Raw genomic sequence first — 56,352 nt, 5'->3', positions numbered from 1 at the left:
GTTCAGCGCGCCCGCAACGGGCACGACCGGGGTGGCGGGAAGCGGCGTCGCTCCCACGATCCGGGCCGGACCATTGGGCACGCGCGACACGCTAGGACCGCCCGGCTGAACCGCCGCGCCACCGGCACGGGGCCGGACGGGCTCGGGCCGAACCCCATGTCCGCGCGATGGCGCCTCGCCCGCCGCGCCCGGCGGCACGATCCGTCCGGCACAGGCCGCCAAGCTCAACGATAGCGCGACCGTCGCCGCGAGCCTCAGCCCCCTCACCGCTTTCCTGTCCCCCATATGGCCGCGTCAGGCTTCGTCGGTGTCGATGAGCTTCCAGTTCGGATCGCCGCTCTTGAGCGTCCGGGCAAAGGTCCACACGTCGTGCGTCTCGACCGCATCGCTCAGCGAACCGGCAATGACGTTGCCGTCGGCATCGCGCGTGATCGCGGTGATATCGGCATCGAAGCGGACGGTGATGCGCGCATCGCGGCCCTGCACCTGCGCGTCGACGATCTTGGCGCTCTCGATACGGATCAGGCGGTTGTCGAGCGTCTGGCCCGCCGCGCGCCGCTGTTCGATCGCCTCGGCAAAGGCGCCCAGCACATCGGCCTCGACCAGATCGGCCAGCGCGTCCTCGTCGCCCTTCCAAAAGGCTTCCAGCGTCATGCGATAGGCCGCCTGCGCGCCGTTCAGGAACTGCGACACGTCGAAACCGGACTCGCCCGCGATCACCGCGCGCAGGCCCTGTTCGGCGCGCGGATCGATGTTGCGGTTCATCACCGGCATCGCCGCCTGCGCCGGTTCGGGCGCGCGGGGCAGCGTGACCGGCAAGGCCCGATCGTCGGCGCTGCGCGCCAGCGGCTGCTGTTCATGACCGGTGCGCTTGCCCAGCACGCTGTACAGCCTCAGCGCGAGGAAGAGCGCGACCATCGCGAGAAGAACGACGTAGAATAACAACGCAGGCGCCTTTCACTAATAGGGCCGATATAGGCGCGCGGCCCGACAATGGAAACCCGCACGGCCCATGCAAGAGGCCAAGGTTGAATCCCCGTCGACCCGCTGCTACGCGAAGCGGCCATTGGGCCGAACGCGCGAACCCGCCCTTTCGGTTCCCTTTTCCCCTTTATGCTACGCTAGAAGGTATTGACGATGGACGAACAGGGTTTGCCGCAGGGCTTCGAAGCGCCGACCGCCGAGGGTGAGGATGGCGGCCCCGCCGCCGGTCTGATCTCGCAATATGTGAAGGACCTGTCGTTCGAGAACCCGAACGCGCCGGGCATCTACCAGGCGCAGGCCGCCCCCGGCATCGACGTGCAGTTCAACATCTCGGCCTCGCAGGTCGGCGAGGAAGTGCACGAACTGGTCCTGAAGATCGAGGTGCGCGCCGAGTCCGAGGGCAAGACCGCCTTCATCGTCGACCTCAGCTATGCGGGCCTGTTCGGTTTCCGCAACGTGCCGGTCGACCAGATCCAGCCCTTCATGCTGGGCGAAGCGCCCCGCCTGCTCTTCCCCTTCGCGCGCCGCGTGCTGGCCGATGCCGTCCGCGACGGCGGCTTCCCGCCGCTGATGCTGGAGCCGATCGACTTCGCGCAGCTCTATGTCCAGCAGTCCGAGGCGCAGGGCACCGCCCAGCCGAACACCCCGGAAACCGGCCACGCCTGATCCGGACTGATCGATGAACCTGACCAAGGCGCTGGGCTCGGTCGGCGGGCTGACTCTGGCCAGCCGCGTGCTTGGTCTGGTTCGCGACTCGCTGTTCTTCCGCTTCGTGGGCGCGAACTTCGCCTCCGACGCATTCCAGATCGCGTTTCGCCTGCCCAATCTTTTCCGCGCCCTCTTCGCCGAGGGCGCCTTTTCCGCCGCCTTCATCCCGATGTTCAACCGCAAGGTGGCGGAGGGGGACAAGGCGGCGGAAGGCTCCGGCCTGGCGCTGGGGCTGGCCTTTGCCGAAAACGCGCTGTCGGTGCTGTTGCCCGTCCTGATCGTGATGACCGCGATCGTCGAGGTCGCGGCCTGGCCCGTCACCTGGCTCCAGACCTTCGGCTATGGCGACGGGACGGCCGCGCAGTTCGATTATATCGTGCTGCTCAACCGGCTGACCTTTCCCTATCTGCTGTTCATCAGCCTGGTGTCGCTGCTGGGCGGCATCCTCAATTCGCTGCACCGTTTCTGGGTCAATGCGGCCGCCCCCATCCTGCTCAACCTGACGCTGATCGCGGCCCTCCTGCTGTTCCACGCGCATGATCCCCTGCCCACCGCGCGCAACCAGGCGATCGCGGTGTCGGTCGCGGGCGTCCTGCAATTCGTCTGGCTATGGTGGGCCTGCCGCCGCGCCGGGGTCCGGTTGCGGCTGAAGCGGCCGACGATCAACGACGACGTCAAGCGGCTGCTCAAGCTGATCCTGCCCGCCGCCGCCGGGGCGGGCGCGGTGCAGATCAACCTCTTGATCTCGACCGGGCTGGCCGCGCGCTTCCTGCCTGCGGGGTCGGTGTCCTATATCTACGCCGCCGACCGGCTGAACCAGCTGCCGCTGGGGCTGATCGGCATCGGTCTGGGCACCGTGCTCCTGCCCACCATCTCGCGCCTGCTGGGCGCGGGCAAGGAGGCCGAGGCGATGGAGACGCAGAACCGGGGCATGGAGCTGGCGCTGCTGCTTACCCTGCCCGCCACGGTCGCGCTGATCGTCTGTGGCCAGCCGATCACCGCCGCGCTGTTCCAGCATGGCAAGTTCACCGCGACCAACAGCCTCTACACCTCGCAGGCGCTGGCCGCCTTCTCGATCGGCCTGCCCAGCTATATTCTGGTCAAGGTGCTGACGCCCGGCTTCTACGCCCGTGCCGATACCCGCACCCCGGTGCGCTTCGCCACCCAGTCGATGCTGGTCAATCTGGTGCTCAACCTGATCCTGATCTGGCCGCTCAAGCATATGGGCCCGCCGCTCGCCACCGCGATCGCCTCGACCGTGAACGTCGCGCTCCTCTATCGCACCCTGTCGAAGCGCGGGCATTTCGTCGCCGATGCGCAGCTGCGCCGCCGGGCGTGGCGGATGGGGGTCGCGGCGCTGCTGATGGGCGGGGCGATGGCGCTGCTCAACACGCAGTTCCAGCCCTATGTGACCGGCTCCAACCTCGAACGCTGGGGTGCGCTCCTCCTACTGGTCGCCACCGGCATGCTGGTCTATGCGATGGCCACCTTCGCGACCGGCGCTTTCCGGATCGCGGACATCAAGCGGCTCGTTCGCCGCAACAGTTGAGGACCATCATGCGCGTCGTTTCCGGCATCAAGCCCACGGGCAACCTTCATCTCGGCAATTATCTGGGCGCCGTGAAGCAGTGGGTGGCGATGCAGGACCAGATCCAGGCGCAAGGCGGCGAGACGATGTACTTCATCGCCGACCTGCACGGCCTGACCGAGTGGATCGCGCCCGAGGCGATGGCGGCCAACACCATCGAGATGACCGCGACCCTGATCGCGGCCGGGATCGATCCCGAACGCTCGATCCTGTTCAACCAGACGCGGGTGCCGGCGCATAGCGAGCTGGGCTGGCTGCTCAACAATGTCGCGCGGGTCGGCTGGCTGAACCGCATGACCCAGTTCAAGGACAAGGCGGGCAAGAACCGCGAGGGCGCCAGCGTCGGCCTGTACGACTATCCGGTGCTGATGGCCGCCGACGTGCTGCTCTACAACGCCACCCATGTGCCGGTGGGCGAGGACCAGAAGCAGCATCTGGAGCTGGCCCGCGACATCGCGACCAAGTTCAACAACGACTATGGCCGCGAGGTCTTCACCCTGCCCGAACCGCTGATCAGCGCCGCCGCGCCGCGCATCATGTCCCTGCGCGACGGATCGGCCAAGATGTCCAAGTCCAACCCGTCGGAGATGTCACTGGTCAAGCTGATCGACAGCGACGACCAGATCGCCGAGAAATTCCGCAAGGCCAAGACCGACCCCGACGTCCTGCCCGAGACGCTGGAGGGGCTGGAGGGCCGCCCCGAGGCGCGCAACCTGATCACCATCTATGCCGCGATGGCGGACCGCGCGCCCGCCGATGTGCTGGCGCAGTTTGCGGGCCAGGGCTTCGGCGCGTTCAAGCCCGAGCTGGCCGACCTGGCGGTCGCGACGCTGGGTCCGATCCGCGAGCGGCTGACCCGGTTGCTCGACGATCGCGGCGAGGTAGGGCGCATCCTGGAGCGTGGCGCCGAGAAGGCCCGCGATCTGGCCGCACCGATGCTGCTCGACGTGCAGCGGACCATGGGCCTGCAAATCTGATGACCCCCGGCCCCGTCACCCGCATCATGGTGATGGGGCCGCCGGGCAGCGGCAAGTCGACGCTGGCCCGCCAATTGGGCGAACGCCTGGCCCTGCCCGTCTGGCATGCCGATGCACTGTTTCATGGTCCCGGCTGGGTCGCCCGGCCGAGAGAGGCGTTCATCGCCGATCTGGCGGCGATCGCCGCGCAACCCCGATGGGTCATCGACGGCAATTATTCCCATGCCCGCTATGGGCCTGCGATTGGCGAACGACTGGCGCACGCGGATCGGATCATCCTGCTCGATCTGCCGCGCCGCGTGACCATGCCGCGTATCCTGCGGCGCGTGGCACGCTATCGTGGGCAGGTCCGGCCCGATAGCGCGCCCGGATGCCCCGAACGGCTGGATCTGGCGTTCCTGATATATGGCTGGCGATGGCGACGCGCCGTGCGGCCGGGGATCGTGCAGGTGCTGAGGCCCGCCGGGGAGCGGGTGATCCGCTATGAGCGGGCGCCGACGCTCGAGCGTGTGCTGGCCGATCTGGGGTGAATGGACGGGCGTGGCCTTCGACTTCGCTCAGGCTGAACGGAGCGAGGGAAACAAACCCCGTTCCAACAGCCGTTCAGCCTGAGCGAAGTCGAAGGCCACGCCCCACCCCGCCCGACGGAACCTCAGCCCTCCAGTTCCTTCATCAGCACCCGCACCGCATTGTCGATATCGCGGTCGGTATCGCGCAGTTCCTCGATCTTGCGCACCGCATAGATCACGGTCGAATGGTCGCGCCCCCCGAACTTGCGGCCGATCTCGGGCAGCGAGCGGGTGGTCAGGCGCTTGGCGAGATACATGGCGATCTGGCGCGGACGCGCGATCGCGCGGGCGCGGCGGGCCGAGACCAGGTCGAGCGGCTTGAGCTCAAAATGGCGGCTCACCAGCTTCTGAATCTCGTCGATGGTGATTCGCCGCTGGGCACCGCGCAGCACCTCGCCCAGCGTCGCCACGGCGAATTCCAGGTCGATCTTGTCGCCGGTCAGCTGCGCATAGGCGACGACGCGGTTCAGCGCGCCCTCCAGCTCGCGGATATTGCCGCGAATCCGCGACGCGAGCAGGTCGAGCACGTCGTTGGGGACATTCTCGGGCAAGTCGGCGACCTTGCGGTTCAGGATCGTGCGGCGCAGCGTCAGGTCGGGCGCCTTGATGTCCGCGACCAGCCCGGCGCCCAGGCGACCGATGATACGCGGCTCCACCCCGTCGAGCGACTGGGGCGAACGATCGGCCGAGATGACCAGCCGCTTGCCCGCGCCGACCAGCTCGTTGACCGTGTGGAAGAATTCTTCCTGCGTCGAATCCTTGCCCGCGATGAACTGGAGATCGTCGATCAGCAGCAGGTCGGCCGAGCGCAGCCGCGACTTGAAGCTGTGCGTGTCGCGCGCGCGCATCGCGGCGACGAAATCGAACATGAACCGCTCGGCCGACATGCACAGCACGACCGCCTCGGGATGCGATTCGAGAAAGGCATGCGCTATGGCATGCATCAGATGGGTCTTGCCCTGCCCGGTGCCGCCATGGAGGAAGAGCGGGCTGAAGCGCGGCGGGCCCGGTTCGGCGAGCGACAGCGCGGCGTTGAACGCGACCCGGTTCGACGAATCGACCACGAATCGGTCGAAGGTCAGGCGCGGGTCGAGCGGCGGGCGGTCGCTCGTCACCCGAATCGCCGGCGCGGCGGTGGTCGCGGGAGCGGCCTCCTGAGCGACCGGATGCGGTGCGGCGGCGGGGGCCGCACGCGGCGCGCGCGCCCGTGACGGTGCGGGGGGCGCGGCCACCGGCTCGGCCGGAACCGCGAACAGCGACGGCTGCTCGGCGGGCGGCGCGGCCTCCTCGACACGCGGGGCGGCGACCGCACGCAGCGGGGTCACGACGTCGAGCGTGTCCGCGCTGGTCAGCCGTGCGGTGCGGCTGGGCGCGCGGGTTTCGATGACGACCGAGCGGACCTCGGGCAGCACCGCCTTGAATTCCAGGTGGAGCCGATCCGCATAATGGCTGCGCACCCAGTTGGTCGCAAAGGCCGAGGGAAGCGCCAGGCGGACCGTGTCGGGCTCATCGCCCTCGATCAGCTCCATGGGCTTGAGCCACTGGTCGAACAGCCGCGCACCTGCCGATTCGCGCAGGTTCGCGCGGACGCGCGCCCAGGCACGAGCCTGGTCCGACGTCGGTCGCGTTGCCTGCCAATTCGTCACCCGCGCACTCCATACTCACCGGCCGCCGCTGACGGCCGACCCTGTTTCACTTGGCGACAGGACGTCCCTGGAGCGAATCGAGGGGATTCGGCCCGGTCCTGTCACCTTGCTATTTCCATGACGCGGCGACGTAACGCCGCTGCTGGGATACCGATTATGAGCCATGGTGGGGTCTGATCAAGACCGTGTCCGGCCATAAATCTGAAATAAACCGGATTGACAGGCAAAAGCCCGCAGAAACCCGTTCAATTATCTCGTAACCCACGGAAATCGCTACAAATTAACCAAGGCGCACGAAAGCCTTCCCCGGACCCGATCTAGTCGAATCGCGGAGAATCCTAGGGTTCGGCAAAGCGCGGATTTGTTCCCGCCGCCCGATACGGAATCGATGCGTTAACCCGGGACAGGCGCACGAAAAAACCCGCCGGGGGACCGCCCCCGGCGGGTTTCGTTCGTCGCTTTGAGAGGCTTAGGCCAGCGCGGCGATGCGCTTGGTCAGGCGCGAGAACTTGCGCGCCACGGTGTTCTTGTGCAGCACACCCTTGGCAACGCCACGCGCCATTTCGGGCTGCGCCGCGGCCAGAGCGACCGTCGCGGTTTCCTTGTCACCGGCGGCCAGGGCGGCTTCGACCTTCTTCACGAAGGTACGGATGCGGCTGACGCGGTTGCCGTTGATGACGGCGCGACGTTCGTTGCGACGGATACGCTTTTTGGCCTGCGGCGTGTTCGCCATGAAAACCTCTAAATTTCGATCAAAAGGAATAGCGGCGCGACGCACCAGCTTTGAAGCCGCGCCCCTTAAACCTTGGCGCGACGGTCGTCAACTCCGCTGGCAGGTCGCACACCAGAAAGTCGACCGCCCCGAATCGGTCCGGCGCCGGACGATCGCCCCGCATTCGCAGGCCTCGCCCTCGCGACCATAGACCCGCCACTCCTTCGAGAAATAGCCCAGTTCGCCATCGGGGCGGACATAATCGCGCAGCGACGATCCGCCCGCCAGGATCGCGGCCTCCAGCACCGCCCGGATCGCCTCGACCAGCCGCACGAGTCGCGTCCGCGAAATCTGCCCGGCCGCGCGCCCCGGCGTGATCCGCGCCATGTGCAACGCCTCGCACACATAGATATTGCCCAGGCCCGCGACGATTCGCTGGTCGAGCAGCATCGCCTTGATCGGGGCCGCGCGCCCCTCCAGCGCCGTCGCCAGATAATCGGCGGTGAAGTCGGGCCCCAGCGGCTCGGGCCCCATGGCGAGGAACGGCGGATAGCCCGCGAGTTCGGCGGTCGGCCACAGATCGACGAAACCGAATCGCCGGGGATCGTTCAGCGCCAGCCGCCGCCCCGCCCCCGTCTCCAGCAGCAGATGGTCATGGACCAGCGGCTCGCCCGGATCGATCCGCCAGCGGCCCGACATGCCCAGGTGGAAGACCATGGTATCGCCCCGATCGGTGTCGATCAGGCCGTATTTGGCGCGCCGCCCCAGCGCCGTGACCGTCGCGCCCGTCATCCGCTGGCGCAGTTCGGCGGGGAACGGGCGACGCAGGTCGGCGCGGCGCGGCTCGACCAGCGTCAACCGCTCGCCCGCCAGCACCGGCGTCAGGCCGCGCACGGTGGTTTCGACCTCGGGAAGTTCGGGCATCGTCCCTCTGAATGGCTTTCGTCGCCCAAACAGCTAGGTAGCGTTTGCCCCGCCAGCAAGGCCGGGCTAGGGCAAGTCCATGAGCGATACCGTCTCCTTCGGCTATGAAGATGTGCCCCGCGACGAGAAGGCTGCCCGTGTCGGCGGGGTCTTCACCAACGTCGCCTCCAAATACGACCTGATGAACGACGCCATGTCGGGCGGCATGCACCGGCTGTGGAAGGATCGCTTCGTCCGCCGGGTGAAGCCGCGCGCCAGCGACCAGATTCTCGACATGGCGGGCGGCACGGGCGACATCGCCTTCCGCTTGGCCGAATCGGGCGCCAGCATCACGGTCGCCGACATCAATCCGGCGATGCTGGAAGTCGGCATGAAGCGTGCGCAGGATCGCGGCATCGACGGCCTGGTCTGGACCGAGGCCAATGCCGAAGTCCTGACCTTCCCCGACAAATTCTTCGATGCCTATACGATCGCGTTCGGCATCCGGAACGTCACCGACATCCCGGCCGCGCTCAAGGAAGCGCACCGCGTGCTGCGCCGTGGCGGACGCTTCTTCTGCCTGGAATTCTCGACCACCGTCTGGCCGGGCTTTTCGGAAGTCTATGACGCCTATTCGCACAAGCTGGTCCCCAAGCTGGGCCAGATGCTGGCGGGCGATGCCGACAGCTATCGCTATCTGATCGAATCGATCCGCCGCTTCCCCGACATGCCGACCTTCGAGCGGATGATCCGCGAGGCGGGCTTCGTCGAGACCAAGGTCGAACCGATCATGGGCGGCCTGGTCGCGATCCATTCGGGCTGGAAGATTTGATGCAGCCAGGCATGGGCGGGTACGCCCTGTGACCCAGCCGGTGGTGCATCTCTGGCGTCTGCTCAAATGGGGGCGGACGCTGGCGCGGCATGGCGCGCTGCGGGGTATCGAGCGCGATCCCAACACGCCCGTCCCCGTGCGGCGGCTGGCGCGTGTCGCGCGATTCGGCGCGCGCGTGCCCGCCCAGCCCGCCTATGCCGATGCCTTCCAGGCGATCGGCCCGGCAGCGATCAAGCTGGGCCAGACGCTGGCCACCCGCCCCGATCTGGTCGGCGAAGAGGCCGCGCAGGATCTGCTGCGGCTCCAGGACCAGCTGCCCCCCGTCCCCTTCGCGACGATCTGCGCCGCGATGGAGGCCAGCATGGGCCGCCCGCCTTCGCATTTCTTCACCTCGATCGAGGAGACGCCGGTCGGGGCCGCCTCGATCGCGCAGGTGCACCGGGCGGTCACGACCGATGGCCGGACGGTCGCGGTCAAGGTGCTGCGCCCCGGCGTGGAGGAGGACTTCACCCGCGCCATCGACACCTATCAATGGGCCGCCGCGCAGGTCGAGGGGATGAGCGGCGAGGCCGCCCGGCTTCGCCCGCGCCTGACGGTCGAGAATTTCCGCCGCTGGACGCTGCGCGAACTCAACTTCCGGCGCGAGGCCGCCTCGGCCTCCGAACTCGCCGAGGCGATGACCGCCGAACCCGATTTCGTCGTGCCCCAGATCGACTGGGCGCGCTCGACCGCCAAGGTGCTGACGGTCGAATGGATCGACGGGATCAAGCTGTCCAACCGGCAGGCGCTGGTCGAGGCGGGGTATGACCTGCCGCACCTCGCCCAGACGCTGGTACGCGCGTTCCTGCGCCAGGCGATCGCGGAGGGCTTCTTCCATGCCGACATGCACCAGGGCAATCTCTTCGCCCTGCCCGGCAACAAGATCGCCGCGATCGACTTCGGCATCATGGGCCGGATCGACCGGCGTGCTCGGGTCTGGCTGGCCGAGATTCTCTATGGCCTGATCACCGGCAACTATAAGCGCGTCGCGGAGATTCATTTCGAGGCGGGCTATGTGCCCGCGCACCACAATGTCGCCGAGTTCGCCACCGCCCTACGTGCCGTGGGCGAGCCGATGCGGGGGCTGCCGGTCAAGGACATGTCGATCGGCATGATGCTGGACGGCCTGTTCTCGATCACCCGCGATTTCGACATGGTGACGCAGCCGCATCTGCTGCTGCTGCAAAAGACCATGGTGATGGTCGAGGGCGTGGCGACCAGCCTCGACCCCGACATCAACCTGTGGGACTCGGCCGCGCCCTTCGTGCGCGAATGGATCCGCACCGAACTGGGCCCCGAGGCCAAGATCGCCGATCGCCTGATCGAGGATGTGCAGACGCTCGCCCGCCTGCCCGAACTGGTCCGCCGGATCGAGGCGCGCTACCCCGCCCCCGGCGGCGAGCCGCCCGCCCCGCCGCTCAAGGAGATCGAGGTCGTGCGGATCGGCGGCGGCTGGCGCTATGCGCTGCTGTCCATGGCCTCGGCGGCGGTCGGGGTCGCGGCAACCCTGGCCGTGCTTCGGTAGGAATGCCGGGCAGCGCGCCGCCTGTTCCCGTGCGCCGCCTGTCGCGGCCGCTCTGGCTGGGCCAGCCGGGGCGGATGACGGGCGTGTCGCCCATGGTGGCGCGCGCGGTGCTGGCGCTGCTGATCCTGCTGGTCGCGATCGGCTATGCCACGCAGGGCGCCTTCGAGCCGGTGGCCGAGCGGCTGTCGCCGGTGACCATGGCGATCCTCGACCATGTGCGGCACGGCCAGTCCTTCTATCCGGCCGCGCTCGACGCTTTGCGCGAGAATGGCCGGGCGCTTCGCCCCGCGTTGCTGGCGGTTCCGCTGCCCGCGCTGTTCGTCACGCTGGCCGCCCTGCCGCCGCTGGTGTGGCATGCGGGCATGATGATGCTGGGCGTCGGGCTGGTCATGGGGTGGCTGCGGCGGATCGTGCCGGTGCTGGAGGGGCGGATCGCGATCGGGCTGGCGGCGATCCTGCTGATCGCGGGCTTCTTCCCGCTTCCCAACCTGCCGATGGTGACCACGCCCGAAGGCTGGGCGGGGGTGCTGATCGCGCTGTCGCTGGTCCAGCGACGGCCCGAGGCGGGCCTGAGCGCGGTGGCGCTGGGGCTGGTCGCGATGATCCTGACCCCGATGGCGCTGCCCTATGCCGTCGTCATGCTGGTGCTGGCGGCGCGGGCAGGCGCGCGGCGCGAGGCGATCGGATGGATGACCGCGCTGGCGGTCGCGCTGCTGGTGCTGGCGGCGCATGCGCATGCGCTGCACGGCATGGTGACCGCGATCGACCCGGCGATGGACGGCCCGGTCCATCCGATCGCGCCCGGCACGCTGATCGCGTCGATCGCGGCGGCGCAGCCGGTCGGCGGCCTGCCGATCAGCATGGTCGTGCCGCTGGCGGTGCTGGCCGCGCTCGGCTGGGCGCATTGGCGGCAACCCGTGGCGCGACGGGCGGTCGCGACCATGGCGGTCTATGCGGCGCTGGCGCTGGTGACGGGGTCGCCCGCCATGGTGCTGGGCCTGTCGCCGATCTTCTTCCTCGGCGTCGTCTTCGCCCCCGATGCGGTTCGCGAGTTGATCGCCGCCGCACGCGACCGGCGACGCATCACCGTGACGCGAGTCGTGCGATGAGCCAAATCCTGTTGATCGTCGGCGGCGGCATCGCCGCGTACAAGGCATGCGAGCTAATCCGCCTGCTCCGCCGAAACGGGCACGGCGTGCGCTGTGTCCTGACCGAAGGGGGCAGCCATTTCGTCACCCCGATGACGCTGGCCGCGCTGTCGGAGAATCAGGTCTTCACCACCCTGTGGGACCTGAAGGACGAAGCGGAGATGGGGCATATCCAGCTCAGCCGCCAGGCCGACCTGATCGTCGTCGCGCCCGCCACCGCCGACCTGATGGCACGGATGGCGGGCGGCCATGCCGATGATCTGGCCACGACTCTGCTGCTCGCCACCGATACGCCGGTGCTGGTCGCGCCCGCGATGAACGTCCGCATGTGGCAGCACCCCGCGACGCAGCGCAACGTCGCGCGGCTGCGCGCGGACGGGCTGACCGTCATGGCCCCCGACGAGGGCGCCATGGCCTGCGGCGAGTTCGGCCCCGGCCGCCTGCCCGAGCCGCCCGCGATCCTGGCCGCGATCGAGGCCGCGCTGGCCCCCAAGGCCGGTCCGCTGACCGGCCGCCATATCCTTGTCACCGCCGGGCCGACGCATGAGCCGATCGACCCCGTGCGCTATATCGCCAACCGCTCCTCGGGGCGGCAGGGTTTCGCCATGGCCGAGGCACTCGCCCGGCTGGGTGCGCGCGTGACCCTGGTCGCGGGGCCGGTAACGCTGCCGACGCCCGTGGGGGTGGACCGGATCGATGTCGAGACCGCGCGCCAGATGGCCGATGCCGTCGCCGCCGCACTGCCCGCCGATGCCGCGGTGATGGTCGCCGCGGTCGCCGACTGGCGGGTCGAGGCGGCCGGGCAGAAGGTCAAGAAGGACGGCGGCGCGGCCCCTGCCCTGACGCTGGTCGAAAATCCCGACATATTGGCAAGCGTCGCCGCCGCGCCGAACCGCCCCGCGCTGGTTGTCGGCTTCGCCGCCGAGACCGAGCATGTGATCGACCATGCCGTCGCCAAGCGCGCCCGCAAGCGCGCCGACTGGATCGTCGCCAATGACGTATCCTCGGACGTGTTCGGGGGCGAGGCGAACAGCATCCACCTGGTCACCGCCGACGGCGTCGAGAGCTGGGACCGGATGGGCAAGGACGCGGTCGCCAGGGGGCTCGCGCAACGCATTGCCGATGCGCTACAAGCGCGGTCATGACGCTTGCACCCATTTCGATTGCTCTCAAACGCTTGCCCCATGGCGAGGGGCTTCCCCTGCCCGGCTATGCCACGCCCGGCGCGGCCGGGATGGACGTGGTCGCAGCCGAGACGCTGACGCTGGAGCCCGGACGGCGCGCCGCCGTCGCGACCGGCTTCGCCATCGCCATTCCGCCGGGTTACGAGGTGCAGGTGCGCCCGCGCTCGGGCCTGGCGCTCAAGCATGGCATCACCTGCCTCAACACCCCCGGCACCATCGACGAGGATTATCGCGGCGAAGTGAAGGTCATCCTCGCCAATCTGGGCGACGAGCCCTTTGCGGTGGTGCGCGGCGAGCGGATCGCACAGCTCGTCCCCGCCCCCGTCCAGCGCGCCGTGCTGACCGAAGTCGATGAACTGGACGCGACCGAGCGCGGGAGCGGCGGTTTCGGATCGACCGGCCGATGATCGCGCTCGCCACCCTGTTCGCGCTCCAGACCGTGTCGGTCGCGCCGCAGGCGACGCCCCCCCAGTCCCCGCCCCCGGCGGCGGCGCCCTCCGCCAGCGAGCCGCCGCACGACTGGACCACGCTTCCCACCCTCACCCTGCCGCCCGCCGGGCCGGATATGGTCCGCTTCGTCCGCGCCGAGGTCCAGGCCGGGCGTTGCCCGCGCGACCGGGTGACCGAGGAGGGGCAGGTGGTGCTGGTCGTGCCGATGGCGGTCTGGCTCAACGCCGATGGCAGCGCGCAGAGCGTGGTGCCGCTGGCCATCGGCTGCCCCACGGTCGAGCAATATAGCGCGGGCGTGGCACAGCGGATGATCCGGCAAATGCCGTACCGCCCGATGCGCCAGGGCGACCGCTGGTATCGGACCGTCATCACCTATACATGGCCGGGATGATCCTGACCGACGACGAACTGGCTCGCTATGCCCGTCACATCGTGCTGCGCGAGTTCGGTGGCGGGGGCCAGCTCCGGCTGAAACAGGCGCGGGTCGCGGTGATCGGCGCGGGCGGGATCGGCTCCCCCGCCATCCAGTATCTCGCCGCCGCCGGGGTGGGATCGCTGGTCCTGATCGATGACGATGTCGTCGAGCCGTCCAATCTGCAACGCCAGACGATCTTCACGACAGAGGATCGCGGCACGCCCAAGGTGGAGGCCGCCGCCCGCTTCGCGCGCCGCCTGAACCCGCATGTCGCGGTGGATACGCACCGCGCGCGGGTGACGCCCGACACCGTGCTGTCGCTGATCGACGGCGCCGATGTCGTGCTCGACGGATGCGACAATTTCGCCACCCGGCTGACGGTGGCCGACGCCGCGCTGTCGCGGCGCATCCCCCTGGTCTCGGCGGCGGTCGGGCAGTTCGAGGGGCAGCTGGCGACCTATCGCGGCTGGGAAGCCGACAAGCCCTGTTATCGCTGCTTCGTCGGCGACGCGGTCGATCAGGCCGGGCTGACCTGCGCTGATGACGGTGTGCTGGGGCCGGTGACGGGCATCATGGGCAGCCTGGCCGCGCTGGAGGTGCTGCGCGCCATCGCCCCCTTCGGCCGGGACAGCGCGGGGAGCGTGCTGATCGCCGATCTCCTGTCGCTGCGCTTCCGCACGCTCGCTTTGCCCAAGGACCCCGGCTGCCGCTGCGCCGGCGCGGCGGTGGCGGCATGAGCGGGGCTCCCCGGCCGCCCTCGGGCTGGCTTGACTGGACGGGGGACAAGGGGTGGATCGGCCAGGTCACCGGCCTGCCGGACAGCACGCTGCATGTGCATGCGGGCATGGCGATCCTGGTGCTGGCCGCGCTGGCGATGCGGCGCAAGCCCTGGGACTGGCGGTGCTGGCTGACCGTGCTCGCGATCGAGACGGTCAACGAGGCCTATGACCTGCTCCAGCCCTTCTACCCCACCGACGAGGGCAATCTGGCCGCCAGCTGGTCGGACATGTGGGCGACGATGCTGTGGCCGACGGTGATCCTGCTGACCTTCGCCTGGCTGTCGCGGCGAGGGCGATGAAAGACCGATCCGGGGCGGCAAAGCCCCGCCACCATCGCTGACGCGGTGGTCCCCCTCCCCAGTCGGCGCTCGGGGGAGGGAATGAAAAAGGGGCGGCGGCCTCTCGGCCCCGCCCCTTCTCCAAACACCGGGAAGCCGATCAGCCGAGCAGCGTCTTGGCGAATTCGCGCACCGCAGGACCGATGTCCTCGCGTGCGAGGCCCAGCGCCAGGTTGGCGGTCAGCCAGCCCGCCTTGTCGCCGCAGTCGTAACGCTGGCCGTCGAAGGTGAAGCCATGGAAGGGCTGGTTGCCGATCAGCTTGGCCATCGCGTCGGTCAGCTGGATCTCCCCGCCCGCGCCCGGCTCCTGCGCATCGAGGATCTGCATGACCTCGGGCTGGAGGATATAGCGGCCGGGGATCATCAGGTTCGACGGCGCCTTGCCCTTGGGCTTCTCGACCAGCGCGGTCACCTCGGTCAGGCGACCGTCCTGCTTGCCGGGCGAGATGATGCCGTATTTGTCGGTCTCGCTGTCGGGCACTTCCAGCGCGCCGATGACGTTGCCGCCGACCTTGTCATAGGCCTCGACCATCTGCTTCATGAAGCCGCCGACCATCAGTTCGTCGGGCAGCAGCACCGCGAACGGCTCGTCGCCGACGATCTCGCGCGCGCACCACACGGCATGACCCAGGCCCAGCGGCTCCTGCTGGCGGACATAGACGGGGCTGCCCGGCTTCTGGCGGATGCCCTCGATCACGGCGAGCGACTTGCCGCGCGCCTTCATCGTGGCTTCCAGTTCGTAGGAGATGTCGAAATGATCCTCCAGCGCGCCCTTGCCGCGGCCGGTGACGAAGATGATCTGCTCGATCCCCGCTTCCAGCGCTTCCTCGACCGCATATTGGATCAGCGGCTTGTCGACGACGGTCAGCATTTCCTTGGGCATCGACTTGGTCGCCGGCAGGAACCGCGTACCGAGCCCGGCCACCGGGAAAACCGCTTTGCGAACTTTCTTGATCGTCATGAAACCTCCCTGGGACGAAGCGGCCCTATCTGCATCATGCACTGCAACAAAGTGCCGTGATGACAAAACGCGGTTAGGGTGTCTTTAAATGCGACAAGCTACAGGTAAACCGCATGAATCGGGCCCCCATCCTCGTCGTCTTCGGCACAAGACCCGAAGCGATCAAATTGTTTCCCGTGATCCGGGCCCTGTCGCTGGCGACGGGGCGGCCGGTGCGGACCTGCGTCACCGCGCAGCATCGCGGGATGCTGGACCAGGTGCTGGCGATCGCCGGGCTGACGCCGGACCATGACCTGGACCTGATGGAGCCGGGCCAGTCGCTCGATCGGCTGACCGCGCGGCTGCTGACCGGGCTGGGCGAGGTGATGGACCGCGAGGCCCCCGCGATGGTCGTCGTGCAGGGCGATACCGCCACCGCCATGGCGGGCGCGCTGGCCGCCTATTACCGCAAGGTGCCGGTCGCGCATGTCGAGGCCGGACTGCGTTCGGGCGACATCTATCAACCCTGGCCGGAGGAAGTGAACCGGCGGATGATCGCCCCGATCGCCGCGCTTCACTTCGCCCCGACCGAAACCGCCGCCGCCGCGCTGCGGGCCGAGGGGATCGCCGCCGAGCGCGTGCATGTCACCGGCAACAGCGTGATCGATGCGCTGCACTGGACTCGCTCGCGCATCGCCGCCGAGCCTGCGCTGGCCGCCGATCTCGATCCGGTGCTGGCGCGGATGGCGGGGCGGCGGATCGTCCTGGTCACGACCCATAGGCGGGAGAATTTCGGCGACGGCATGGCCGCCATCGCCCGTGCGCTGCGCCGGATCGCCGGGCGGACGGATGTCGGCATCCTCTTTCCCGTCCATCCCAATCCGCAGGTCGCCAGCGTGATGGACCGCGAGCTGGGCGATCACCCCGGCATCGCGCGCATCGCGCCGCTCAACTATCCGCATTTCGTCCGGGCGCTGGACGCCGCGCATATCGTCCTGACCGATTCGGGCGGTGTGCAGGAGGAAGCCCCCGCGCTCGGCAAGCCGGTGCTCGTCATGCGCGAGACGACCGAGCGGCCCGAGGGCGTCACGGCGGGCACCGCGCGGCTGGTCGGCACCGACGAGGACCGGATCGTCGCCGAACTGTTCGCGCTGCTCGACGAGCCCGACCGCTATGCCGCGATGGCGCGCGCCCACAACCCCTTCGGCGACGGCGACAGCGCCGACCGGATCAGCAGGATCATCACACATGCCCTTGGACACTGAATTCGCGGTCACGGTCATGGGGCTGGGCTATATCGGCCTGCCCACCGCCGCGATCATCGCGCGCACCGGCGCGATGGTGACCGGCGTCGACGTCACGCCGTCGGTCGTGGAGACGATCAATTCGGGCCGCGTGCATATCGAGGAAGTCGATCTCGACGGTCTCGTCTCGGGCGTGGTGTCGCGCGGATTGCTCAGGGCGGCGCTGACGGTCGCGCCCGCCGACGTGTTCGTCATTGCGGTGCCGACACCCTTTACCGAGGAGCGGCAGCCCGACATCACCTATGTCCTCGATGCCGCGCGCGCGGTCGCGCCGGTGCTGAAGACCGGGGACACGGTGATCCTCGAATCGACCTCGCCCGTCGGCACGACCGAGCAGGTGCGCGACCTGATCGCCACCCTACGCCCCGACCTGAAGATGCCGGGGCTGGCACGCGCGGGCGAGCAGGCCGATCTGGCCATCGCCTATTGCCCCGAACGCGTCCTACCGGGGCGCATCCTGGTCGAGCTGATCGACAATGACCGGGTGATCGGCGGCATCACCCCACGCTGCGCGCGCAAGGCGCTGGCCTTCTACCGGCGCTTCGTGCGCGGCGCCTGCGTCACCACGACCGCGCGCGCGGCGGAGATGACCAAGCTCACCGAAAACGCGTTCCGCGACGTCAACATCGCCTTCGCCAACGAACTCAGCTTGGTCGCCGACACGCTGGGCGTGGATGTGTGGGAGGTGATCCGCCTCGCCAACCGCCATCCGCGCGTCAACATCCTGTCGCCCGGCCCCGGTGTTGGCGGGCATTGCATCGCGGTCGACCCCTGGTTCCTGGTCGCCGCCGATCCGCAGAACACGCCACTGATCCGCACCGCGCGCGAAGTGAATGACGGCAAGACCGCGCATATCATCTCCCGCGCCAGTGCGATGATCGAGGCGCAGGGACCGGACCGCCCGGTCGCCTGTCTCGGCCTCGCCTTCAAGGCGAATATCGACGATTTCCGCGAAAGCCCCGCGCTGAAGGTCGCCGCCGCCCTGGCCCGACGCTTCGGCGCGCGCATCCGGATCGTCGAGCCCTATGCCCGGACGCTGCCCTCCGGCTTCGACGGGACCGGCGCCACCCTGATCGACATCGACACCGCGCTGGAAACTTGCGACGCCATGGTCGTTCTGGTCGATCACGACATCTTCCGATCGGTTCCCCTGGAAGAGCGACGCGGCAAGACGGTGCTGGATACGCGCGGGCTGTGGCCCGACCAGGCCTGAGACCGCGCTTCGCGTTTGCGTGGGGGGCCGGGGGAGATTAAGGACAACCGCCTGTTGCGGATTTAAAGCCACCCATGCTTGCCAAATTATTGAATCTGCGCAAACGCGCGCCCGAGTTCGTGCCCTTCATGCAGCCTGGCCTTCGGGTCTATGCGATCGGTGACATTCACGGTCGGCTCGACCTGCTCGACACGCTGCTGGCGCGGATCGAGGCCGATGACGCGGCGCGCGGTCTGGCCGAGCGGCATATCATCTTTCTCGGCGACCTGATCGACCGTGGCCCCCATTCGGCCGGGGTGCTGGAGCGGGTGCGCGGACTGTGCGCGGCGGACGACCAGGTGCATTGCCTGATGGGCAATCACGAAGAGATCCTGATTCGCGCGCTCCAGGGTGAGGACAAGGCGCTCCGGCTGTTCTGCCGCGTCGGCGGGCGGGAGACGATGATGAGCTATGGCGTGACGGCCGAGGACTATGAACGGCTCGACTATGCCGAAGTCGCCGAGCGGTTGAAGGCCGTCATCCCCGCGACGCATCGCGAGTTCCTGAGCGATCTGAAAGAGATCATGGTGCTGGGCGATTATGCCTTCGTCCATGCGGGCGTCCGGCCGGGTATCGCCATCGCCGACCAGAAGCTGGCCGAGACCCGCTGGATCCGCGATCCCTTTCTCGACCATCGCGGCGTGCTGGAGAAGGTCGTGGTGCATGGCCATACCGTCGCGGACGAGGTGGAAATCCTGCCGCATCGCATCGGCATAGACACCGGCGCCTACCAGACCGATCGCCTGTCCGCGCTGATGCTGGAAGACGGCATCCAGGAGATTTTCACCACTTAACGCCACTTTACCGAGGCGAAACGTTTGCCGGGGCATTCCGTTTACCGGCGAAGCACAGTATAGCCACGAGGCGGAGAAGCAATGTTGCAATGCCGCACCAGTGCGGGAGCATAACTGTCCCGCACTCGTTGGTGGGGTTGCCATGATACGGCTGCCGTGTCATGAGCCCACCGACATTTATCAAGGGAGTTTAACATGCGTCTTGGGAAGTTTCTCGTCGCCGCCGCCGCCGTTTCGATGACCGTTGCTCCGGCGATGGCCGCGAACCCGGCTGCCAGCCTCTCGGTTTCGAAGTCGGTTCGCGCTTCGGCTCCGGCTGCCAAGAAGAACGGCCTGGCCGGTGGTGGCGTTCTCGTTGCGGTTCTGGCAGCGGCTGCCGTCGTTGCCGGCATCGTGGTTGTCGCGGATTCGGACGATTCGGCCGACAGCAAGTAAGCTGCTTCAGCTTCATGACTGAAAGAAATAGCGGCCTTCGGGCCGCTATTTTTTTGCCTGATTTCCGGGGCTCGCTGAATTATGGCGCTTGAGTTGCCCGCGGGCGTCAAGCAGCGATCCATCTGGAATCATTTAACGCTGGGCACTTCCTCTTGGGCGAAACCGCTAAACCGGGCTTAGCGGCCTGCACCGCCATAAATGGGGATCGGCGCAAGACAGCCCCCCCTGCCTGATGCGACGGTGGTATGAAGGTGTTGCGGAAGGGAGCCCTCCCCCCCTGTCTGATGTGATGCTGGTATGAAGGTGTTGCGGAAGGGAGCCCGTCCCCCCCGAGGGTCTGGAGCCCGATAGGGAGCAAGGGTCCCTTCCGCGTTGGTCACAACCCTGAACAGTTGCTTGGGACTGCTGATCCCGCACGACATGGACAGGAGCCTATACCATGCCACAAGCCGTCATCGGCTGCGACCTTTCGCGTGCTCTCATCGACATTTGCGAACTGCCATCCGGTCGGATCGGGCAGATCGCCAATACACCGGATGCCATCGCCGCCTGGCTCGACACGCTCGACCATGATGTCCGTGTCGTCTTCGAAGCCACCAGCGGCTGCGACGGCGAGTTGATCGCAGCGCTTGCGATGCGCAGCCATCCCTTCTCACGCGTCAATCCGCGCCAAGCGCGCGAGTTCGCCCGGGCCACCGGCACGCTGGCCAAGACCGACCGCGTCGACGCCCGTATTCTGGCGCAGATGGGCGCGGCGCTGAACCTGCCGGCTACCATCCCGCTCAGCCCGGCGCGTTCCCGCCTGGCCGATTTCCTGCGCCGCCGCAGGCAGTTGGTCGACATGCGAAAAGCCGAAAAGCTGCATCGCCATAGCGCTGGCCAGCCCGACATCGCCCGGGCCATCGAGGCCATGATCGACATGCTCGGCCAGCAGATTGCCGAGCTCGACCGACAGATCGCAGGCTTCATCGCCCAGGATCACGCCCTGTCCAAACAGGCCCGGCTGCTGACGGCCGTTCCCGGCATCGGACCCACCGTCCTCGCCACCCTGCTCGGCGAACTTCCCGAACTCGGCACGCTGTGCCGCCGCAAGATCGCCTCGCTCGCAGGCCTTGCCCCCCACGCCCGCGAAAGCGGGACATGGCGCGGTGCCAGGCGCATTTGGGGCGGTCGACGAAAAGTCCGAGAAGCCCTCTACATCGCCGCCCTCAATGCCTCACGGCGTATCCCCGTCCTCACAGCCATGCGCGACAGGATGCACGCCAAGGGCAAGGCGCCGAAAACCATCCTCATCGCCGTCGCCAGACAACTCCTCGTCATCCTCAACGCCATGATCCGCAAGCGACAGCCTATCGCTCTCGCATGATCATCACAGTTGCCCCCTGGCCCTCGACTTCGCTTGGGCCGAACGGCGAAAGCAGCTTTGTGGTGATCCGCTTCCCCTCACCCTCCTGATGGAAAACTCGCAAAAGGGCGGCGTCGAACGGCTACAATCCCACCCTGCAGACAAACGAAATCGCCGGAGTCCATGGGACCCCGGCGACTATTTTCGATCGGCAGGAGGGTCGCTCGTGCGACCGACCGGTCAGCGCGGCGCGGGGGCGCCGGGGACGCCGCCGGGCATCGCCCCGGGCGCGCCGCCCATCATCGACTGCTGGGCCTGCATCTGGCGCAGGACCGATTCGGGGATGAAGTCGATCAGATCGACATCGAACACCAGCGTCGAATTCGCCGGGATCGCACCGTTCGCGCGGTCGCCATAGCCCAGCTTGGCGGGCAGCCAGAAGCGATACTTCGCGCCCTTGGGCATCAGCTTGAGCGCCTCAGCAAAGCCCGGCAGGACGCCCGAAAGCGGCATCGGGGCCGGCTGTTGCGACTTGTCGAAGACGGTGCCGTCGATCAGACGACCGGTATAGTTGATCAGCGCCACGTCGCTGGCGGTCGGATGCGCACCGCCATTGCCAGGCACCAGCACCTTGTACTGCAGGCCCGAAGCGGTCGTCTCGACACCCGGTCCACGCGCCTCGCGCAGGAGCGCGGCATCGCCCTGGCGCGCCAGCAAGGCCGCCACCACGATCGCGGCAGCCACCGCGACCCATATCCAGACCAGATAGGCACGCCGGACGGGACGAAGGGGAACAGCGGTTACGGACATGCCTGTTTCTCGCTCTGTGCGTTGGCGTTCGTGGTACGCATCAAGGATGCGGCGCGCGAAGCGCAAATCGATTCGTCCAGGCGAATCGATGGCCGGTGGGACCATTCCCCACCCCAGGCCGCTCGGAGCGACGGGGCGGGGACGATCCGCCGGATATTACCGGGCGCCGTCGCGCTCGGCGCGCTTGCGCTCCAGCTTGCGCGCACGACGAACCGCCGCCGCACGCTCACGAGCGCGCTTTTCCGACGGCTTCTCGTAGTGGCGACGGAGCTTCATCTCGCGATACACGCCTTCCCGCTGCAGCTTCTTCTTGAGCGCGCGGAGGGCCTGATCCACATTGTTGTCGCGAACGATGATCTGCATAAAAACGAATTGCTCCGGCAAAACAGGATAAAGCGGCCACAGAACAACTGTAGCCGCATCGTTGGGCGCTCCTAGCAGGGGAGTCTGTCCAATACAACCCGTCGGTGTGGATTTCGCCCCGTCCGCCAAGGCGACATGAACCATAATGTCATGTGCCAGCCATGCCGACGTGATGTCGGCGCCGCTATCACGCCGTTCGTCCAGTTTCATCCCCGTGTACCGGACACCCCTGTATGACATGTCGGCTCATTCCCCCGAGTGACCGGCATCATGGCGCGGCGCCTCCCCTGTCGCTGCGTTTGCCCCGGTCCGAACTCCCGTCGGACCGGGGCCCCCTTTCGGGGGACAGGCGACATGGCTAAGGCAGGCCGCATGACCGCGCCCGACCTTTCCAATCCGCTGATCCTCTACAACAGCCTGACCCGCGCGCCCGAGACGTTCCGGCCGATCGATCCGGCCAATGTCCGCGTCTATTCCTGCGGGCCGACCGTCTATAACTATGCGCATATCGGCAATCTGCGCGCCTATGTCTTCACCGACACCCTGGCACGCGTGCTGCGCTGGAAGGGTTGGCCGCTGACCCATATCATCAACATCACCGATGTCGGCCACCTGACCTCCGACGCCGATGCGGGCGACGACAAGATGGAGGCCGCCGCGAAGAAGAGCGGCCAGGACATCTGGGCGATCGCCGCGCATTACACCCGGACCTTCAAGCAGAATCTGAAGGATCTGGGCATCGCCGAGCCGACCCGCTTTCCGCTGGCGACCGATCACGTACCCCAGATGATCGCGTTCGCCGAGGCGATCGAGGCCAAGCATTGCTATCGCCTGCCCGACGGGCTGTATTTCGACGTGACGACGGTGCCCGATTATGGCCACCTCGCCCGCCATCAGGACGATGAGGGCGAAAGCCGGATCGATCCCGTCGCGGGCAAGCGCCATCCGGCGGACTTCGCGATCTGGCGCGCCTCGGCGCCCGGCGAGAATCGCCAGATGGAATGGGACAGCCCCTGGGGCCGCGGCGCGCCCGGCTGGCATCTGGAATGCTCGGTGATGAGCAAGCAGTATCTGGGCGCGCAGTTCGACATCCATACCGGTGGCATCGACCACCGCGAGATCCACCATCCCAACGAGATCGCGCAGAATCAGGCGCATGGCTGCACCGCCGAGACCGGCGCCAATATCTGGATGCACAACAACTTCCTGGTCGACCGCACCGGCAAGATGTCCAAGTCCTCGGGCGAATTCCTGACGCTCCAGGCGCTGGTCGATCGCGGCTTCCACCCCCTCGCCTATCGGCTGATGTGCCTGCAGGCGCAGTATCGTTCGGAAATGGAGTTTGGCTGGGACGGCCTCGCCGCCGCGCAGGTGCGATTGAAGCGGCTGGTCCAGACGGTCGAGGGGCTGCGCACGCGGGCCGATGCGCCCGCCAAGGGCGATGCGGCGGCCTATCGCGAGCGGCTGGACGCCGCGCTGTCGGACGATCTCGCGACGCCGCGCGCGCTGCCGGTGCTCGACGTGATGCTGGCCGACAAGAAGCTGTCGCCCGGCGTGCGGCTGGCTGCGCTCGCCGATTTCGACGCGACGCTGGGGCTGCAACTTGCGACGCTGACCCGCGCCGACCTGCGCACCCGGCCCAAGGCGGCCACGCTGGACGAAGCGGGGATCGAGGCACAGCTGGCCGAGCGGCGCGCGGCGCGGGCGGAGAAGGACTTCGCCCGGTCGGATGCGATCCGCGACACGCTGCTCGCCGCCGGGGTCGAGGTGATGGACGGCGACCCGCTGGGCTGGGACTGGAAGCCGGTGTTACCGGCCGCCTGATCCCCGGCGCCAGCCGCCATAGCCGCCGCGCGGCGACCGCAGGCGCAGGCCGATGAACAGCACGGTGGGCCAGAACATCGTATTGGCGATGTCGCCCAGCGTGTCGGCCCAGCGCCACGACCCGTAATGCAGCCGGTCGAGGACCTCGTTGCCCGCCTCGGCCAGCGCGACGCAGAGCAGCGGGATCGGGGTCGCCAGCGACTTGCGGGTCAGGATGCGGGCGAGGAACAGCACCGCCATGCCCGCATGGACGTGCAGCAGGCTGTCAGCCATGCCGGTTCCGTCGCCGACCCATTGGATGAAGGCGGCATAGCGTGCGGGAATATCCATGGCGGCCGCTTGCCCGGCCCGGACAGGGGTGACAAGCCCCCTTCCTCCGAATGCGAAAGGCCCGCCACCCCGACGACCGGGATGGCGGGCCTTTTATCGACCGTTCAACAGGATAGGACGTCGATCAGAAGCTGCTCCAATCGTCATCGTCCTGCCTGACCGCCAGATTGCCCTGAGAGGGCACCGGCGCGGCCATGCGGCGCGGCGCGGGCGATACCGCCGCCGGCCGCCGGATCGCGACGACGGGCGCGGCGGGCTGGGGCAAGCCGCCCTCGATCCGGAAGCGGCCGATCTGCTCCTCCAGCGCCTGGGTCTCGGCGGACAGCGCCCGGACGGCGGCCGTCACCTCCTCGACCATCGCGGCATTGGCCTGGGTCACGCCGTCCATGTCGTTGATCGCCAGATTGACCTGCTGGATGCTGGTCGCCTGCTCGGACGCTCCGCCCGCGATCGATTCGACCAGCCCGGCGATGTCCTGCATCCCCGTCGCGATCAGACGCAGCGAATCGTCGGTCTTGTTGGCCAGTTCCACGCCGCTGCGCACCCGGTCGACCGTGGTGGTGATCCGCGCGCTGATGTCGCGCGCCGCCTCCGCCGAGCGTTCGGCCAGCGCACGCACTTCGGAGGCGACCACCGCAAAGCCCTTGCCCGCGTCGCCCGCCCGCGCCGCCTCGACGCCCGCATTCAGCGCGAGCAAATTGGTCTGGAAGGCCAGCCCGTCGATCACCGCGATGATCTCGGCGATTTCGCTCGACGAACGCTCGATGTCGCCGATCGCCGACACGGTGCGGCGGACGATCTCCTCGCTGTTGCCGACGTCGCTGCTCGCCTTGCGGACGATCGTCTGCGCCGATTGCGCCTTGGCGGCGGCGGCGGTGACCGACTGGGCGATCTCGTTCATCGCGGCCGAGGTCTCCTCGATGCTGGCCGCCTGCTGCTCGGCGCGGCGGGCCAGATCGTCGGCGGCCTGGTTCATCTCCACCGTGCCGCTGCTGATCCCGGCCGCATTGACCCGCACCGCGCCCAGCGAGCCCGACAGCCGCGACACCGCCATGTTGAAGTCGCGCTCGATAGCGGCATAGGAAGGCGGGAAGTCGCTCAGCTTGACCGTCAGGTCCGAACCGGCGAGCTGCTCCAGCGCCTCGCCGATCTGGCTTACCATCTGGTTCTGCTCGGCATCGGCCTGCGCCTTGGCGACGGCGGTGTCGCGGAAGACGACGACGGCGCGCGACATGCTGCCCAGTTCGTCGCCGCGTTCCGCATCGGGAATCCCGATGTCGTTCCGCCCCCGCGCCAGCGCATCCATCACCCCGGTCAGCCGGACGATCGGCCGACCCAGCGCCCGCGACAACAAAATGGCCATCGCGACGGCGACACTGATCATGATCAGGCCGCCGATGGCGAGGCTCCATTGCGCCGTCCGCAGCACGATCTTGCGCTCGTTGCGGACCGCCCCCATCATCTCGACCCTTCGGGCGCGCAGATCACGCAAGGGTTGCAGGATCACCGTGACCCGCGACCGCTCGCTATTGGCGCGGAGCCAGGCCTGCGCGCCCTCGCGGTCGGTCCGGCTGCGCGCGATCAGCGGGTCGCCGATGTCGCGGCGCCATTCCTCCATCCTGGCATGCGACGCCGCGACCTCGGCGCGCGCCCTGGGGTCATCGACCAGCGCCCTGTCCAGCTCCGCCGCCGCCTGCCTCTCGGCGGCCCGTGCCGTATAATATTGCGCCAGATAGGCCTCGTCCCCGGTGATCAGGAAGCCGCGCATCTGGCTGTTCTCGCGCTGGACGCCGCCTTCCATGTCCAGCGTGGTGGTATAGACCGTCTGGGCATGAACGCTTTTTTTCGTCATCCCCTCGATCCGTGCCAATGCCCACCACAAGGTCCCCATCATCGCCAGGACCGACAGGACGACGATGGCGAAGGACAGACCGATTTTCTTCGGTATAGGCATGGAAGAGAGCATGACGAATCCTGGCAGGTCGAAAGCCCCTTCGCTTCCGATTGCCTCCGACTCCTAAGCGGCGACTCCAAACAGTTGGTTAAACCGTTACACAGGGAATGGGTTTTGCGACGGACCGTTTATTGCAGCGCCGCCCCCGCCCGGTCGATCAGCGCGGGGCGATAGGGGATCGGCGCCCCCGCCGGGATCGCGGCGATCTCGGCCGCCACCGCATCGGCACGCGCCGAGGACGAGGGATGGGTCCGGCTGCGGAACAGGCCGCCATCGACCTCGCCGCCATGCTCGCGCCAGAAGCGCACCGCATCCTGCGGGTCGTAGCCCGCATTGCGCATCAGGTGCGCGCCCAGCAGATCGGCCTCGGTCTCGGTCTGGCGGAACAGCCGCCCGTTGCGTCCGAACTCCGACAGCAACCCGCGCTTGACGCCCGCCGCGTCCAGCCGCTCGCGATGGTGCAGGATGTTGTGCGAGAATTCATGCGCGACGACGACCGCGATCATCCGGTCGTCGAACCGCTCGAAGAAGCGCGATCCGATCTGGACGATGTCCCCGTCCGCCGAGGCGGTCAGGTCGGGGCCAATCATCATCTCGAACCGCGACCGGCACCCCGGCTGCGCGGCCACCGTCACGTCGCGCCGCTCACCATGGCGCAGGATGGTCAGGCGCAGCGGACGATCGGCGGGCTCGGCGGCGATCCGGCGCTGGGCGGCGTCGCGCGTGGCGCTGTTGGCCTGCGTCGCACCGGCCGGATCGACCGCCAGGGGCTGGCCGTCGACCGCCAGGATCGTGTCGTCGGGGGCGATCCCCGCCTTGTCCGCCGCGCTGCCCGGCACCACCGCCTCGACCGCGACCGGCCCCTCGAACCCGAAGGTCGTGGGCAGTTCCTTGCGCAGCGCGGGCTCATATTGGTCGATCGCATGGATGACGAGGCCGGGGGTCGGCGCCGTATCCCGGCACAGCGTAACATTGGCCGTCGCCAGCCGCCACGCGATCGTCGCCAGCCGAAGGTCCGCCGCACGCATCGCGTCGAACAGCGCCCGGTCGTCCGTCGCCTCCACCGCAACCGTGGACACGGCGTGGGCCGGCACGGGCGGCGCCACGGCCAGCGATAGAGCGGACAGCGCGACCATGGCGGCCGATGGGAAGAGCGAACGCGACATGGGCTCTCTGCTAATCGCTTCCCCACCGATCCGCAAAGCCTGCCGCCGCAACCGCCAACGGCTCGGCGCAAAGCCGTATCATGCGCAACAATCGGCGCGACTTGAGGGGCCCAAACGCCAACTTCATTGCGTATCCCCACGATTCGGCGCATGGCGGGCAAATCAACAAAGAAGACGAAAGAGCAGGATATCATGGCCGCGAAATGGGCCCCCGACAGCTGGACGAGCGCCGAAGCCCGCCAGCTTCCCAACTATCCCGACCGCAATGCGCTGGACGCCGCGACCCGTACGCTGGCGACCTATCCCCCGCTGGTCTTTGCGGGCGAGGCGCGCAGCCTGACCGCCGAGCTGGCCGAGGTGGCGGCGGGCCGGGGTTTCCTGCTCCAAGGCGGCGACTGTGCCGAGAGCTTTGCCGAGCATAGCGCCAACAACATCCGCGACACCTTCCGCGTCATCCTCCAGATGGCGGTCGTCCTGACCTTCGCCTCCAAGCTGCCGGTGGTGAAGCTGGGCCGCATGGCGGGCCAGTTCGCCAAGCCGCGCTCGGCTGATACCGAGGTGATCGGCGGGGTCGAGCTGCCCAGCTATCGCGGCGACAATGTCAACGACATCGCCTTCACCGCCGAGGCCCGCATACCCGATCCGCAGCGGATGCTTCGCTCCTATGCCCAGTCGGCGGCGACGCTAAACCTGCTGCGCGCGTTCGCGCAGGGCGGCTATGCCAATCTGCACCAAGTGCATCGCTGGACCCATGACTTTATGGGCCGCAGCCCCTGGGCGCAGAAATATGCCGAGACCGCCGACCGCATCGGCGAGGCGCTGGACTTCATGGCGGCGTGCGGCATCGACCCCGCCTCGGTCCCCCAGCTGGCGCAGACCAGCTTCTACACCAGCCACGAGGCGCTGCTGCTCCCCTATGAGCAGGCGCTGACCCGGCAGGATTCGCTGACCGGCGACTGGTACGACACCTCGGCCCACTTCCTGTGGATCGGCGACCGCACCCGCTTCGAGGGCTCGGCGCATGTCGAGTTCCTGCGCGGCATCGACAACCCGATCGGCGTGAAGTGCGGACCCAGCCTCGAGCCCGAGGCGCTGCTGCGGATGCTCGACACGCTCAATCCGGGCCGGGTGCCGGGCCGGATGACGCTCATCACCCGCTATGGCCATGACAAGATCGAGGCGCATCTGCCCAGGCTGGTCCGTGCCGTCACGCGCGAGGGGCATCCGGTCGTCTGGTCGTGCGACCCGATGCACGGCAACACGGTCAAGGCCGCGACCGGCTACAAGACCCGCCCCTTCGACCGTATCCTGGCCGAGGTGCGCGGCTTCTTCGCCGTCCACCGTGCCGAGGGGACGCATGCGGGCGGCATCCATGCCGAGATGACCGGGCAGAACGTCACCGAATGCACCGGCGGCGCGATCGACGTCACCGAACAGTCGCTGGCCGACCGCTATCACACGCATTGCGACCCGCGCCTGAATGCGGGCCAGAGCCTGGAGCTGGCCTTCCTCCTGGCCGAGATGCTCAACGAGGAAATGGCCGAACGCCGCAAGGCCGCCGCCTGATCCGGATTTCGGGGCGGGGAAGCCGCAAGGCTCCCCGCCCCGATCTTATCCACAGTTTCCGCACACCCTCCGCTTGACGCCCCGCCCCACCCCCGCTAATTGCGCCCCTCCACCGCAAACGGCCCCTTCGTCTAGCGGTCTAGGACGTCGCCCTCTCACGGCGAAAACACGGGTTCGAGTCCCGTAGGGGTCACCAGCCTTTTGAAAGGTTGGATAGCGCTTGGCATGGTTCAGCCATGCGGTGATAGGCGAAGAGCCACACCCTTCCGATCAGCGACCTTTTCACAAGTCGATCGCTCCTGACCAGACACGGCACCCCGCCTCAATCCGTGCCCGTGCAGGCCAGCATGGCGAAGCTCGCCAGCCAGTGTTCCCCCATATAGTCGCCTGCGACCTCGTCGATCGCCGCGGCGAGGTGGTCGGCGGCGGCGGCTTGCAGGGCGTTGCGCAGCCTGGCCTCCGGTGTCGTCGCCAGCGCCTGCATCGCCCAGGCGCGGCTGAGGTTCAGGCCGTCGAGATGCGCGATCCGGCCATCGCTGCGATCGCTGACGCGCGCCGGGGTGGCCAGCGTATCGGGAAGCCCCGGCAGGAACGCCGCGAACCAGTCGGCAAAGGCGTCGGCGGGCAACAGGCGCTGCATCGCCATGGCCTCCATCAGCGTCGGGGACAGGAAATCCTCGCCGCTCGGCTCCCAGACCTGGGCCTGGCGATCCGCGCCGAACCAGTGGTGCGCGCGCTCGATCATCGCGCCGCGCATCGCCTGGTCGTTGGCGACCCGCGCATAGCGATCGGCGAGCACCAGCGCGAAGGCGGTGTTGGCATGCGTCCCCGCGCGCACCGGATAGGTCATCAGCGGCAAATGCGCGCGCCATCGTGCGGCAAAGGCTTCCGCCAGCGGTCGCAACCTGTCCGCATGGCCCAGCCCCGCGACCATCAACTCGCTCTGGAGCATCAACAGCCACGCCCAGCCATAGGGCCGCTCGAACCCGCGCGCGCTCGGCCGGTCGAGATAGGCGCACTCCGCCGCGACCTTTTCGGGGGTGAAGGCCGCGTCGAACAGCGCGTCGATGGCGGCGACCTCGGCCAGATCGGGGAACAGCCGCCGGATTCGGGCGAGCAGCCAATAGCCATGGACGCAGCTATGCCAGTCGAAGCTGCCGAAGAAGATCGGATGCACCGTGCGCGGGCGATACGGGTCGTCATCGCCGGTCATCACATGATCGGCCTTGTGCGGATATTCGCGGGTGACATGGCCGAGCGCGATCCGCGCGAATGTCGCGGCACGAATGGGGGTCATCGCAATCCTCCAGGAAAGGCGCAGAGCGTCAGCACCGCGATATTGAACGCCAGCAGCATCAGTGCGGTCGGCCACTGGACCCGGATCACCCCGAACCGGTCCCGCAGTTCGAGGACCGCCGCAGGCACCAGGTTGAAGTTCGCCGCCATCGGCGTCATCAGTGTCCCGCAAAAGCCCGACAACATGCCCAGCGCCGCGACCACCGCCGGATCGCCGCCGAAATGGCGGATCAGCAGCGGCAGGCCGATACCCGCCGTCATGATCGGAAAGGCGGCAAAGGCATTGCCCAGCACCATTGTGAACAGCGCCATCCCGACGCAATAGGCGATCGTCCCGGCCAGCGGCGTGTCGAGCGCGACGATGTTCACGACGCCGCTCGCGACGACCTTGCCCACGCCCGCCATCGCGAACACGCCGCCCAGCGCCGCCAGCATCTGGGGCAAGACCATCGCCCAGCCGATCGAGTCGACCAGCCGCCGCGCCTCGGCGACCGGCGCGGTGCGCGGCGGCCGGGTGAGACGCACGGCCAGCAGGAGGGCGACGATCGACCCGGCCACCAGCGCGACCAGGGTCACCTGCTTCGGGTCGATCAGCGCCACTCCCGCGATCCGGCCCTTGCCAATCGATAGCGTCCCCGCCAGCGTGACGGCGGGCAGCATCAGCGCGGGCACGAACAGCCGGCCGCCCAGTCGCGCAGCGGAGGCGGCGCGCTGCTCCGCATCGCTGCTGGCGACGGCCGAGGGACGCAGCCCCCAGGTCGCGAGCCCCACCATCACCAGGACGAGACACCCGGCGAGCAGATCGGGCAGCCACGGCCCCACCCCGAGCAGCACCGCGAAGAGTCCCCAGAACCCGGCGTTGCGCCAGCGCGTCGGCGCCCCCCGGTCGAAGGCGTGATGCGCCGCCACCGCCGCGGGCAGCGTCGCCGCCGCCATCCCGATCGCATCGAGCCCGATCATGCCCGCCGCCGCAACCGCCGGTCGAGCAGCAACAGGCGCGCGCCATGGATCAGGAACGCCGCGACGGCGGTCGGGATCGCCCAGAGCGCGACGTCCAGCGGTGCGACCGCCACGCCGTCCTGTTCGAGGATCGCGCGGATCAGCAGGATCGATCCGATCGCGATGAACACATCCTCGCCAAAGAACACGCCGATATTGTCGACGGCGGCGGCATGCGCGCGGATCCGGTCGCGCGTGTCGGGATCGAGCGGCTGGCGCTCGTCGCGCTCCTCCGCCCCCTCCGCCATGGGGGCGACGATGGGCCGGACCATCTGGACATGCCCGCCCAACGACACCAGCCCCAGCGCCGCCGTGATCTGACGCAATGCGAGATAACCGAGCAGCACCCGCCCGGTCGTCGCCCGGCGCAACCCCCGCACGATGTCGCGCGCCTTTTCGCGCAGCCCCGCGCGCTCCAGAAGGCCGATCATCGGCAGCGCCAGGAACGGGACCGCCAGGAACCGCGCATCGACAAAGGCCCGCCCGATCATCGCGATCACCGCGACCGGCCCGAACCCCGCCGCCGCCGCACTGGCCAGCGCGGCGACGGTCACCACCAGCAAGGGGTTCACGCCCAGCGCGAAGCCGATGATGATGATCGCGATTCCCGACAGGACGAGCATGGCGGCCTCTCGCTAAAGCGTCGCGGCGGCGCGTGCCGCCTGGTTATACTGGCCCGACAGCGAGCGCAGCAGGTCCGCCGCCTCCGACAGCGCCTGGCCGTCCGGACCGTCGGCGACGACGGCGCTGGCCAGCACCCGTTCGCGGATGTCGCGATAGTGCAGGCAGAAATCGCGGCCCGCCTCGGTCGCCGCGATCCGCTTTTCCTTGCCGGACCGATCGGTGGCGACGAGCCCGGCGCGTTCCAGCTTGCGGATCGCATAGGTGATGAGATGCGTGTCCTCGACATCCAGCACCAGAGCGATGTCGGCGATCCGCTTGGCACGATCGCGGTGGCGGACGGTGTGCAGGATCAGCACCTCCAGCGGCGCCAGCGCCAGTCCCGCCGCCGCCGCGCAGCGCACGATCCAGCGTTGATAGGCGGCGGCGGCCAGCGTCAGGCTGAACTCCAGCTCGGACAGCGCCGGGGCCGCGCCATCGGCCAGATGCGCCGAAGATACGATCGCCCGCTTGTCGTTGGTCATGCCGCCTCCTGCGCGTTCAGGGTTGCGGCGTTTCTATGGGCTGTCAATCCATCGCCGATAGTTTATCGACGATTCGTCGACAATTTCTCATGGAGGTGGCGCGATGGCAGGCTGGTCGTTCTGGATCGATCGTGGCGGCACCTTTACCGACGTGGTCGCCCGCGCACCCGACGGAACGCTGACCACCGCCAAGCTGTTGAGCGAGGCGCCCGAACGTTATGCCGATGCGGCTATCGCGGGCATCCGCACGATCCTGGGGCTGGCGGACGACGCGCCCCTGCCCGCCGATCGCATCGCCGAGGTCAAGATGGGGACGACCGTCGCGACCAATGCGCTGCTGGAACGCAAAGGTGCGCGGACGCTGCTGGTGGTCGACCGGGGCTTTGCCAATCTGCTCGTCATCGGCGACCAGACCCGCCCGCGCCTGTTCGACCTCGCCATTCGCCGCCCCGCCCCGCTTCATGACGGAGTGATCGAGATTGGCGGCCGGATCGATGCCAACGGCATGGTGGTCCTGCCGCTGGACGAGGCGGCGTGCGCCGCGCAACTGGCGGCGAAACGCGCGGAGGGTTTCGAGGCGGTGGCGATCGCGCTCACCCATGGCTGGGCGCATGGCGACACCGAAGCGCGCGTCGCCGCGCTCGCGCGCGCGGCGGGTTTCACCCAGATTTCGGCCAGCCATGCCGTCAGTCCGATGATCGGTCTGGTCGCGCGCGGGCGGACGGCGGTGGTCGATGCCTATCTGTCGCCCGTGCTGCGCCGCTATGTCGATCGGGTGGCGGGTGCGCTGGGGCCGATCCCGCTCCACTTCATGCAATCCAGCGGCGGGCTGGCCGATGCGCGCGCCTTTCAGGGCAAGGACGCGATCCTGTCGGGCCCGGCCGGGGGCGTCGTCGCCGCCGCGCGCACCGCGCAGGCGGCGGGGATCGACCGGGTGATCGGCTTCGACATGGGGGGCACCTCCACCGACGTCGCGCTCTATGCCGGGCGGTTCGAGCGGGTGCTCGATGCCGAGGTCGCGGGCGTCGAGATGCGCGTGCCGATGATGGCGATCGACACGGTCGCGGCGGGCGGCGGATCGATCCTGCATTATGACGGATCGCGGTTCCGCGTCGGCCCGGACAGCGCGGGCGCCCATCCCGGCCCCGCCTGCTATCGGCGCGGCGGCCCGCTGACCGTGACCGACGCCAATGTGCTGGTCGGCAAGATCCAGCCCGCGCATTTCCCGGCGGTCTTCGGCCCGAACGGCGACCAGCCGCTCGACATGGAGGCACCCCGCCGCGCCTTTGCCGAGCTGGCGGCGGAGATGGGTATGGCCGATCCCCGCGCCGTGGCGGAAGGGTTCCTGGAGGTGGCCGTCGCGCATATGGCGGCGGCCATCAAGCGTGTCGCGCTGGAGCGCGGCGAGGACGTGACCGGCTTCGCGCTGCAATGTTTCGGCGGGGCCGGTGGGCAACATGCCTGCCGCGTCGCCGAGGTGCTGGGGATGCGCACGGTCCTGATCCATCCGCTCGCGGGCGTGCTGTCGGCCTATGGCATGGGACTGGCCGACCGGGTGGCGATCCGTCAGCGATCGGTCGAGCAGCCGCTGGGCACGCCGCTGGACACCATCATGGCGGCGCTCGGCGACGAAGCGGCGGCGGAGGTCGGCGCCGGGGCACGCCGCGTCGCGACCGTTCACCTGCGCTATGCCGGGACCGACACCGCACTGCCGGTCGACTGGGCCGGGGACGACGCCATGCACGCCGCGTTCGAGGCGGCGCACCGGGCGCGCTTCGGCTTCGTCAGCCCGAATGCCGAACTGGTCGTCGAAAGCGTGATGGTCGAGGCGATCCTGCCCGGCGAGCCGGTGACGCCCCCGCCTCTCCCGGCGCGGCAGGGTCCGTTGCCGCCGCCGCTTTCGCATGTGTCGGTCTGGACGAACGGCGCGGAGCATCCGACCCCCGTCCATGACCGCGCCGCGCTGAGACCCGGTGACCGCATCGCCGGCCCCGCGCTGATCCGCGAGGCGATCGCGACGACGATGGTCGAGCCGGGCTGGACGTTGCGCGTCGGCGATGGCGGCGAACTGCTGCTCGCGCATGACGCATCGGGCACGCGCAGCGCCCCCGACCCGCAATATGTCGATCCGGTGCAGCTCGAACTGTTCAACACCCGCTTCATGGGCATCGCCGAGCGCATGGGCGTGGTCCTGCGCAACACCTCGCGCAGCGTGAACATGAAGGAGCGGCTCGACTTCTCCTGCGCGCTCTTCGACGGCGAGGGACGGCTGGTCGCCAACGCGCCGCACGTTCCCGTCCATCTGGGCGCGATGGGCGAAAGCGTCCGCGCCGTCATCGCCAGCCGATCGAGCACGCTCAAGCCCGGCGATGTCGTCGCGCTCAACAATCCGTTCAACGGCGGCACCCATCTGCCCGACGTGACGGTGATCGCCCCCGTCTTCGACGAGGCGGGCGAGCATATCCGCTTCTTCGTCGCCAATCGCGGCCATCATGCCGATATCGGCGGGCTGACCCCCGGATCGACCCCGCCCCTGTCGCGCACGCTGGAGGAAGAGGGCGTGGTCATCGACGACTTCCTGCTGGTCGATGGCGGGACGCTGCGCGAGGCGGCGTTTCGCGAGCTGCTGGCCGGGGCGCGCTATCCCGCGCGCAGCCCGGACACCAATGTCGCCGACATCAAGGCGCAGCTCGCCGCCAACGCGACCGGCATCGCCGAGCTGAACGCGCTGATCGCGGCCAGCGGCTGGCCGATGGTCCATGCCTATATGGGGCATGTCATGGACCAGGCGGAGGAAAGCATCCGCCATGTCCTGTCGCGGCTGGAGGACGGGGCCTTCGCCTATGCGATGGACGACGGCACGCCGCTGGCGGTGCGGGTCACGGTCGACCGGGCGGCGCGGGCGGCGACGATCGACTTCACGGGCACCGGCCCTGCCCGCCCCGGCAATTTCAACGCGCCCCCGGCGGTCACCCGCGCGGTCGTGCTCTATGCCTTTCGTTGCCTGATCGGCGAGGACCTGCCGCTGAACGAGGGATGCCTGGCGCCGCTGACCATCATCATCCCGGCGGGCAGCTTCCTGTCGCCCCCGCCCGGCAGCGCGGTGGTGGCGGGCAATACCGAGGTGAGCCAGGCGGTCTGCAACGCCCTGCTCGGCGCGCTGGGGGCCTGCGCCGCGTCGCAGGGGACGATGAACAACTTCCTGTTCGGCAACGACCGCTATCAATATTACGAGACGATCTGCGGCGGAACCGGCGCCGGGCCGGGCTTTGACGGCGCATCGGCGGTGCACAGCCACATGACGAACACGCGGATCACCGATCCCGAGATACTGGAACTCCGCTATCCCGTCCGGCTCGACCGGTTCGACATCCGCCGGGGATCGGGGGGCAGCGGTCGCCATCGCGGCGGCGACGGGGCCATTCGCGAGATCACCGCGCTGGAGCCGATGACCGCGACGATCGTCGCCTCGCGCCGGACCGTCGCGCCCTTCGGCCTGGCGGGTGGCGGTGCCGGAGCCGTGGGACGACAATGGCTGGTCCAGGCGGACGGCACCCGGCACGCCCTGTCCGGCGTCGATCAGGTCGAGCTCCAGGCGGGGGACCGGATCGTCATCGAGACGCCGGGCGGAGGCGGCGCGGGCCTCTGACCGCTCGCGCCCGCCGCCGCTTCAGGGTTGGAGGCGGATCATCGCCACGCCGTGCGGCGCGACCTCCGCCTCGTAGCGGCGGGACAGACGGCCCAGATCCTTATGCATCCACAGGTCGCGTGCGCGCAGGCGCGTCGTGGCGGGCAGGCCCAGCTGCGTCCAGTCCGCGCCGATCCGCGCGGGGGTCTCGCCCCGGTTCCAGAACAACAGGGCGCGGCCGCCATCGGCCATGGGCTTGACCCAGACCTCGCGCGGGCCGTCGCGCGCCACCCGGTGGCCTTGCACGCCCAGCGGGTCCTGATCGACCGCGATGACGTCGCGGTTCAGCAGGATGTCGCGGGTCGCGGGCGTCATGGCCGCGACGTCGTTGCCCGCGATCAGCGGCGCCGCCATCATCGCCCAGAGCGAGAAATGCGCGCGATATTCGGTGTCGCTCAATCCGCCATTGCCGACTTCCAGCATGTCGGGATCGTTCCAATGGCCGAGCCCGGCAAAGGGCCAGAGCGGCTCGTTCATGTCGACGATCGACGCCACGCCCCAGCTATAGCCGTGCTTGCCTTCCCATTTGTCGGTGATGTCGCCGGTGGTGCGCCACATATTGCCGATCTTCGCACCCCATAGCCAGGGCCGCGAATGGCCCCATTCGCATAGCGAGAACAGGATCGGCCGCCCCGTCGCGCGCAGCGCATCGGCCATGGTCGCATAGGCTTCCTCGGCATTGCGCACGCCCGTCGAGCACCAGTCATATTTCAGATAGTCGACGCCCCAGCGCGCATATTGCAGCGCGTCCTGATATTCATGCCCCTGGCTGCCCGGACGCCCGCCACAGGTCTTGGTGCCCGCATCCGAATAGATGCCGAACTTCAGCCCCTTGGCATGGATATAGTCGCCCAGCGCCTTCAGCCCGCCGGGAAAGCGCTGGCGATCCTCGGTGATGAAGCCATTGGCGTCTCGCGCGCCGTGCCAGCAATCGTCGATGACGATATATTCATATCCCGCCGCCTTCATCCCGTTGGACGCCATCGCGTCCGCCGTCCGGCGGATCACATCCTCGTTCACGTTGCAGGCGAACTTGTTCCAGCTGTTCCAGCCCATGGGCGGGGTCTGGGCGAGGCCATTGGCGGTGCGCTTGGGGTCCTGGGACGGGGCGAGCGTGTTGGGATCGGTGTCCAGCACCTCCTGCGCCGTGGCGGGAACGGTCATCTGGAGCAGCAGCGCGGCGGCGAGCGGGCGGGCGAAACGACGGAGCATGGCGGCCTCTCCTTGCGCTTATCGGGTCTTGGGGAGCCGGGCGATGGCCGCGGCATGGTCCGCGACGATGCGGACCGTCGTGTCGCCGGTGAAGATGCCGTACCAGCCCTGCGGCTCGTGCGGCGGATCGCCCATATACTGGCCGTCGCCGTCGCGGAACCGATAGTCGAGATGCTGCGCGCGCGCCTCGCCGTTCCAGGCCCAGAAATTGGTCCCCGCAATCGGTCCGCCCGCCGCCATGTCGCGCAGCGCGGCGGCATAGATCAGGCGATAGAAACGGTCCTTATAGGTCGTCGCGACCTTCGGATCGTTGCTGCCGCCGTCGCGCGGATAGCCGAACTCCTCAATGATCAGCGGCTTGTCCAGCTGGCGGGCATAGCCGACATGGCGGGCGATATAGTCCTGGGTCAGCGTCTCGCCGCGCTTATAGGTGTTCGCCAGATCGGCCTGCTTCACCCAGTCCCAATTGTTGGGCCAGATATGCGCGGTCAGATAATCGATCGCGTCGGTGCCATGTTCGGCCAGCAGGATGTCGGGCTTCTCCAGCGTGCCCTTCAGCCCTTCCGATCCGGTGCAGACCAGATGGTTGGGATCGAGCGACTTGATCAGCGTCGCACTGTCGCGGACCCAGCCATGGAATTGGTCGAGATCGGCATGCGCCAGATCGCCCGCCGGGCGCGGCTCGTTGGACAGTTGCCACGCCATGATCGTCGGGTCGGCCGCATAGGGCATTGCGGTGACGCTGTTGGTGCGCGACACGATGGTGCGGATCCAGTCGCGGTACATGTCCTTGGCGCGCGCATTGCCATAGAATTGCGCGTTGAAATTGGCGAAGGCGGGCCAGGGATGCGCCGGGTCGTTGGCGTTCAGGAACTGGCCGCCATTCACATAGGACAGATAGGTCATCATGCCCCCCGACCATTCCCAGAAATTGGTCAGGTACAGGACCGCGCGCATGTTGCGCTTCGCCATCTCCGCCAGCGCATAGTCCAGCCCGGCGAGCAAGGTCCGGTTGGTCGTGGTGGCGGTGCGGAAACCCGGCTTGATCGAGTCGCGCAACGGCCCTTCCTCGGCCGAGGCGAGGATGCGGATATTGGTCACGCCCATCGCCGCCAGCGCATCCAGCTCGCGCCGCAGCCGGGCGCGGTCGCCATAAGGGGCATCGGCGCCCAGATAGGCGGCGTACCACATATTGGCGCCGACGAAGCGATAGACCGCGTCGCCGATCATCAGGCGGGTGCCCTTGCGACGGACGAACAGCTCCCGCTTCGCGCCCGCCGCATCGGCGCCAGTCGCCACGCCCGCGCATCCCGCCAGCAAGGCCGCCGACCCCAGAAAGCCGCGACGATCGATATCCATGGTCATGCCCGCATCCTCCCCCTCATATTGTTTCCCGACGCGGCTTTGCCGTCGTCATGGTGCAGGTCGATCGACCTGATTCCATTGGCATAACGAAGAATAATGCAAATTGCTTGCGGTATTTTGAGTAGCCGAAACCCTCCCTCACCCATCACCCCGGCGAAGGCCGGGGTCCAGTTACGGGGCGATGGCAACGACCTACCAACGCTTGCCCGACCGGACCCCGGCCTGCGCCGGGACGGTGAGGGTGTTTTTGCAGCGATCCCCCTACAGGAGGATTGCCGATCAGCGCATCCCGCAGCTGACCGGGCCCGGCGGCGCGCTGGCGATGCGGATCGACGAGATGTCGAGGCCCAGCTTGCCGGTCGTCGCGATCGTCCAGGGCTTCGTCACCGAGGCCATCGTCACGCCGCCATCCGCGAAACAGCGCAGCGGCACCGCCAGCTGGCGCCATTCGCCCAGCGTCCCCTTCAGCGCGCCGGTGATCGGCACGGTGGCGGGCTTGCCGCCCTCCATGCCGAGCAGGACCTCGGCGGTCGGGGCCTGGGTCACGCGGTAGTCGACCAGCAGGCTCAGCTGGCCGTTGGACTCGCGGGTGATGTCGATCGGCTTGGCTTCCTCGATCGCGGCGCTCGCCGGGCCGGTGCCCGCGAAGGCGAAGCGCAGGCTGTCCTCCTGCGCGGCGCGGTCGACGCGGCTCTGCTGCACCGCGCCCGCCACGTCCAGCCGCGCGCCCGCGACCACCCGGCCACGCACGAACAGCGCATTCTGGTCCCCCGCCGCCACCGCCGGACGCGCCTCGCTCAGCACCGGCACGGTCGCGCCCTGCGCATAGGTCAGGCCATAGCCGATCGGGAAGAGCGGGTCGTAATTGGCATCCCGCTTGTTCAGCACATATTGGTCGAGCCGCTTGGGCCAGGAGAAGCTGAGCTTGCCATGGAAGTCGTGGCGAGGCTTGCCGTCGCGCCCGGCAATCAGCACGTCCGCCACGCCGCCGCCCTCGGTGCCCGGCAGGAACGCCGCGACGAATGCGTCCGCCGCGTTCATCTCGGGGTTCACCCACAGCGGACGCCCCGACAGGAACACCGCGACGACCGGAATCCCGGCCGCCTTCAGCTTTTTGAGCAGCGCCAAGTCGCTCTTGTCCTCGGGGCTGTATTCCAGCGTCGGGCGGTCGCCGGTAAACTCGGCATAGGGGGTCTCGCCGAACACCACGATCGCCGCATCGGGCTTGGCGGAGTAGGCGCCGTCGACCGCCAGCACCGCCTTGCCGCCGCCCGCGCGGACCGCCTCGTCGATGCCCGCCCAGATCGACTGGCCGTTGGGGAAGTTGGCGTTGGTGACGCCGGTGCCCTGCCAGGTGATCGACCAGCCGCCCGCCTGCTGCCCGATATTGTCGGCGCCGCGCCCCGCGACCAGGATATTGGCGCCGGGCTTCAGCGGCAACAGGCTGCCATTGTTCTTGAGGAGCACCATCGACTCGCGCACCGCCTGGCGGGCGATGGCGCGGTGCTCGGGCGAGCCGATCAGGCCGAACTTGCCAGACACGGGCCGCGAGGACGGACGCCCCGCCTCGAAGCTGCCCGCCAATATCTTCACGCGCAGGATGCGGCGCACCGCATCGTCCAGCCGCGCGGCCGGGATCGTGCCGTCCTTCGCCTCGCGCAGCGTGTTGGCGTAAAGCTGCTTCCAGCCCGCACCCGAATACATGAACATGTCGAGCCCGGCATTGATCGCCGCCGGGCAATCCTCGTTGTTGCAGCCGGGCACCTGGCCATGGGCGTTCCAGTCGCCGATGGTGAAGCCGTCAAAGCCGAGCTTGTCCTTCAGCACGCCGGTCAGCAGGCTCTTGTTGCCGGTCATCTTCGTGCCGTTCCAGCTGGAGAAGCTGGGCATCACGGTCAGCGCGCCCGCGACCAGGCCGCTGCGATAACCGGCGGCGTGCACGTCGCGCAGCACCTCCTCGGACACGCGCGTATCGCCCTGGTCGCGGCCGCCGGTGCCGCCATCGCCCAGGAAATGCTTGATCGACGAGATGACATGGCCCGGCTTCATGAAGTCGCCGCCGACGCTGCCCTGAATGCCCTCGACCATCTTTCCCGCATAGGATTCGACGATCGCCGGATCCTCCGAATAGCTTTCATAGGTGCGGCCCCAGCGATCGTCCTGCACCACCGCCACGGTCGGCGCGAAGCTCCAGTCGATGCCGGTCGCGGCCGTCTCCGCCGCCGTCGCCGCGCCGATTTTGCGGATCAGTTCGGGGTCGCGCGCCGCACCCAGCCCGATATTGTGCGGGAACAGCGTCGCGCCGACGATATTGTTCGCGCCGTGCACCGCATCGGTGCCCCAGATCAGCGGCACCTGCGGACGGCCATCGCTGCGCTTCGCCGAGGCGTCGTAAAAGGCGTCGAACAGCTTCAGCCATTCGGGCGCGGGGGCAAATTCGTCATTATTGGGCGCCGAATTGCCGCCGTTCAGGATCGAGCCGAGCTTGTACGTCTCGAGGTCCTTGGGCGTGATCGAGGCGATGTCGACCTGGATCAGCTGGCCGACCTTGTCCTCCACGCTCATCTTGGACAGGATTTGTTCGACCCGCGCCTCGACCTTCGGATCGCGCTGCCGCTTCAGGGGCAGTCGGGGCCAGAGATCGGGATGCGCGACCGCCGAGGCCTCGGCGGCACCGGCGGCCTGTTGCCCTGCTGTCTGGGCGGAAACGCCGCTGCTGAGCGCGGTTGCGGCCACCATCAGGGCCAGCGTGCGGGAAAACGGCATGGTACATCCTCTCCTGTCGATTTTCATGCGACGTTCCGGTTTCATGACAGCGCTGTCAACAAAACATATTTCAAATTTTCTTTTTACCGCTCTACGCTTCGCAACGGCTTCGTCGGATATGACCGAGGGCACGAAAAACAAAGGCGGCGCCGTGCCTTGCGACCGCCTGATGCTTGCTGGAGACGTTGATGCGCTACGCCCCTGCCCTTCTGCTGCTGCTCGGTGCCGGAGCCTCCGCGCAGCAGGTGCCGCCGCCCGCCGCCGCCAAGCCCGACGAGGGCGAAATCCGGCTGCACAATGATTTCGGCTGGCTGGGTCGCTACCAACAGGCCAATGCCCGCGTGACCGGGCCGGTGACGATCGTCTTCATGGGCGATTCCATCACGCAAGGCTGGTTCGACAAGATGCCGGACTTCTTCACGCCGGGCCGGATCGGGCGCGGCATCGGCGGCCAGACGACGACCCAGATGCTGCTGCGCTTTCGCCAGGACGTGATCGACCTGAAGCCCAAGGTCGTCCAGATCATGGCGGGCACCAACGACATTGCAGGCAATACCGGCCCGATGACGCCCGAACAGACCGAGGCGAACATCATGTCGATGGCCGAGCTGGCGCGGGCGCACGGCATCCGCGTCATCCTGGCCTCCATCCCGCCCGCCGATCACTTCCCTTGGCGGCCGGGCCTCGACACCGCGTCGCGGATCGCGGTGCTCAACGACTGGATGAAGGGCTATGCGGCGCGCACGGGCGCGACCTATGCCGATTACTGGTCGGCGCTGCACGACGGACAGGCCACGCGCGCCAGCCTGACCTATGACGGCGTCCACCCCAATGAGGCTGGCTATGTCGTGATGGCCCCGGTGGCCGAGGCCGCGATCCGCACCGCGCTGGCCAAGCCCGTCACCCGCTGATCGATTCCAAAAACAAGGGCCGCGGTGTCGCCACCGCGGCCCTTTTTCATGCGATCGTGCCGACCGATCAGTAGGTCAGGCGAACGCTCAGCTGGAACTGGCGATCGCTCTTGAAGTACGACCGCGGCGCTTCCAGGCCCGAGCTGTTCAGCACGAAGGTCGTGCGCGTCGTCGCGTCGAGCAGGTTCTGGACCTGCAGACCGATCTTGAACTGCTTGTTGACCGTGTAGAACAGCGAGGCGTCCGCCTGGCCCGCCGCCAGCGAATAGACCGGCAGGAACGGGAAACAGCAGTCGCGGTTGGTCAGCAGATACTTGGACCGCCAGCTATAGGCGATGCGCGCATAGATGCCCGCATAGTCATAGAAGGCCGACACGTTGAAATTGTACTTCGACAGCTGGGCCAGCGGCAGCGTGCTGTACAGCCCCGCCACGTCGACCGGCGGACGGTTGCCGTCGGCAGGCCCGTTGTTCGGCGTCGCATTGGGGATCTTGCCCGGATCGACATAGGTGAAGGTCGCCTGCGTCCCCAGGCCGCGCAGGATGCCCGGCAGGAAGTCGTAGGTCTGCTGGTACGAGATTTCCGCACCCTTGATATGCGCCGTGCCCGGTGCATTGGCGGGGCCGTTCACCGACACGGCGTAGGTCTGGCCGTTGTTGGTGAAGTCACGGACGAACCCGTAATTGTCGAGGATGATGTTCGACAATTCCTTGTAGAACACCGCACCCGTCAGCGAGCCGACCTTGGCGAAATACCATTCGGCGGTCAGGTCGACCTGCTTGGCATCGACCGGACGCAGATAGGGGTTCCGCGCGCTCGACTGGAAGCCATAGGACCCGGTCGTGTTGCTGCCCGACGGGCTGAGGCCGACGAAGTTGCGCAGATCGGTGAAGCCGGGGCGCGAGATCGCCTTGGACGCCGCCAGACGGAACAGCAGGGTCGGCGTCACCTGGTACTTCAGGTTCAGGCTGGGCAGCCACTTGTCGAAGCTCTGCTTGGCCACGTCGGTGGTCGACGCGCCGTTCGAGAAGGCGACGACCGCCGCCTGCTGCGCGCTGGTCAGCGTACAGATCGGGCGCACCGTGTTGGTGTCGTTGGGCGAGGCGCAATAGGCCGCGACGGTCGGGAACGTGCCGATCGTCGTGCCGATCTGCGGGAAGGTGATGCCGCCGGTCGATTCATCCCGCGTATGGACGTAGCGCAGGCCGATATTGCCCGACAGGCTGGTCTCGCCGCCGCCGATATTGTCGATGCCGAAGTCGACGCGCGCATAGGCGGCATAGGTCCGCTCGCGCATCTTGTAGACTTCGTTCGGCCGGAAATAGCCGTCGACGAGGTCGGAGCCGCGATCCTCCAGCGGGACATAGCCGCCGCCCGACGCCTTGGTCGCCTCGCGCAGCAGCGCGGTCAGCGCGTCGTGATCGGTCAGCAGCGCATCGCGCAGGCCATAGGTCGTCGGCGGGGTCACCACCTGACCACGATAGAAATCGGTGAAGTTCAGACCGGTCACCGCGCTCGAATATTTGTCGAGCGTCGCGGTGCTGGAAGTCCAGGTGTCGGACACCGCGCCCCAGTTGTTATAGTCGTTGGTCTTCACCGTCTGGTTGCGGTCCGAATAGCGGCCGCCGACCCGCACCTTGCGCAGGAACGAGTCCTCGGACACGTCATATTGCGCATCGGCCTTGAACGCCCACTCGTCGCCGTCGCTGTGCGTGCGGTTGTTCATCGCGTCGCGGATGAAGATCTTGGTCGGGTCGCCGAAATAAGCGGCGGCGGACTGGCCGTTGGGCGGGATCACGTTGATCAGCGGCGCACCGTTGCTACCGTCGATCCGCACGCCCGAGAAGGTCGCCAGTTCGACCGTGTCGTCCGAATCGCGGCCCTTCGAGAAGACATATTGCCCGTCGAAGTTCAGGTGCAGCCGCTCGGTCGGATCCCACTTGACGTTGACCGACTGGTCCTGCGTCGCGCCGTCCGTCTTGAAATAGCGGTTGGCGAGCGTGGTGTACTGGCCGCCGCCGTTGCGGATCAGCGTGCCCGAGGTGAACAGGCCGTTGGCGTCATAGGTCGGCTGGGTGAAGCTCTGCCCCGCGATCGGCGCATTGGGGTTATAGCCCTGCGGGAAGATCTGGTTGGCGTCGGCATAATAGACGTTCGGCTCGACCGTGCGGTCCAGCCAGGTCTGCTTGGACTCGGCGCGCAGGAACTGAGCGGTGATCAGCAGGTTGCCGCGGCCATTCTCATATTGCGCCGAACCGGCATAGCCGATGCGGGTGCGGTCGAACTGCTGCATGCGCGAGCCTGCGCCCAGCGGCACGTACACGACGTTGCGGCCCGACGGCACCGGATAATGGTCATAGGCGGTCGACGCATAGGGCGTGCCCGCGTTGATCGTCCGGCCCTCGCCCGCGTCCTGCTGGCCATTGCCGTTGGTGTCGTCATTGTAGCGCGGGATGAACGCCGAATAGAAGACCGAGTCCGACCGGCTATATTGCTGGTTGTAGCTGCCGCTGGCGAGGATGCCGAAGCGGCCGCCATTGCCCAGCTGCCACTGCTTGGAGAACAGGCCGACGACGGCGGGCGCGCTGCGCTTCGAGAAGTCGCCATAGTTCACGCTGCCCGACAGATAGACCAGCGTCTCCTTGGTGTCGAAGGGCTTGCGCGTGTTGATGTTGACCGTGCCCGAGATGCCGCCTTCGATCAGGTCGGCGGTCAGGTTCTTGTACACGTCGACCGAGCCGACCAGTTCGGTCGGCACGTCGTTGAAGCCGATCTCACGACCGCCCGACACGCCGAAGCTGTCGCGGCCGTTGAACTCGCCGCGCACATAGCTGAGGCCACGGATGGTGACGCCCGAACCCTCGACCGAGAAGTGGGCGGTGTCGTTGGCGGCGGCGAAGCGGGTGATGGCGACGCCGGGGACGCGCTGCAGCGCCTCGTTGACCGAACGATCGGGGAGCGCGCCGATGTCCTCGGCGGTGATTGCATCGACCACCGTGTCGGCGTTGCGCTTGATCGACTGGGCATTGGCGAGCGACTGGCGCAGGCCCGTGACAACGATGTCACCCTGATTGCCCTCGGCGGCGGGCGTCGCGACATCGGTAGCGGTCACATTGGACTGGTCGGGCGCGGTCTGGTTGGCGATCGACGCACTGTTCGACAGCGGCTTCTTGCCCGCATTGGCACCGGCGGGCACGCTGGCCTGCCCGGCCGTACCGGCACCGACATTGGTCTGCGGCACGGACTCGTCGTCGCGGGAAGCGGGTGCGGGGGTCGTCTGGGCCGACGCGGTCGCGGGGACCATTTGCACGGCCGCACAAAGGGCTACGACCGAAACCGTGGCCGCCAGCCGCTTGCGGCTGACGCCGTCAGCCAAGATTCGCATGGTGTGCATGTACCTTCCCGATCCTCTCCGATGCGCTTCGTCATGGAAGCGCCCCCATTTTTTCGTGCCGCGTGATAGCGGTTATCATGCGGCTAAATCGGTGCCGATCCGGACTCAAGGGAAATATCTAAACTTGATTTAATTATTGAGGAATTGCATCGAACTGTTGCTGCCAGGTGACACTCCACAGGATCCCTGCGGGCATGATCGGGAGAGGTTCGAGTGAGCGGCGATCCATCGGCGGACGACCGGGTGCGCATCATCGTGATCGGCGGCGGCACGGCGGGCTGGATGACCGCGGCGGGGCTGGTCGGCCTGTTGCCCGCGGCGTGCACCGTCCACCTGGTCGAGTCCGAGGAGATCGGCATCGTCGGCGTCGGCGAGGCGACCCTGCCGCATCTGCGCGCCTATCTCGAACGGCTGGGCATCGACGAAGCCGAATTCATGGCGGCGACCGATGCCACCTACAAGCTGGGGATCGAGTTCCGCGATTTCGGCCGGATCGGCGACCGCTATATCCACCCCTTCGGCACCTATGGCCGTCCGCTCGCCGATATCGGCTTTCACCATTACTGGCTGCGTCGCCATGCCGAAGGCGCGCCGGTGCTGCCGATCGGTGCCTATTCGGCCGGGGTCTCAGCCGCCGAAGTCCGTCGGTTCGAGCGGCCGGGCACCGACCCCGACGATCCCACCACCAGCTTCGGCTATGCCTATCAGTTCGACGCGACCCGCTTCGCGCCCTTTCTCCGCCGCTGGGCCGAGGCGCGCGGCGCGCGGCGGACCGAGGGGCGCGTCGTGGCGGTCGAGCGCGATGCGGGCGACGGCGCGGTCCGGGCCGTGACGCTGGCCGACGGCACGCGGATCGAGGGCGATCTGTTCATCGACTGCTCGGGCTTTCGCAGCCTGTTGCTGGGGCAGGAACTGGCCGAACCCTGGGAGGACTGGTCGCACTGGCTGCCCTGCGACCGTGCGGTGGCGGTGCCGAGCGCCAGCCCCGACGCTCCGACCGAGCCCTTCACCCGGGCCACCGCGACCCTTGCAGGCTGGCGCTGGCGCATCCCGCTGCGCCACCGGGTCGGCAACGGCCATGTCTATGCCAGCGCATTCTGCGACGATGAACGGGCGGCCGAACTGCTGCTGGCCGGGCTGGACGGCCCCGCGCTCGCCGAGCCGCGCTTCCTAAAATTCCGCGCGGGGCGGCGGCGGCGTAGCTTCGTCGGCAATGTCGTGGCGGTCGGGCTCGCCTCAGGCTTTCTCGAGCCATTGGAGTCGACCAGCATCTATCTTGTCCAGGCCGCGATCACCGCGCTGGTCGAGCATTTCCCGGACGCCCAGGTCGCCGATGGCGACCGCGACGGGTTCAACGCCGCGATCGATGCCGAATATGATCGAATCCGCGATTTCCTGATCCTGCATTATCACGCCACGACCCGCGACGACTCCCCCTTCTGGAACCATGTCCGCACCATGACGGTGCCCGACACGCTGGCCGAGAAGATGGAGTTGTGGCGCGCCACCGCGCAGGTCGCGCATTATCGCCACGGCCTGTTCCTCGAGCCGAGCTGGGTCGCGGTCTATCTGGGCCAGGGCGTCGTGCCGCATGGCTGGGACCCGCGCGCCGATCGGCCCGAAGGCGCCGGGCTCGACCGCGCCTTGTCCGGGCTGTCGCGCGCGATCGCCGATCGGGTGGCGCGGATGCCCACCCATGACGCCGCCTTGGCGGCCATCGCGGCGGGAGCAGGCGCATGAACCGCCGCACCCTTCCCGCCCATGTCGCGGTCGCGGGTGGCGGGCCGGTCGCCTTCGCCGCCGCACTCGCCTTTGCGCAGGCCATGCCGGGCACGCGCGTCACGCTGGTCCCCGCGCCCGTGCCCGATGCCGCGCTGGCGGATCGCTGGCCGCTCGCCCTGCCGTCCGCCCATGCGATGCTCGCGCGGCTGCATTGCCCGCCCGACATGCTGCTGGCGCACGGCGTGGCGACGCCGCGCCTCGCCACGCGCTTCCTCGACTGGAGCGCGGACGGGACGGCGTGGATGGTCGCGGACGAGCCCGCCCCGCCGCTTGCCGGGGCACCGCTGCACCAGCTTTGGCTCCGGGCCGGGGCGCCGATGCCGTTCCACGCGCTCCACCCCGCCTGCGTCGCCGCCGAGGCGGGTCTGGTTCCCCGCGATATCGAGCCTGGGCTGCATCTGGACGCGCGGCGGCTGCGCGACGGGCTGGCCTCGCTCGCCCGGCAGGCGGGGGTTGGCCAAGCAAGTGCCCCGCTCGCCGAAGCGACGGCCGACACCGGTGGCGTGACGGCGCTGTATCTGGCCGATGGCAATCGGATCGAGGCCGATCTGGTCATCGACGCGACCGGCCCGGCGCGGCTGGTCGCCACCTCCCAGGGGTTCGAGGGCTGGGGCGACAGCCTGCCCTGCCATCACCTTCGGCTGGAGCCGTCCGCCGCCGCCGCCCCCTCCCCCATCGACAGCTATCGCGCCGTGGCGGGCGGCTGGACCGCGACATGGCCCGGCGCGTCGGTGAGCGCCAGCCGGGACGCGGCACCGGGCGCGATCGCCTTTGCTCCCGGCCGCCTGTCGGCGCCGATGCGCGGCAACGTCCTGGCGCTGGGCGAAGCGGCGGTGCAGCCGGGGCCGCTGGGCCTGACCGGCTTCACGCTGGCGCTGGCCCAGATCGCGCTGGCGCTGGAATTGCTGCCGACCGGCGCGGACATGCCCCTGCTGTCGGCCGAATATAACCGCCGCGCAAACCAGCGTGCCGACCGGATGCGCGACTTCCTCGCCGCGCATTACATCGCCACCACAACGCCGCCCGCCATGCCCCCGTCGCTGGCGACCATGATCTCCCAGTTCGAGCGGCGCGGCACCCTGCCCCCGGCGGACGAGGACTCGGTCGAGCGCGACGCCTGGATCGCGATGCTGATCGGCCAGGGCCTGCGCCCCGAGCGGCCCGACCCCATCGCGTTGGGCATTCCGCGCGAGGTCGCACGCCGGGCCGTGCTCGACAGGGCTGGACAGTGGCGCGCCGCCGCCGGAAAGCGCGGATCATGACCCCTTCCCCCATCGAACATGTCGTGATCGTCGGCGGCGGCACCGCCGGATGGATGATGGCGGCCGCCGCCGGGCGCTATCTGGACGATGGCCGCCGCCGGATCACCTTGGTGGAATCGGACGCGATCGGCACGGTCGGCGTCGGCGAGGCGACCATCCCCTCGATCCTGAACTTCAACGCGCTGCTCGGCATCGACGAGGCGGAGTTCCTGCGCGCCACCCAGGGCAGCTTCAAGCTGGGGATCGCGTTCACCGGCTGGCACCGCCCCGACAGCCACTATATCCACCCCTTCGGCCATCATGGCCGCGACATTCAGGGACTGAACTTCCATCAGCTCTGGCTGAAGATGCAGGGGCAGCCGGGCGTCGGGCCGATCGGCGACTATTCCGCCTCGACCGTCGCGATGGAGCGCGCCGCGTTCGGCAAGCCCCTGCCCGATCCGCGCTCGCCGCTGTCGGGGCTGGCCTATGCCTATCATTTCGACGCCGGGCTTTATGCCGCCTTTCTGCGCCGACGCGCGGAGGCGGACGGGGTCGCGCGGGTCGAAGGGCGGATCGTCGCGGTCGAGCGGCACGAAAACGGCGATGTCGCGGGGGTGCGGCTGGAGGATGGCCGCCGGATCGCGGGCGACCTGTTCGTCGACTGTTCGGGCTTCCGCAGCCTGTTGCTGGGCGACACGCTGGGCGTGCCGTTCGAGGACTGGTCGCACTGGCTACCCTGCGACTGCGCCATCGCGGTGCCGACCGAGCGGACCGAGCCGCTGCTCCCCTATACCCGCGCCACCGCGCACGAAGCGGGCTGGCAATGGCGCATCCCGCTCCAGCACCGGACCGGCAATGGCGTGGTCTATGCCAGCCGCTTCATGGACGACGATGCGGCGGAGCGCCTGCTCTTGTCCCGGCTCGACGCCGCGCCGACCGCGACGCCCCGTCGGCTGTCCTTCACCGCGGGATGCCGCCAGCGCCTGTGGGAGCGCAACGTCGTCGCGCTGGGCCTCGCGGGGGGCTTTCTGGAGCCGCTGGAATCGACCAGCATCCACCTGATCCAGCAGGGCATCTCGAAACTGTTCGCGCTCTTCCCCGACAAGCGGTTCTCGCCGGTCGAGCGCGACGAGTATAACCGGCAGATGGGCGACAATTACCGCTCGATCCGCGACTTCATCATCCTGCATTATCATGCGACCGCACGCGACGATTCGCCCTTCTGGGACCATGTCCGCACCATGGCCCTGCCCGACACGCTGACCCGCAAGATCGCGCTGTTCCGCGAAAAGGGGCGCATCTTCCGCTATGAGGACGAGCTGTTCGCGACGCCCAGCTGGGTCGCGGTGCTGCTGGGCCAGGGGGTGATGCCCGAAGGCTATGACCCGGTGATCGACGCGCTGGACGACGACCGGGTGCTCGCCGCGCTGCGCCAGATGCGACAGGCGACCGCCACCGCCGTGGCGGGCCTGCCGCCGCATACGGTCGCGCTGGCGCGGATCGTCGCCGGTCAGGGCTGACCGGCGCCCAGCATCCGCAACAGATAGCCGCGAATCCGCTCGTCCCGCTCGGGCGAGGGCGGCCCCAATATGCCGCGCACCGCCGGGGGCAGGTGATCCGCCACCCGCGCGGCATCCTCGCCAAAGACATAGTGGTCGAACCATTCGCGCATCGCCGCCCGCTCCGCCGCCGGTCGGTCGCGCACCGCCAATATGGCATGGACCAGCGCGGCGAAGGGCGCATCCGACGTGCCGCGCGTCCACCAGTAATTGACCAGCAGGTTCAACGGCCCTTCGGCGCGAATCTCGTGCCACCACATGGCGGGGATATAGATGGCGTCGCCCGGCCCCAGCTCGGCGACCTGGGCGGCGGCTTGCGCGGCGGCGAAACGGGGAAAGCGGGTCAGGTCGGGGCGTTCGAGGTCGACCATGCTGGTCGGCTGCCCCGCCATCGTCATGTCGAGCGGCCCGACATAGAGGTTGGCGGCCTGTTCGGGCGGGAACAGCACGACCCGGCGGCGTCCGGCCGCGACGGCGGCGATGTTGCTGGCCATGTCGTAATGCGCCGACACCCGGCTGCCATTGCCGATCCACAGCCGCGCCTGCGCATCGCCGACCGGCAAGGGCAGCGGATGGTCGCGGGTCCAGCCGGGGAAATGCTCGGCCGCGGTGCTGGCCCCGGCATAAAGCGCGGGCGGTTCATCCTGCCCCTCGTTGCGCAGCAACGCCTCGAGCAACAGGGGAAGCGGGATTTGCGCGCGCTCGAAATTGAAGCCGCTGAAATCGTCGCGGTAGAAGAATCGCCCGCCGATCGCGGGATCGCCCGCCATCAGCCCCAGCGGCCTGCCGCCATCATAGCCGCGCAGGCAGTCGGCGAGCGCCGCCGTTCCCCGCCGCCCCGCCGCGACCACCGGCCAGCCCTCGACCAGACCGCGCATTACCACCGGCGTCGCCGCTTCGACCAGCGCGAGGAAACCGTCCTGCGTGGTCGGCGCGCTCCGCTCCGCGACGCGGGGGGCCTGGGCGATCCAGTCGGCGGTCGCGCTCGCTTCGGAATCCTGTCTCATCACGGTTCGATCCGTGTCAGGCCCGGACGGGAAAAGGAAATGATTTTCGTTGCGTTGCGCCCCGCCGAGGGTAGCACGCGATGACATATGGGGCGGAACATCGGCCCCGTCAGGAGAGACGATGCCGCATATCCTGCCCCCGACACGGAGCTGCCGCCTGATGCTCGCCGGTCTGTCGCTGACGATGGGCCTGCCCGCCGCCCTGCCCGCCCAGTCGGGTGCGGCCGAGGCCATCCGCGCGCTCGGGGCCGAGACTCGGGCGGGGCGACCGTTGCCGCTTCATATCGGCGGGCGCGTGGTCGCGACGGACGGCTATCGGCGGCAATGGCCAGGCACCTATATCGAGGGCGCGTTCCGGGGGCCGACGGTCGATCTGGGGGTCGGCCCCGGTGCCGTGTCGCTGCGCATCCGCGTCGATGGCGGCGCGCCCATGCCGCTGGTCCGCCCCGCCCCCGGCCTCTATCGCATCGCCGCACGGGGCACAGGGCCGCACCGCATCCGCGTCGATGTCGCCAGCGAGAGCCAGGCCGGATGGACGGTGCTGCGCGGGCTGTTCGCCCCCAACGGCACAACCCCGCTGGCCGCGCCCGCGCCGCGCGCCCGGCAGATCGAGTTCATCGGCGATTCGCACACGGTCGGCTATGGCAACACCTCCCCCACCCGTCAGTGCAGCCAGGATGCGATCTGGCGGACGACCGACACGACGCTGGGCCTGCCCGGTATCGCCGCGCGCCGTTACGACGCCGATTATCAGGTCAACGCCATTTCCGGTCGCGGGATCGTGCGCAACTATGGCGGCTTCGCCGCGCCGACCTTGCCGGAAGCCTATCCCTATGCGCTGTTCGACGGCCGCACCCCGGCGACGACGCCCGGCTGGAACCCGCAGGTCGTGGTCATCGCGCTGGGCACCAACGACTTCTCGACGCCGCTGAAGCCCGGCGAGCGCTGGGCCGACCGCGATGCGCTGCACGCCGATTACGAGCGGCGCTATGTCGATTTCGTCGGCCGCCTGCGCCGCCACTATCCCCGCGCCTTCTTCGTCCTGTGGGCGACCGATCTGGCCGATGGCGAGATCAAGCGCGAGGTCGGCAAGGTCGTCGACCGGCTGCGCGCGGGCGGGGAACGGCGCATCGCCTTCGTGCCCGTCGACGGGCTGGGCTTTACCGGCTGCGACGCCCATCCCGACACCGATGACGATCGCAGGATCGCCGCCGCGATCGAACGGGTCATCGATGCCCGACCCGATATATGGACGCGCCGCTGATGCGCCGCCTCCTGACGCTGCTCGCCGTCGCGGCGGCCGCCATGCCCGCCCAGGCCGCCACCCGCTGGCCCCATGGTGCGAAGGCGGCCGTGGTGCTGACCTATGACGATGCGCTGTCCTCGCAGCTCGACCATGCGGTGCCCGCGCTCGACGCCGCCGGGCTGAAGGGCACTTTCTTCCTCGCCAATGTCCGCGCGCAGGATGTCGGTCGCTGGCGCGCCGTGGCGCATGAGGGGCATGAGCTGGGCAATCACACCATCTTCCACCCCTGCCGCGCCGCCGCCTTTCCCGCAGATCCACGCTACACCACCGAGGCCTATACCCCGGCGAGCATGATCCGGGAGATCGCGCAGCAGAATGTCCTGCTGACCGCGCTCGACGGCAGGATGCGCCACGGCTTTGCGACACCCTGTGGCGAGACGCGAGCAGGCGGCGTCGATTATCTCGAGCCGCTGCGCGCCGCCGGCCTCGTCACCTATGCGCGCGGGGTCAGCGCCAGCCCGACCGAGCTGGCGGCGGACGTCGCGCGGATCGACCCGATGCACATCCCCGCGCGCGGTTTCGGCGAAGGCGACGATGCCGCGAAGATGATCGGCTTCGTCGAACAGGCCGAGGCGGGCGGCGGCATGGCGGTGCTGCTGTTCCACGGCGTCGGCGGCGATCACCTGGCCGTCACCGATGCGCAGCACCGCGCCTTCGTCGCCTGGCTGAAGGCGCATCGCCGCGACGTCTGGGTCGCCACGCTGCAACAGGCGCTCGACTGGGCGCACGCGCATGCCGGACCGTCTTCGCGCCGATAGCGCGCCATCGGGAACTCTCTGCCGCCCCAATTCGTCAGCCATCATGACCCAAAATCGATCGTTTTTCGCCATTTGCGTGTAAAGGGATCGAGACTCGGCAATGGCGGACGATGAGGTGACGGGACGGCATGCGATGGCGGCGGCGTAATTTGGCTTCGATGAGTGCGGATGTGGGCGACGGACTGGCCCCGGCGGTCGAGGCGGTGACGAGCGGTTCGCGCCCTACCCCCGCCCCGAACGCCCGCCCCCCGGAACGCGGATATCGGGTCATCGCGCTGGTCGTCGCATCGGCCCTGTTCATGCAGCAGCTGGACGGCACCGTCCTGACCGTCGCGCTGCCCACCATGGCGCGCGACCTGGGCACGTCGGCCACCAGCCTCAGCTTCGCGCTGACCGCCTATCTGCTGGCGCTGGCGCTGTTCATTCCCGCCAGCGGAACGCTGGCCGACCGTTTCGGATCGCGGACCGTCTTCTGCTCGGCGATCGGCATCTTCCTGCTCGGCTCGGTGCTGTGCGCGCAGGCGGGGACCTTGCCCATCCTGGTCGCGGCGCGGTTCCTGCAGGGGATCGGCGGGGCGATGATGGTGCCGGTCGGCCGCCTCGTCCTGCTGCGCAGCGTCGCCAAGGAGGATATGGTCCAGGCGCTGTCCTGGCTGGTCATGCCCGCGCTGATCGGGCCGATCCTGGGGCCGCCGCTGGGCGGGTTCATCGTGACCTGGCTCGACTGGCGCTGGATCTTCTATCTCAACATCCCGATCGGCGTGCTGGGCATGATCGGCGCGATCCTGCTGGTGCCCGACGTGCCCGGCGATGCGCGGGCGCGGTTCGACGTTTCGGGCTTCCTGCTGTCGGGGATCGCGCTCGGCTGTCTGTTGTTCGGGTTCGAGCTGGCGAGCCGACCGGGGACGGGCTGGGCCGCGCTGGCGCTGCTGGCGGTCGGTGCGGTGCTGGCCGTCGCCTATATCCGCCATGCCCGGCGGGTCAGCGACCCGATCCTCGACCTGACGCTGATGCGCGTGCCGACCTTCCGCCTGTCGGTGATCGGCGGATCGCTGACCCGGATCACGCAGGGCGCGCAGCCCTTTTTGTTGCCGCTGATGTTCCAGCTGGGCTTCGGGCTGACCGCCGCGAAGACGGGCACCATCACCATGGCGGGCGCGGTCGGCGCGCTGGCGATGAAGGCGCTCGCGCCGCGCGTGCTGCGCCGCTGGGGCTTTCGCCGCAGCCTGATCGTGTCGGGGCTGGTCAGCAGCGCGGGCTATGCGACCTGCGCGCTGTTCCGCCCCGACTGGCCGACCGCCGCGATGATCGGCGTGCTCGCGCTGTCGGGCTTCTTCACCTCGTTCCAGTTCACCGGCTTCAACGCGATCGCCTATGCCGATGTCGAGAAGGAACGGATGAGCGCGGCGACCAGCTTCTATGCGACCTTCCAGCAGCTGACCCTGTCGCTGGGCATCTGCACGGCGGCGACGGTGCTGGAGCTGGGGACGCTGGTCGAAGGCAAGGCGCAGCCGACGCTGACCGTGTTTTCGGCGGCGTTCCTGGTGGTTGCCGCCATCTCGGCCTCCGCCGTGATCTGGAACCGCCGCTTCGCCGCAGATGCGGGGGCGGAGATGAGCGGGCACCGCCCGGCCCGGTGAAGCCGACCCGCCCCGCCGTCCGCAAACCGCTTGCATTGCATGTGTACAAATGTACACATCGCCGTCGATCCGCTGCTCGGAAAGGATGGATGTCATGCAGGAAAGGCGAATGTCGCGCCGGTCGGTCATGGGGGGTGCGATGGCGCTGACGGTGCCGGGTATCGGCAGCGCGGCGGCGGCGCAGGGCGCGGGCAGGCCGGTGCTGGGCCGCCGCGACGGCCGCTGGCTGAACGAGCCCCGGCAATGGAGCGTCGATGCGGCGGGCGACCTGACCCTGGTCACCGATCAGGGCACCGATTTCTGGCGCGAGACGCATTATGGCTTCACGCGCGACAGCGGCCATTTCCTGGGCTTCACCGCCCCCGACGCCTTTACCGCGCAGCTGCGCATCCGGGGCCGTTACGACAAGCTCTACGATCAGGCGGGCATCATGGTGCGCGTCGACGAACGCCGCTGGGTCAAGGCGGGGATCGAGCTGTCCGATGGCCGCGCGATGCTGAGCAGCGTGCTGACCGATGGCCGTTCCGACTGGGCGACCGGCCCCTATACGGGCGATGCCGCCGACTTCTGGATGCGCGCGACGGTCGCCAGGGGCGTATTGCGGTTGCAGGTATCGGCGGACGGCCGGACATGGCCGCTCGTCCGGCTGGCCCCCTTTCCCGTCGCCCCCGCCTATCAGGTCGGGCCGATGGCCTGCACCCCGGAGCGCAGCGGGCTGAGCGTCCGTTTTTCCGACCTGCGCATCACCGCCCCGCTGGGCAAAGACCTGCACGATCTGAGCTGATCGATGCGCCAGAAGGACCGGATGCTGGCGGGCGAGCCCTATACCGCCGACGATCCCGAACTGGCGGCCGACCAGGCGGCGGCGGCGGCGTGGATGGTGCGCTACAACGCGTCGCTCGCCGCCGATGCGACCGGGCGTCACGCGCTGCTGGTCGAGGGGCTGGGCAAGGTCGGGCGCAACGTCGTCGTGCGACCGCCCTTCCACTGCGACTATGGCTATAACATCGCGCTGGGCGACGGCGTCTTCCTGAATTTCGGCTGCGTCATCCTGGACGTCGTGACGGTGGAGATCGGCACGGGGACGCAGGTCGGCCCCGGCGTCCAGATCCTGACCGCCGACCACCCGCGCGACCCCGCGCAGCGCGCGCAGGGACTGGAATGGGGGCGGCCGATCCGGATCGGCGCCAATGTCTGGATCGGCGGCGGCGCGCTGATCCTGCCCGGCGTGACCATCGGCGACGATGCGATCATCGGCGCGGGCAGCGTCGTGACCCGTGACGTCGCCCAAGGCGCGACGGTGGCGGGCAATCCCGCCCGGCCGATCGGAGGATGAGCGCCCGGCTCGACCGGACCGGCATGGGCAAGCCGCATTTCGAGACGCTCGACGGCCTGCGCGG

Annotated in this window: 50 protein-coding genes and 1 tRNA gene (2 of these 51 only partly in view); 31 read left to right on the top strand and 20 right to left on the bottom strand. The window is 68.5% G+C overall.

What is annotated here, in order from left to right:
• Together ACFX59_RS04605 and ACFX59_RS04600 are read right to left on the bottom strand one after the other, a co-directional pair.
• Window positions 1–285, bottom strand: the 5' end (the start) of a protein-coding gene (locus ACFX59_RS04605; protein ID WP_387430072.1) for an MltA domain-containing protein. Its footprint begins 1,086 nt before the window's first position; the window shows 285 of its 1,371 coding nt (coding positions 1–285); the start codon lies at window positions 283–285; the stop codon falls past the left edge of the window.
• 9 nt (window positions 286–294) lie between these two features.
• Window positions 295–918, bottom strand: a complete 624-nt coding sequence (locus ACFX59_RS04600; protein ID WP_387430287.1) for a Tim44/TimA family putative adaptor protein — start codon at window positions 916–918, stop codon at window positions 295–297.
• A 219-nt stretch (window positions 919–1,137) separates the two neighbouring features.
• Between ACFX59_RS04600 and secB the strand changes: the two genes are divergently transcribed.
• Genes secB through ACFX59_RS04580 form a run of 4 tightly spaced genes read left to right on the top strand, consistent with a single transcriptional unit; the run spans window position 1,138 to window position 4,787 of the window.
• Window positions 1,138–1,650: a protein-export chaperone SecB gene (secB, locus tag ACFX59_RS04595; protein WP_307104089.1), complete on the top strand. Its 513-nt coding sequence runs from the start codon at window positions 1,138–1,140 to the stop codon at window positions 1,648–1,650.
• A gap of 13 nt (window positions 1,651–1,663) precedes the next feature.
• Window positions 1,664–3,241, top strand: coding sequence for a murein biosynthesis integral membrane protein MurJ (gene murJ / locus ACFX59_RS04590; RefSeq protein WP_387430069.1), 1,578 nt, complete (start codon window positions 1,664–1,666; stop codon window positions 3,239–3,241).
• 8 nt (window positions 3,242–3,249) lie between these two features.
• Window positions 3,250–4,257 (top strand): tryptophan--tRNA ligase, encoded by a 1,008-nt coding sequence (gene trpS / locus ACFX59_RS04585; RefSeq protein ID WP_309693846.1) that lies wholly within the window; start codon window positions 3,250–3,252, stop codon window positions 4,255–4,257.
• Entirely contained in the window at window positions 4,257–4,787 is a 531-nt protein-coding gene (locus tag ACFX59_RS04580) for a topology modulation protein (RefSeq protein ID WP_387430067.1), read from the top strand. Before trpS ends, ACFX59_RS04580 begins: the two co-directional genes overlap by 1 nt.
• A 122-nt stretch (window positions 4,788–4,909) precedes the next feature.
• Here the strand turns inward: ACFX59_RS04580 and dnaA are convergent, their stop codons facing one another.
• From dnaA to mutM, 3 genes are all read right to left on the bottom strand, one after another.
• The gene (dnaA, locus tag ACFX59_RS04575) at window positions 4,910–6,472 is read right to left on the bottom strand and encodes a chromosomal replication initiator protein DnaA (protein ID WP_354294479.1); all 1,563 of its coding nucleotides are present in this window, start codon (window positions 6,470–6,472) and stop codon (window positions 4,910–4,912) included.
• Between the two features lie 469 nt (window positions 6,473–6,941).
• Window positions 6,942–7,205: a 30S ribosomal protein S20 gene (gene rpsT, locus ACFX59_RS04570; protein WP_007404699.1), complete on the bottom strand. Its 264-nt coding sequence runs from the start codon at window positions 7,203–7,205 to the stop codon at window positions 6,942–6,944.
• A gap of 87 nt (window positions 7,206–7,292) precedes the next feature.
• The gene (gene mutM, locus ACFX59_RS04565; RefSeq protein ID WP_309698460.1) at window positions 7,293–8,108 is read right to left on the bottom strand and encodes a bifunctional DNA-formamidopyrimidine glycosylase/DNA-(apurinic or apyrimidinic site) lyase; all 816 of its coding nucleotides are present in this window, start codon (window positions 8,106–8,108) and stop codon (window positions 7,293–7,295) included.
• 79 nt (window positions 8,109–8,187) lie between these two features.
• Between mutM and ACFX59_RS04560 the strand changes: the two genes are divergently transcribed.
• From ACFX59_RS04560 to ACFX59_RS04525, 8 genes are read left to right on the top strand one after another with little or no spacing between them, the layout of a single operon-like run.
• Window positions 8,188–8,919, top strand: coding sequence for a class I SAM-dependent methyltransferase (locus tag ACFX59_RS04560; protein WP_307104077.1), 732 nt, complete (start codon window positions 8,188–8,190; stop codon window positions 8,917–8,919).
• A 28-nt stretch (window positions 8,920–8,947) separates the two neighbouring features.
• Entirely contained in the window at window positions 8,948–10,483 is a 1,536-nt protein-coding gene (gene ubiB / locus ACFX59_RS04555; RefSeq protein ID WP_387430063.1) for a 2-polyprenylphenol 6-hydroxylase, read from the top strand.
• 29 nt (window positions 10,484–10,512) lie between these two features.
• On the top strand, window positions 10,513–11,592 hold the full coding sequence (locus ACFX59_RS04550; RefSeq protein WP_387430061.1) for a hypothetical protein: 1,080 nt from the start codon (window positions 10,513–10,515) through the stop codon (window positions 11,590–11,592).
• A complete protein-coding gene (coaBC, locus tag ACFX59_RS04545) occupies window positions 11,589–12,776 on the top strand; it encodes a bifunctional phosphopantothenoylcysteine decarboxylase/phosphopantothenate--cysteine ligase CoaBC (protein WP_387430059.1) in 1,188 nt (395 codons plus the stop codon). The genes ACFX59_RS04550 and coaBC overlap by 4 nt, the downstream gene beginning before the upstream one ends.
• Complete coding sequence (dut, locus tag ACFX59_RS04540; protein WP_387430057.1) at window positions 12,773–13,222, top strand: dUTP diphosphatase; 450 nt, start codon at window positions 12,773–12,775, stop codon at window positions 13,220–13,222. The genes coaBC and dut overlap by 4 nt, the downstream gene beginning before the upstream one ends.
• Entirely contained in the window at window positions 13,219–13,656 is a 438-nt protein-coding gene (locus ACFX59_RS04535) for a hypothetical protein (protein ID WP_387430055.1), read from the top strand. Before dut ends, ACFX59_RS04535 begins: the two co-directional genes overlap by 4 nt.
• Window positions 13,653–14,417 carry a HesA/MoeB/ThiF family protein gene (locus ACFX59_RS04530; protein WP_307104066.1) on the top strand — a complete coding sequence of 255 codons (765 nt, stop codon included), beginning with the start codon at window positions 13,653–13,655 and terminating at the stop codon, window positions 14,415–14,417. The genes ACFX59_RS04535 and ACFX59_RS04530 overlap by 4 nt, the downstream gene beginning before the upstream one ends.
• Entirely contained in the window at window positions 14,414–14,758 is a 345-nt protein-coding gene (locus ACFX59_RS04525; RefSeq protein WP_387430053.1) for a hypothetical protein, read from the top strand. Before ACFX59_RS04530 ends, ACFX59_RS04525 begins: the two co-directional genes overlap by 4 nt.
• Window positions 14,759–14,897: 139 nt before the next feature.
• Here the strand turns inward: ACFX59_RS04525 and galU are convergent, their stop codons facing one another.
• Complete coding sequence (galU, locus tag ACFX59_RS04520; RefSeq protein ID WP_354294463.1) at window positions 14,898–15,758, bottom strand: UTP--glucose-1-phosphate uridylyltransferase GalU; 861 nt, start codon at window positions 15,756–15,758, stop codon at window positions 14,898–14,900.
• A 113-nt stretch (window positions 15,759–15,871) separates the two neighbouring features.
• Between galU and wecB the strand changes: the two genes are divergently transcribed.
• From wecB to ACFX59_RS04495, 5 genes are all read left to right on the top strand, one after another.
• Window positions 15,872–17,002, top strand: a complete 1,131-nt coding sequence (gene wecB, locus ACFX59_RS04515) for a non-hydrolyzing UDP-N-acetylglucosamine 2-epimerase (protein WP_387430051.1) — start codon at window positions 15,872–15,874, stop codon at window positions 17,000–17,002.
• Complete coding sequence (wecC, locus tag ACFX59_RS04510) at window positions 16,986–18,254, top strand: UDP-N-acetyl-D-mannosamine dehydrogenase (protein ID WP_387430049.1); 1,269 nt, start codon at window positions 16,986–16,988, stop codon at window positions 18,252–18,254. The genes wecB and wecC overlap by 17 nt, the downstream gene beginning before the upstream one ends.
• Before the next feature lie 128 nt (window positions 18,255–18,382).
• Complete coding sequence (locus ACFX59_RS04505; protein ID WP_387430047.1) at window positions 18,383–19,087, top strand: metallophosphoesterase family protein; 705 nt, start codon at window positions 18,383–18,385, stop codon at window positions 19,085–19,087.
• 195 nt (window positions 19,088–19,282) lie between these two features.
• A complete protein-coding gene (locus ACFX59_RS04500; protein WP_309693785.1) occupies window positions 19,283–19,522 on the top strand; it encodes a hypothetical protein in 240 nt (79 codons plus the stop codon).
• A 439-nt stretch (window positions 19,523–19,961) separates the two neighbouring features.
• A complete protein-coding gene (locus ACFX59_RS04495; RefSeq protein WP_387430044.1) occupies window positions 19,962–20,888 on the top strand; it encodes an IS110 family transposase in 927 nt (308 codons plus the stop codon).
• Window positions 20,889–21,107: 219 nt separating this feature from the next.
• On the opposite strand, the gene ACFX59_RS04490 is transcribed toward ACFX59_RS04495, so the two are convergent.
• Complete coding sequence (locus ACFX59_RS04490) at window positions 21,108–21,677, bottom strand: FKBP-type peptidyl-prolyl cis-trans isomerase (protein WP_387430042.1); 570 nt, start codon at window positions 21,675–21,677, stop codon at window positions 21,108–21,110.
• 156 nt (window positions 21,678–21,833) lie between these two features.
• The gene (gene rpsU, locus ACFX59_RS04485; RefSeq protein WP_007404630.1) at window positions 21,834–22,040 is read right to left on the bottom strand and encodes a 30S ribosomal protein S21; all 207 of its coding nucleotides are present in this window, start codon (window positions 22,038–22,040) and stop codon (window positions 21,834–21,836) included.
• A gap of 372 nt (window positions 22,041–22,412) precedes the next feature.
• On the opposite strand from rpsU, the gene cysS reads away from it, so the two are divergent.
• Window positions 22,413–23,864: a cysteine--tRNA ligase gene (gene cysS, locus ACFX59_RS04480; RefSeq protein ID WP_387430040.1), complete on the top strand. Its 1,452-nt coding sequence runs from the start codon at window positions 22,413–22,415 to the stop codon at window positions 23,862–23,864.
• On the opposite strand, the gene ACFX59_RS04475 is transcribed toward cysS, so the two are convergent.
• From ACFX59_RS04475 to ACFX59_RS04465, 3 genes are all read right to left on the bottom strand, one after another.
• Window positions 23,850–24,194, bottom strand: coding sequence for a hypothetical protein (locus tag ACFX59_RS04475; RefSeq protein WP_307104047.1), 345 nt, complete (start codon window positions 24,192–24,194; stop codon window positions 23,850–23,852). The genes cysS and ACFX59_RS04475 overlap by 15 nt on opposite strands.
• A 124-nt stretch (window positions 24,195–24,318) precedes the next feature.
• The gene (locus ACFX59_RS04470; protein ID WP_387430038.1) at window positions 24,319–26,148 is read right to left on the bottom strand and encodes a methyl-accepting chemotaxis protein; all 1,830 of its coding nucleotides are present in this window, start codon (window positions 26,146–26,148) and stop codon (window positions 24,319–24,321) included.
• A gap of 128 nt (window positions 26,149–26,276) precedes the next feature.
• Complete coding sequence (locus ACFX59_RS04465; RefSeq protein ID WP_387430036.1) at window positions 26,277–27,314, bottom strand: M48 family metalloprotease; 1,038 nt, start codon at window positions 27,312–27,314, stop codon at window positions 26,277–26,279.
• Between the two features lie 192 nt (window positions 27,315–27,506).
• On the opposite strand from ACFX59_RS04465, the gene ACFX59_RS04460 reads away from it, so the two are divergent.
• Both ACFX59_RS04460 and ACFX59_RS04455 read left to right on the top strand, forming a co-directional pair.
• Window positions 27,507–28,880: a class II 3-deoxy-7-phosphoheptulonate synthase gene (locus ACFX59_RS04460; RefSeq protein ID WP_307104040.1), complete on the top strand. Its 1,374-nt coding sequence runs from the start codon at window positions 27,507–27,509 to the stop codon at window positions 28,878–28,880.
• A 120-nt stretch (window positions 28,881–29,000) separates the two neighbouring features.
• A tRNA-Glu gene (locus ACFX59_RS04455) sits at window positions 29,001–29,076 on the top strand.
• Window positions 29,077–29,202: 126 nt separating this feature from the next.
• Here the strand turns inward: ACFX59_RS04455 and ACFX59_RS04450 are convergent.
• The 4 genes from ACFX59_RS04450 to ACFX59_RS04435 are packed head-to-tail and all read right to left on the bottom strand — an operon-like array spanning window position 29,203 to window position 32,320.
• Window positions 29,203–30,177 (bottom strand): DUF2891 domain-containing protein, encoded by a 975-nt coding sequence (locus ACFX59_RS04450; protein WP_387430033.1) that lies wholly within the window; start codon window positions 30,175–30,177, stop codon window positions 29,203–29,205.
• Entirely contained in the window at window positions 30,174–31,136 is a 963-nt protein-coding gene (locus ACFX59_RS04445; protein ID WP_387430031.1) for a DUF979 domain-containing protein, read from the bottom strand. The genes ACFX59_RS04450 and ACFX59_RS04445 overlap by 4 nt, the downstream gene beginning before the upstream one ends.
• Complete coding sequence (locus tag ACFX59_RS04440; RefSeq protein ID WP_387430029.1) at window positions 31,133–31,798, bottom strand: DUF969 domain-containing protein; 666 nt, start codon at window positions 31,796–31,798, stop codon at window positions 31,133–31,135. The genes ACFX59_RS04445 and ACFX59_RS04440 overlap by 4 nt, the downstream gene beginning before the upstream one ends.
• A 12-nt stretch (window positions 31,799–31,810) precedes the next feature.
• On the bottom strand, window positions 31,811–32,320 hold the full coding sequence (locus ACFX59_RS04435) for a winged helix DNA-binding protein (RefSeq protein ID WP_307104032.1): 510 nt from the start codon (window positions 32,318–32,320) through the stop codon (window positions 31,811–31,813).
• Between the two features lie 103 nt (window positions 32,321–32,423).
• On the opposite strand from ACFX59_RS04435, the gene ACFX59_RS04430 reads away from it, so the two are divergent.
• Window positions 32,424–35,969 carry a hydantoinase B/oxoprolinase family protein gene (locus ACFX59_RS04430; RefSeq protein ID WP_387430027.1) on the top strand — a complete coding sequence of 1,182 codons (3,546 nt, stop codon included), beginning with the start codon at window positions 32,424–32,426 and terminating at the stop codon, window positions 35,967–35,969.
• A gap of 21 nt (window positions 35,970–35,990) precedes the next feature.
• Here the strand turns inward: ACFX59_RS04430 and ACFX59_RS04425 are convergent, their stop codons facing one another.
• From ACFX59_RS04425 to ACFX59_RS04415, 3 genes are all read right to left on the bottom strand, one after another.
• Window positions 35,991–37,220, bottom strand: a complete 1,230-nt coding sequence (locus tag ACFX59_RS04425) for a glycoside hydrolase family 27 protein (protein WP_387430025.1) — start codon at window positions 37,218–37,220, stop codon at window positions 35,991–35,993.
• Window positions 37,221–37,238: 18 nt separating this feature from the next.
• Window positions 37,239–38,585: a cellulase family glycosylhydrolase gene (locus ACFX59_RS04420; RefSeq protein ID WP_387430023.1), complete on the bottom strand. Its 1,347-nt coding sequence runs from the start codon at window positions 38,583–38,585 to the stop codon at window positions 37,239–37,241.
• Window positions 38,586–38,864: 279 nt separating this feature from the next.
• Window positions 38,865–41,351, bottom strand: a complete 2,487-nt coding sequence (locus ACFX59_RS04415; RefSeq protein WP_387430021.1) for a glycoside hydrolase family 3 N-terminal domain-containing protein — start codon at window positions 41,349–41,351, stop codon at window positions 38,865–38,867.
• A gap of 188 nt (window positions 41,352–41,539) precedes the next feature.
• On the opposite strand from ACFX59_RS04415, the gene ACFX59_RS04410 reads away from it, so the two are divergent.
• A complete protein-coding gene (locus ACFX59_RS04410) occupies window positions 41,540–42,262 on the top strand; it encodes a GDSL-type esterase/lipase family protein (RefSeq protein ID WP_387430019.1) in 723 nt (240 codons plus the stop codon).
• A gap of 67 nt (window positions 42,263–42,329) precedes the next feature.
• Here ACFX59_RS04410 and ACFX59_RS04405 read toward each other — a convergent pair whose 3' ends face one another.
• Complete coding sequence (locus ACFX59_RS04405; RefSeq protein WP_387430017.1) at window positions 42,330–45,647, bottom strand: TonB-dependent receptor; 3,318 nt, start codon at window positions 45,645–45,647, stop codon at window positions 42,330–42,332.
• 222 nt (window positions 45,648–45,869) lie between these two features.
• On the opposite strand from ACFX59_RS04405, the gene ACFX59_RS04400 reads away from it, so the two are divergent.
• Genes ACFX59_RS04400 through ACFX59_RS04390 form a run of 3 tightly spaced genes read left to right on the top strand, consistent with a single transcriptional unit; the run spans window position 45,870 to window position 50,202 of the window.
• Window positions 45,870–47,396, top strand: a complete 1,527-nt coding sequence (locus tag ACFX59_RS04400; RefSeq protein ID WP_387430015.1) for a tryptophan halogenase family protein — start codon at window positions 45,870–45,872, stop codon at window positions 47,394–47,396.
• On the top strand, window positions 47,393–48,700 hold the full coding sequence (locus ACFX59_RS04395) for a tryptophan 7-halogenase (RefSeq protein WP_387430013.1): 1,308 nt from the start codon (window positions 47,393–47,395) through the stop codon (window positions 48,698–48,700). The genes ACFX59_RS04400 and ACFX59_RS04395 overlap by 4 nt, the downstream gene beginning before the upstream one ends.
• The gene (locus ACFX59_RS04390; protein ID WP_387430011.1) at window positions 48,697–50,202 is read left to right on the top strand and encodes a tryptophan halogenase family protein; all 1,506 of its coding nucleotides are present in this window, start codon (window positions 48,697–48,699) and stop codon (window positions 50,200–50,202) included. The genes ACFX59_RS04395 and ACFX59_RS04390 overlap by 4 nt, the downstream gene beginning before the upstream one ends.
• On the opposite strand, the gene ACFX59_RS04385 is transcribed toward ACFX59_RS04390, so the two are convergent.
• On the bottom strand, window positions 50,193–51,248 hold the full coding sequence (locus tag ACFX59_RS04385; RefSeq protein ID WP_387430009.1) for a cupin-like domain-containing protein: 1,056 nt from the start codon (window positions 51,246–51,248) through the stop codon (window positions 50,193–50,195). The two genes, ACFX59_RS04390 and ACFX59_RS04385, sit on opposite strands and share 10 nt — an antisense overlap.
• 121 nt (window positions 51,249–51,369) lie before the next feature.
• On the opposite strand from ACFX59_RS04385, the gene ACFX59_RS04380 reads away from it, so the two are divergent.
• The 6 genes from ACFX59_RS04380 to ACFX59_RS04355 all read left to right on the top strand — a co-directional run.
• Window positions 51,370–52,512, top strand: a complete 1,143-nt coding sequence (locus ACFX59_RS04380) for a GDSL-type esterase/lipase family protein (RefSeq protein WP_387430007.1) — start codon at window positions 51,370–51,372, stop codon at window positions 52,510–52,512.
• Entirely contained in the window at window positions 52,512–53,312 is an 801-nt protein-coding gene (locus ACFX59_RS04375) for a polysaccharide deacetylase family protein (protein WP_387430005.1), read from the top strand. Before ACFX59_RS04380 ends, ACFX59_RS04375 begins: the two co-directional genes overlap by 1 nt.
• 158 nt (window positions 53,313–53,470) lie before the next feature.
• Window positions 53,471–54,952 (top strand): DHA2 family efflux MFS transporter permease subunit, encoded by a 1,482-nt coding sequence (locus tag ACFX59_RS04370; RefSeq protein WP_387430282.1) that lies wholly within the window; start codon window positions 53,471–53,473, stop codon window positions 54,950–54,952.
• Window positions 54,953–55,061: 109 nt separating this feature from the next.
• Window positions 55,062–55,736, top strand: a complete 675-nt coding sequence (locus tag ACFX59_RS04365; protein WP_387430003.1) for a DUF1349 domain-containing protein — start codon at window positions 55,062–55,064, stop codon at window positions 55,734–55,736.
• Window positions 55,737–55,739: 3 nt separating this feature from the next.
• Entirely contained in the window at window positions 55,740–56,288 is a 549-nt protein-coding gene (locus ACFX59_RS04360) for a sugar O-acetyltransferase (protein WP_387430001.1), read from the top strand.
• Window positions 56,285–56,352, top strand: the 5' end (the start) of a protein-coding gene (locus ACFX59_RS04355) for an acyltransferase family protein (protein ID WP_387429999.1). 1,036 nt of this gene lie beyond the right edge of the window; 68 of the gene's 1,104 nt are visible here — the first part of the coding sequence; it begins with the start codon at window positions 56,285–56,287; the stop codon falls past the right edge of the window. The genes ACFX59_RS04360 and ACFX59_RS04355 overlap by 4 nt, the downstream gene beginning before the upstream one ends.

It is taken from the genome of Sphingomonas sp. NCPPB 2930 (assembly GCF_042867205.1).
Classification (GTDB): Bacteria; Pseudomonadota; Alphaproteobacteria; order Sphingomonadales; family Sphingomonadaceae; genus Sphingomonas.
This window is presented reverse-complemented; position numbering and strand designations above follow the sequence as displayed.

What these genes read in the sequence shown, in the direction of transcription:
- ACFX59_RS04375 (WP_387430005.1), top strand. Translation starts at nt 52,512, where the DNA reads ATGCGCCGCCTCCTGACGCTGCTCGCCGTCGCGGCGGCCGCCATGCCC.
- ACFX59_RS04460 (WP_307104040.1), top strand. Translation starts at nt 27,507, where the DNA reads ATGGCCGCGAAATGGGCCCCCGACAGCTGGACGAGCGCCGAAGCCCGC.
- ACFX59_RS04440 (WP_387430029.1), bottom strand. Translation starts at nt 31,798, where the DNA reads ATGCTCGTCCTGTCGGGAATCGCGATCATCATCATCGGCTTCGCGCTG.
- ACFX59_RS04410 (WP_387430019.1), top strand. Translation starts at nt 41,540, where the DNA reads ATGCGCTACGCCCCTGCCCTTCTGCTGCTGCTCGGTGCCGGAGCCTCC.
- ACFX59_RS04580 (WP_387430067.1), top strand. Translation starts at nt 4,257, where the DNA reads ATGACCCCCGGCCCCGTCACCCGCATCATGGTGATGGGGCCGCCGGGC.
- ACFX59_RS04470 (WP_387430038.1), bottom strand. Translation starts at nt 26,148, where the DNA reads ATGCCTATACCGAAGAAAATCGGTCTGTCCTTCGCCATCGTCGTCCTG.
- ACFX59_RS04380 (WP_387430007.1), top strand. Translation starts at nt 51,370, where the DNA reads ATGCCGCATATCCTGCCCCCGACACGGAGCTGCCGCCTGATGCTCGCC.
- ACFX59_RS04535 (WP_387430055.1), top strand. Translation starts at nt 13,219, where the DNA reads ATGATCGCGCTCGCCACCCTGTTCGCGCTCCAGACCGTGTCGGTCGCG.
- galU (WP_354294463.1), bottom strand. Translation starts at nt 15,758, where the DNA reads ATGACGATCAAGAAAGTTCGCAAAGCGGTTTTCCCGGTGGCCGGGCTC.
- coaBC (WP_387430059.1), top strand. Translation starts at nt 11,589, where the DNA reads ATGAGCCAAATCCTGTTGATCGTCGGCGGCGGCATCGCCGCGTACAAG.
- ACFX59_RS04415 (WP_387430021.1), bottom strand. Translation starts at nt 41,351, where the DNA reads ATGCCGTTTTCCCGCACGCTGGCCCTGATGGTGGCCGCAACCGCGCTC.
- ACFX59_RS04475 (WP_307104047.1), bottom strand. Translation starts at nt 24,194, where the DNA reads ATGGATATTCCCGCACGCTATGCCGCCTTCATCCAATGGGTCGGCGAC.
- ACFX59_RS04500 (WP_309693785.1), top strand. Translation starts at nt 19,283, where the DNA reads ATGCGTCTTGGGAAGTTTCTCGTCGCCGCCGCCGCCGTTTCGATGACC.
- ACFX59_RS04465 (WP_387430036.1), bottom strand. Translation starts at nt 27,314, where the DNA reads ATGTCGCGTTCGCTCTTCCCATCGGCCGCCATGGTCGCGCTGTCCGCT.
- dut (WP_387430057.1), top strand. Translation starts at nt 12,773, where the DNA reads ATGACGCTTGCACCCATTTCGATTGCTCTCAAACGCTTGCCCCATGGC.
- cysS (WP_387430040.1), top strand. Translation starts at nt 22,413, where the DNA reads ATGACCGCGCCCGACCTTTCCAATCCGCTGATCCTCTACAACAGCCTG.
- ACFX59_RS04495 (WP_387430044.1), top strand. Translation starts at nt 19,962, where the DNA reads ATGCCACAAGCCGTCATCGGCTGCGACCTTTCGCGTGCTCTCATCGAC.
- ACFX59_RS04450 (WP_387430033.1), bottom strand. Translation starts at nt 30,177, where the DNA reads ATGACCCCCATTCGTGCCGCGACATTCGCGCGGATCGCGCTCGGCCAT.
- ACFX59_RS04530 (WP_307104066.1), top strand. Translation starts at nt 13,653, where the DNA reads ATGATCCTGACCGACGACGAACTGGCTCGCTATGCCCGTCACATCGTG.
- secB (WP_307104089.1), top strand. Translation starts at nt 1,138, where the DNA reads ATGGACGAACAGGGTTTGCCGCAGGGCTTCGAAGCGCCGACCGCCGAG.
- ACFX59_RS04560 (WP_307104077.1), top strand. Translation starts at nt 8,188, where the DNA reads ATGAGCGATACCGTCTCCTTCGGCTATGAAGATGTGCCCCGCGACGAG.
- ACFX59_RS04370 (WP_387430282.1), top strand. Translation starts at nt 53,471, where the DNA reads ATGAGTGCGGATGTGGGCGACGGACTGGCCCCGGCGGTCGAGGCGGTG.
- ACFX59_RS04405 (WP_387430017.1), bottom strand. Translation starts at nt 45,647, where the DNA reads ATGCGAATCTTGGCTGACGGCGTCAGCCGCAAGCGGCTGGCGGCCACG.
- wecB (WP_387430051.1), top strand. Translation starts at nt 15,872, where the DNA reads ATGAATCGGGCCCCCATCCTCGTCGTCTTCGGCACAAGACCCGAAGCG.
- rpsU (WP_007404630.1), bottom strand. Translation starts at nt 22,040, where the DNA reads ATGCAGATCATCGTTCGCGACAACAATGTGGATCAGGCCCTCCGCGCG.
- ACFX59_RS04425 (WP_387430025.1), bottom strand. Translation starts at nt 37,220, where the DNA reads ATGCTCCGTCGTTTCGCCCGCCCGCTCGCCGCCGCGCTGCTGCTCCAG.
- mutM (WP_309698460.1), bottom strand. Translation starts at nt 8,108, where the DNA reads ATGCCCGAACTTCCCGAGGTCGAAACCACCGTGCGCGGCCTGACGCCG.
- ACFX59_RS04390 (WP_387430011.1), top strand. Translation starts at nt 48,697, where the DNA reads ATGACCCCTTCCCCCATCGAACATGTCGTGATCGTCGGCGGCGGCACC.
- wecC (WP_387430049.1), top strand. Translation starts at nt 16,986, where the DNA reads ATGCCCTTGGACACTGAATTCGCGGTCACGGTCATGGGGCTGGGCTAT.
- ACFX59_RS04360 (WP_387430001.1), top strand. Translation starts at nt 55,740, where the DNA reads ATGCGCCAGAAGGACCGGATGCTGGCGGGCGAGCCCTATACCGCCGAC.
- ACFX59_RS04445 (WP_387430031.1), bottom strand. Translation starts at nt 31,136, where the DNA reads ATGATCGGGCTCGATGCGATCGGGATGGCGGCGGCGACGCTGCCCGCG.
- murJ (WP_387430069.1), top strand. Translation starts at nt 1,664, where the DNA reads ATGAACCTGACCAAGGCGCTGGGCTCGGTCGGCGGGCTGACTCTGGCC.
- ACFX59_RS04385 (WP_387430009.1), bottom strand. Translation starts at nt 51,248, where the DNA reads ATGAGACAGGATTCCGAAGCGAGCGCGACCGCCGACTGGATCGCCCAG.
- ACFX59_RS04430 (WP_387430027.1), top strand. Translation starts at nt 32,424, where the DNA reads ATGGCAGGCTGGTCGTTCTGGATCGATCGTGGCGGCACCTTTACCGAC.
- ACFX59_RS04365 (WP_387430003.1), top strand. Translation starts at nt 55,062, where the DNA reads ATGTCGCGCCGGTCGGTCATGGGGGGTGCGATGGCGCTGACGGTGCCG.
- trpS (WP_309693846.1), top strand. Translation starts at nt 3,250, where the DNA reads ATGCGCGTCGTTTCCGGCATCAAGCCCACGGGCAACCTTCATCTCGGC.
- ACFX59_RS04490 (WP_387430042.1), bottom strand. Translation starts at nt 21,677, where the DNA reads ATGTCCGTAACCGCTGTTCCCCTTCGTCCCGTCCGGCGTGCCTATCTG.
- ACFX59_RS04525 (WP_387430053.1), top strand. Translation starts at nt 14,414, where the DNA reads ATGAGCGGGGCTCCCCGGCCGCCCTCGGGCTGGCTTGACTGGACGGGG.
- ACFX59_RS04600 (WP_387430287.1), bottom strand. Translation starts at nt 918, where the DNA reads ATGGTCGCGCTCTTCCTCGCGCTGAGGCTGTACAGCGTGCTGGGCAAG.
- ACFX59_RS04505 (WP_387430047.1), top strand. Translation starts at nt 18,383, where the DNA reads ATGCAGCCTGGCCTTCGGGTCTATGCGATCGGTGACATTCACGGTCGG.
- ACFX59_RS04435 (WP_307104032.1), bottom strand. Translation starts at nt 32,320, where the DNA reads ATGACCAACGACAAGCGGGCGATCGTATCTTCGGCGCATCTGGCCGAT.
- rpsT (WP_007404699.1), bottom strand. Translation starts at nt 7,205, where the DNA reads ATGGCGAACACGCCGCAGGCCAAAAAGCGTATCCGTCGCAACGAACGT.
- ACFX59_RS04395 (WP_387430013.1), top strand. Translation starts at nt 47,393, where the DNA reads ATGAACCGCCGCACCCTTCCCGCCCATGTCGCGGTCGCGGGTGGCGGG.
- ACFX59_RS04420 (WP_387430023.1), bottom strand. Translation starts at nt 38,585, where the DNA reads ATGACCATGGATATCGATCGTCGCGGCTTTCTGGGGTCGGCGGCCTTG.